Consider the following 57671-nt stretch of genomic DNA (forward strand, 5'->3'; position numbering starts at 1 on the left):
CCGTGACGTAAATTTAATAAAATTTCTTTACCATCAGCTGAGATGGAATAAGATTGCGCCAGCATTGGTGTTAATGTTGCACTGTGATTTTTTATATCAAATAATTTGTTATAAATTTGCTCCGTGACCACATTCATACTGGTTCCTGCATCTGCAGTTTGCGGGTTCAATGAAAAACCTGAAGCGTGGGTGCAATAAGTTAAGCCATTTTCAGTTAAAAATGTTGGAATACTTGGCGCAGCTTGTAATTCTATACTTTGGCTTATGCAGAGCAGAAAAGATAAAAATCTCAGATTTAGACGTAACATAACAAATGCATTGTGATAAATTATGTGCCAAATTGTAAGGCATATTAGTAAAAATGGCTAGGATATTGAATGTTTAATCGGGTTCAAAAGGAAATCAATCAAATTATTAATCGTGGTTTTGACCGCACTTTGCGCTTGGCGGTAACAGGGTTAAGTCGAAGTGGAAAAACGGCGTTTATTACAAGTTTAATCAATCAACTTCTCTCTATTAATCAAAATTCGCCACAGCATTTGCCCTTGTTTGAAGCGGCTAGAAATGGTTCAATTTTGGCAGTCAAACGAATATCCCAACAAGATCTCAGCGTGCCACGTTTTGATTATGAAAGTAATTTAAATGATTTGTCACAAAATCCACCTCAATGGTTTCAATCTACTCGTGGCGTGAGTGAAACGCGTTTAGCCATTCGTTTTCAACGTCAATCTGGCTTGCTACGTCATTTGAAAGAACGCAGCACGCTTTATCTGGATATTTTTGATTATCCAGGGGAATGGCTACTCGATTTGCCGTTATTAAATCTAGATTTTCAACAATGGTCACAAGAACAAGTCAAGGCAACCACAGGTATTCGCGAAGAATTAGCGCGAAATTGGCTTGCTATGTTACAGGATTTGGATTTAAGTGCGGTCGCAAATGAAGATGTTTTAGCAGAGATTGCGAAAAGTTATACGGATTATTTACACCAATGCAAGTCGCAAGGCATGCAATTTATTCAGCCTGGGCGATTTGTGTTGCCAAGTGATTTAGAGGGCGCGCCCGCATTACAATTTTTTCCATTAATTCATCTTTCAGAAGAACAGTGGCAAACCTTGAAAAAAACAGCCAAATCGAATAGCTATTTTGCCGTGCTGACAACACGTTATAATTATTATCGCAATAAAATTGTGAAAGGTTTTTACGAAAATTATTTTTCTAATTTTGATCGCCAAGTGATTTTGGCGGATTGTTTAACGCCTTTAAACCACAGCCAGCAAGCCTTTTTAGATATGCAAATGGGCTTAAATCAGTTATTTAATAATTTCCATTATGGCAGTAGAAATTTTCTTCATCGTTTGTTTTCCCCGAGAATTGATCGATTAATGTTTGTTGCGACGAAGGCGGATCATATTACTCGCGATCAAATGCCTAATTTAGTGAGTTTAATACGCCAAATTGTGCAAGAGGGCGGTCGCCATGTGGAATTTGAAGGAATTGATACGGAATATACCGCGATTGCGGCTGTTCGTACCACAAAGCAAGTGATTGTAAATCAGCAAGGAAAAGAAATTAAAGCGATTCAAGGGATTCGTTCTATTGATAAACAACCGATTACGCTTTATCCAGGAACGGTGCCGAGTAAATTACCAAGATCAGAATTCTGGCAAAAACAACCGCATTTTGATTTCGATAGTTTTGAACCTCAGCCTTTAGAACAAGGCGAAACTATTCCCCACCTGAGAATGGATGCAGTTTTACAATTTTTATTAAGTGATCGATTTGAATAAAAAAGTGCGGAAAATTTTTCCGCACTTTTTTCATCGTTCTAGCCCGTATTACGCATTCCAGCTGCGATACCTGTAATGGTAATCATTAATGCTTGTTCCACATCGGGATTTACTTGCTCTGGATTTTCACGGAAACGGTGAAGTAATTCTACTTGCAGTAGATTGAGTGGATCCGTGTAGATATTACGCAATGCGATTGAATCTGCAATCCAAGGTAAATCAGACATCAATTCACTTTGATGAGAAAGTGAAAGTACAGTTTGAATATCATCTTCAAGTTGCTTACGTAAATTTTCCCCTAAATACCAAAGTTCTTTTTTCACTAATCGTTGATCATATTGTTGGGAAAGCCAAGTATCCGATTTACTAAAGACCATTTCCAACATTCCGATTCGCGTTGAAAAGAACGGCCAGTTTTCACACATTTTATGAATAATATCGCCTTTTCCTTGTTCGATAATTTGACGTATAGAGGCACCTGCGCCTAACCAAGCAGGTAGCATTAAGCGATTTTGCATCCACGCAAAAATCCAAGGGATGGCACGTAAACTTTCCACGCCGCCATTTGGATTGCGTTTTGCTGGGCGAGATCCAAGCGGCAATTTGGACAGCTCCTGTTCTGGCGTTGCACTACGGAAATAAGGCACGAAATCTTTATCGCCACGCACCACACCACGATAAATATCGCAAGAAATCGTGGAAAGCTCGTCCATTATGTTACGCCATTCTGGTTTCGGTTCTGGTGGCGGTAACAGATTTGCTTCTAAAATGGCACTGGCGTAGAGATCAAAGGTTTCTACCGCCACAGTGGGTAAACCCAGTTTGAAGCGAATCATTTCGCCTTGTTCTGTTACACGTAAACCATTTTTTAGGGAACGAGGCGGTTGAGAAAGTAATGCCGCATGTGCTGGCGCACCGCCACGACCAATTGTGCCACCACGTCCGTGGAATAAAGTGAGTTCAATACCAAGTTTTTCCGTTAAATTCACTAAGGCTTCTTGCGCACGATATTGCGCCCAAGAGGCAGCCATCATTCCCGCATCTTTTGCCGAATCTGAATAACCAATCATTACCATTTGACGATTATCGATAACGCCACGATACCAACCCACATTGAAAAGTTGAGTCATGACTTTTTCGGCTGCATCTAGATCCTCCAAGGTTTCAAATAATGGCACAACAGGAATATGATATGGCACGCCCGCTTCTTTTAAGAGTAAATGAACGGCTAAAACATCGGATGCATTGCGTGCCATCGAAATAACATAACAAGCTATGACACCTTGTTTTTGTTGAGCAATGACTTTGCAAGTATCTAAAATTTCTTGGGTTTCAGGCGATGGCGTCCAGTTTTGCGGAATTAATGGACGGCGTGAGCTTAATTCCCGAATTAAGAAAGCCTGTTTATCGTCTTCCGTCCATTGAGCGTAATCGCCCAAACCAATATAGCGCGTGATTTCAGCAATGGCATCGGTGTGACGAGTGCTTTCTTGGCGAATATCCATCTGAGAAAGTATCACGCCAAAACAACTAATACGGTGCAAAATATCCAACAATGAACCATTTGCAATAATGCGCATACCGCATTGAATTAAAGATTGATAACAATCGTAAAGCGGTTCCCAAAGTTGATTATCTTCTAAAATAATTTCGCTTTCAGATACGCGCGGTGTGCGATTTGATAAGTGATCATCAAAATAAGCTAAGGTTGCTGTAAGCTGATCGCGTAAATTTTTTACTACGAAACGATAGGGTTCTAAATGCTCGCCGTATTTAGCGCGAAATTCATCGCTACATTTCATCATTGAAAGTTCATCGGCTAATTTGCTGATGTCTTGTAAGAATAAATCTGCCGCTTTCCAACGGGCAAAATAAAGTACTTTTTTGGTGATTTGTGCGGTAACAAATGGGTTTCCATCTCGGTCGCCGCCCATCCAAGAGGAAATGCGTACGGGTTTTAATCCCACTGGCAAATCGTAACCTAAAAATTCACGGGCGGTTTCATTTAGTTGGCGTAAAAATTCTGGTACAGCTTGCCACAAACTGTTTTCCAACATTGCAAAGCCCCATTTTGCTTCATCAAATGGCGTTGGACGAACAGTACGAATTTCGTTGGTATGCCACGCTTCTGCGATTAAACGAAGTAATAGACGCTCAATAATATTGCGTTCTTTTTCCGTTAAATCATTATGCTCTAATTTGCTTAAACATTTATTGATTTCAATGTGTTTATGAATTAATGAACGACGTGTTGTTTCTGTTGGATGTGCGGTCAGAACTAGCTCAATTAATAATTTTTCGACGGTTTTATGAACATCTTCCACAGAGACATTTTGTTCTTTTAAACGTTTGAAAAGTTCGCTTAAGGATTGAGAAGAACTTTGAGCAAGAGAATGTTCACGGGAAATCGTTTGATATTGTTCAGCAATGTTTGTGAGGTTTAAAAATTGGCTGAAAGCACGTGCAACAGGAATAATATTTTCATTAGAAATACTACCTAGCGTATCGAGCAATGCTTGTCTTGCTTTATCATCACCAGCACGAGAATTGCGAGAAAGTTTACGAATGTTTTCGATTAACTCGAGAATATCGGTACCTTGGGCATCGTTGATTGTTTCTCCGAGAAAACGCCCTAACATACTAATGTTATTGCGCAGAGTGGCGTACTCTTGTGTCATAGGAACTCCTAAAAGTAAAAAATAAAATTTGTCAGTTGGCGGTAGATATAACTAAAAATAGGGTGGAGGGCAAATGCTATTCAGAAAAATTTTGAAAATAATCAAGAAAAGCTAAAAAATAGCTAAAAAAGAACCGCACTTTTTAAGAATTACTTAAAAAGTGCGGTTTATTTTTGCTAAGTTTATAAAATCGATTTAACGGATTTTCGAATGATAAGCTCAGGGGCTATATCAATACGACCATATTGTTGAACGCTTTCATCTTTGTGACTAATTCGTTCTAACAGAATATTTACTGCCTGTCTGCCTAAACGTAGTTTTGATTGATGAATGGTGGTTAATGGTGGTGCGTAGAAACGTGAGGCGTGAATATCATCATAGCCGATAATGGACATATCCTCTGGCACGCGTAAGTCTTTTTCTGTCAGAGCGGAAATTGCACCTAACGCCATCACATCGTTACAGCAGAATAGGGCAGTTGGTAATTCCTCTTGAGTCAGTAAACGATTCATACATTCATAACCATCTTCAGGCTCAAATGCACCTTCTAGTACCCAAGACGGATTGATGGTTAATTTAGCTTCTTCCATTGCTTTTACAAAGCCTTCATAACGCGTTCTTGCGGTAGTTTTATTGAGTTCGCCGCAGATAATCCCGATTTTTTTATGACCGCACTCAATGAGGTGTTTGGTTGCTAAATATCCGCCATCAAAACTATGATCATCAATCACATCTGTATTGGCATTTGGGCCCCAATCCATTACAACCATTGGAATAGTGGAAAATGATGAAAGTAAATCCAATGAATCTTGCGTATATTCAGAACACATTACAAGCAAGCCATCAACCCGTTTTTTTGCTAACATTTCTAAATGATTTTTGACTTTTTCAGGATCATTTTGTGTGTTACACAAAAATAAAGAATAACCTTGTCGATAGCAATGTTCTTCAACAGAATGAATGATTTCGGCAAAATACGGTGCTTCACTGGTTGTCACAATCATACCAATGGATTTAGTGGTATTGACTTTTAAACTGCGCGCTACAGCACTAGGGGAATAATTAAGTTGTTTAATTGCGGATAACACCGCTTCCTCCGTATCTTTTGCAACGAAACGGGTTTTATTAATTACGTGAGATACGGTTGTGGTGGACACACCAGCCATTTTTGCCACATCTTTAATTGTTGCCATATATTTAAATCCCTAAAAAATTTTTCTTATTATAAAGGTTTGTTGAGAATTTAGTCATCTTTATTGCAAATTTTTTATAAAAAGAAGTGATTTTTTCGTATTATTCTTGCTAGAATGTCTGCGTTATTTTTTATGAGGAGAACAAAATGAGCGATTTTGGTTATGCAATGATTATGGTTGTTTTTAGTATGTCTGTTGTCGTGGGGCTTGCACTTTCAATCTTTTAATCAAATCAACTTTTTATTATCACCGCAGTTTTGTTTCTACAAAGTGCGGTGATTTTTTTTCGGTGTTTTGCTTGCCCGTTTAAAATATGGTAAAACTAACGCCGTTTTATTCACAACATATAGGAAGTTCTATGTCAAATTTACAAGCAATTATTGAAGCTGCATTTGAAAAACGTGCAGAAATTACACCAAAAACCGTTGATGCAGAAACGCGCGCGGCAATTGAAGAAGTAATCGAAGGGTTAGATTCTGGAAAATATCGTGTAGCCGAAAAAATTGATGGCGAATGGGTAACACATCAATGGTTAAAAAAAGCGGTATTGCTATCTTTCCGCATTAACGATAACCAAATTATTGATGGCGCAGAAACAAAATATTACGACAAAGTGGCATTAAAATTTGCGGATTACACCGAAGAGCGTTTTGCTGAAGAAGGTTTCCGTGTTGTGCCTTCTGCAACGGTGCGTAAAGGCGCATATATTTCTAAAAACTGCGTATTAATGCCATCTTATGTAAACATTGGTGCCTATGTTGGCGAAGGCACAATGGTAGATACTTGGGCGACGGTAGGCTCTTGTGCGCAAATTGGTAAAAACGTTCACTTATCTGGTGGCGTAGGCATTGGCGGCGTATTAGAACCATTACAAGCTAACCCAACCATTATCGGCGATAACTGCTTTATCGGCGCACGTTCAGAAGTGGTGGAAGGCGTTATCGTAGAAGATGGCTGTGTTATTTCAATGGGCGTATTCATTGGTCAATCAACTAAAATTTATGATCGTGAAACAGGAGAAATTCACTACGGCCGTGTACCAGCAGGTTCTGTTGTTGTATCAGGTAGCCTTCCATCAAAATGTGGAAAATATAGCTTATACTGTGCCGTGATCGTGAAAAAAGTGGATGCGAAAACTTTAGGTAAAGTTGGCATCAATGAATTATTACGTTCTATTGAAGAATAGTAAAAAAATCATAAAAAAAGACCGCACTTTTAAAGTGCGGTCTGAAAATCAAAAGAAATTAAGCGGCGAATGGGTCGCGTAAAATCATCGTTTCCACACGATCAGGGCCTGTTGAAAGAATATCAATAGGTACGCCAGTCACTTCTTCAATACGTTTAATATAGTTAATACAGTTTTGTGGCAATTTATTTACATCTGTGATGCGGAAAGTATTTTCTTTCCAACCAGGTAATGTTTCATAAATTGGTTCTACACCTTCCCAATCTTTTGCCGCTAACGGTGCATATTCAACGATTTCGCCATTTGGCATTTTGTAAGCAACGCAGATTTTTACTTCATCAAAACCATCTAACACGTCTAGTTTAGTCATACAGAAACCTGAAATGGAATTGAGTTGGATTGCACGGCGGATTGCAACGGCATCGAACCAACCGCAACGACGTGGACGACCTGTTACCGCACCAAACTCGTTACCTTTACGTGCAATTTCAGCACCCACATCATCAAATAATTCCGTTGTGAATGGGCCTCCGCCTACACGAGTACAGTAAGCCTTGATGATACCAAGTACATAATCAAGATTGCGTGGGCCAAATCCAGAACCTGTTGCAACGCCACCAGCCGTTGTATTTGAACTAGTGACATACGGATATGTACCGTGGTCGATATCTAACATTGTGCCTTGTGCGCCTTCAAATAAAATATGTTCGCCATTTTTGCGTGCGGTATCAAGAATTGTAGTGATGTCTGCCACCATTCCCGTAATTACATTGGCAATTGCCATTACATCATCTAAGGTTTTTTGATAATCGACAGGTTCAACTTTGTAGTAGTTCACTAATTGGAAATTATAGTATTCAAGGATATTTTTGAGTTTTTCGGCAAAAGCTTCTTTGTCGAACAAATCGCCTACGCGTAAACCACGACGAGCCACTTTATCTTCATAAGCTGGGCCAATACCACGACCCGTTGTACCTATAGCTTTTTTGCCAAGGGCTGCTTCACGGGCGTGATCCATAGCAACGTGATAAGGCAGAATCAAAGGACAAGCTTCTGAAATTAATAAACGTTCACGAACTTTAATACCTCGGCTTTCAAGTTCGCCCATTTCTTTCATTAATGCTTCAGGCGAAACCACAACGCCATTACCAATTAAGCAAGTTACGTTTGGATGTAACATACCAGATGGAATTAAACGTAATACGGTTTTTTCTCCATTGATAATAAGTGTGTGACCTGCGTTATGACCGCCTTGATAACGAACTACGTATTTTACGCGATCCGTCAAAAGATCAACGATTTTTCCTTTACCTTCATCGCCCCATTGTGCACCTAAGATAACAACGCTTTTTCCCATAATTTCCGCCTTTTATTCGGTTAAATTAGTCAAATAAACAGCCGTTTACTTTACTCTTTTTCAACTTTAATCTCAATGATATAAAAGAAAAAGTACGGTGATTTTTCACCGCACTTTAGGTTTAAACTTTATTCAAATAAGGATTTGTGTAATGAGCGTACAATTTCATCAGAATGTTCACTTTGTACTAACATACAAACATTGTTGGTACTTGCCCCATAACTAATCATTCGCACATTATAAGATTGAACAGTATCAAAAATACATTTTGCCACACCTGAAGTAATATGCAGGTCATTACCGATTAATGCAACTAATGATAATCCTGTATCGACTTTTACTGAACAGTATTGACGAAGTTCATCTAATAATTCGGTTGAAAGCAATTCCGCTCCTGAAGATGCAGAACCTGTTTTATCTAATGTTAATGCAATGCTTACTTCTGAGGTGGTAATGGTATCCACTGAAATTTTGTGTTTAGCTAAAATGTTAAATACATTTGCTAAGAAACCTTGTGCGTGCAACATACTTAAGCTCGAAAGCGTGAGTAAAGTTTGATCTCGGCGTAATGCAATTGCACGGAAAGTTGGACGCGGTTGAGGATCACGAGTAACCCAAGTACCACACGCTTCAGGTGCTTTGCTTGAACCCACATAAACAGGGATATTGCTACGTACGGCAGGGAGCAATGTGGCTGGGTGTAGCACTTTAGCCCCAAAGGTTGCCATTTCAGCGGCTTCAGCAAAGCTCATTGTGTCGATGCGTTGTGCTGTCGGAACAATGCGTGGATCGGTTGTATAAATGCCTGCTACATCAGTCCAAATTAAAACGTCTTTTGCATTTAATACTTCGGCTAATAAAGCAGCAGAGTAGTCGCTACCGCCACGACCTAATGTGGTTGTTTTACCGCTTGGTTCACGTCCGATAAAACCTTGGGTAATAACTAATTCGCCGCGGTCTATTAATGGTTTTAAAATGCTATCGCTGTTTGATTGGGTTTGTTCATCATTTGGCGCAGCTTTACCAAAATGGTTATTGGTTGAAACAATTGTACGCACATCAACCCAAGTCGCAGATGCGTTTTGCTCACGTAAAATCTCAATAAAAATTTGAGTAGACATCATTTCGCCGTGACTGATAAGTTCATCGGTTAATGCGGGAGAGGTTGCAAGACTAGCTGCTTCAGAAAGTGCGGTAATATTTTCAAGATATTTTTCAATAATTGGACGGATACGGCTGTCGTCTTTTAATTCATTCAAAATATTCTCTTGAATTTGACGGATTTCGCCAATTAATTTTTCACGTTCTGTCGCTTTTACACCATTTGCTAAAGCCACTAATAAATTTGTTACACCAGCTGATGCAGAAAGCACGACTACGCGTGTATTTGGATCGGCAATGATAATTTTTGCACAAGCTGTCATTGCATCGTGGTTAGCAACGGATGTTCCGCCAAATTTGGCAACCGAGAGATGGGACATAAGATACTCCTAGATGTTGTGTTTTTTTAGAATAATAGGTATAGAAATAACGATTTCATTATTTTTTGTCAAATAAATTTTAATTAACAATAAATGAACGCATAAAAGAAAAAATAGGATTAGGAAAAATTGGTTGTTGAGAAAGACATATAAGTTGTATAAATGAATAAAAAATAAGTGATATGCTTCATTAATAAGCAAACAAACATAAAATTGCTTTTTTTGTAAAAAAGTATTTGACGAGGATCATCAAAATTAGCATAATACGCCCCGCAAAGCCGATATGGTTAAGCAAATTAAGTAATGGCTACATAGCTCAGTTGGTTAGAGCACAACACTCATAATGTTGGGGTCGCAAGTTCGAATCTCGCTGTAGCCACCAAATTTGCGGGACTGGCGAAATTGGTAGACGCACCAGATTTAGGTTCTGGCGCCGAGAGGTGTGTGGGTTCAAGTCCCTCGTCCCGCACCATTTATCGCTTTGTAATTCAAATAGTCGTTGGGGTATCGCCAAGCGGTAAGGCACTGGGTTTTGATCTCAGCATTCCTAGGTTCGAATCCTAGTACCCCAGCCATACTATCAAAAAAGTCTTCTTTATATCCAATCAAAGATTTATCTAATTGGGGTATCGCCAAGCGGTAAGGCACTGGGTTTTGATCTCAGCATTCCTAGGTTCGAATCCTAGTACCCCAGCCATATTTTTTAACTCCCATAGCACTAACAAAAGCTAGTTTTTTGTCTTATTTAAGGTTGTTTTTGCGATCCAGATCTCAAACAGGTTTATTTGTAATATAAAGTAATATTCTATTAATGCTATCTTGTTTTCCTGTTCATTTAGGAGAGCAATATGGAATTTTCTTTACAATACATCATTATTTTCATTTTTGTTATTTTATTTCTCATTGGCTTATTTTCATCTAAATCAAGATCAACTCGTCGTAATGCAAAGAAGAGTCGTCTTTATCTTTCGACAGAAAACAAAATTAATATTGTGAATAAAAATGATCATCTTGATGTCGTTATATTGAATAAGTATAAAAGAAAAGCTTTGATGAATAAGAGTGAATATCAACTTTTTCTTCGTTTAGAAAAGTTGTTGTCTAAAGATTATCAAGAGTTCCGTTTATTTACTCAGGTTTCAATGGGAGAGTTTTTAGAATCAATAGATAAAGAGGCCCATTTTGCGATAAATAGTAAACGAGTAGATTTTTTGATTGTGGATAAGAAAGGCTATGCCGTAATAGTAATTGAATATCAAGGGCAGGGACATTATCAGGATAATGCAGCGAAGCGTGATGCAGTGAAACGGGAGGCTTGTCGAAAGGCTGGGGTGATTTTTTTAGAATTTCAGCCGAACTATGGAAAAGCAGAATTAGAATTTGTTGTTGAAAACTTAAAACGTTATTTGATAAAAAATTAAAGTTTAGATATTTATTGAGAAACAATGAATATGTAAGGAAAAAGCTAAGATGAATGTCTTAGCTTTTTTGTTATTTTATTTAAATGTGTGAACTAGAATTATGCACGTTTGAAGTCAATGTGAACCAATTTTGGTTTGAATGGGTGACGTTGCATTGCTTGTACTTTAACTGCAACTTCTTTACCACCGATCACTAATGTAATCACTTCAGAATAGAAAGATTCGTGTGCTTGCGCGTTGTTTAATTCATCGTGGTTTAAGATGATTGAAACTGGTTCTTCACTGCCACCATAAACAATTGCAGGGATTTGACCATTGTTACGCAGGCGGCGGCTCGCACCCTTACCTTGCGCAGTACGAACTTCAGCGTTAAATTTAAATGCCATTTTTATGTTCTCTTGAAATTAAATGTTAAAAGAAAGAAAATCGCAGGCGACCCAGCAATTTTCCTAAAAACCGCTCAAAGACAAGCCTTGAGAGCGGTGGATTATAGAATATCCTTATTTTCAAATCAAACTTTTTTCTAGGCTTTTTGATTTAAAAAGATTAAAATGTGAACCAATTTTTTGTCACATCTATTAATAAAAAAGCAGGAACAAATGGAATTTTTGATTGGATTTTTTACTGAATATGGTTATTGGGCTGTTCTTTTTGTTTTAATTATTTGTGGATTTGGTGTACCTATTCCAGAAGATATAACATTAGTTTCAGGTGGTGTCATTGCGGGGCTTTATCCAGAAAATGTCAATTCTCATTTGATGTTGCTAGTTAGTATGATTGGTGTGCTTGTTGGCGATTCCTGTATGTATTGGCTTGGTCGAATTTATGGTACGAAAATTTTACGTTTCCGACCAATACGTAGAATTGTAACATTACAGCGTTTAAGAATGGTGCGTGAAAAATTCAGTCAATATGGAAATCGAGTACTGTTTGTTGCACGATTTTTACCCGGTTTACGCGCTCCAATTTATATGGTCTCAGGCATTACACGCCGTGTAAGTTATGTTCGTTTTGTTTTAATAGATTTCTGTGCTGCGATTATTTCTGTACCCATTTGGGTTTACCTTGGGGAATTAGGGGCTAAAAATTTAGATTGGCTACATGCACAAATTCAAAAAGGTCAAATAGTGATTTATATATTTTTTGGTTTACTTGTAGTATTCTTTTTTTGGAAATGGAAAAAATCTAAAAAATCAGTGCAATAATAGAATAATAAACGGCTAAAAACATTCCTATTTTTAGCCGCACTTTTTAATTTTCTTCTCTCTTTTCTTTAAATAAACCTGATTCGCCTTCAGAATAATCTCTTGGTTGTTCATTTTGAGATTTATCTGTTGCAGTAATCAACTGTTGGGTGAATAAACCTTTGTGATCTTTTTCGCCCAGTAAATTATTGGAGGAGGTTGCGTAGTGGTGATAAAGTTTTTGATAATCCTTAATTAAGGTTTTGAATAATTCAGCACTTTCTGCAAAATGTTTTTCGATTTGCGCTTTTTGTGTATCAAGTTGGGTTTTGACTGTTTTTAATTCAGCCTCTGTTTTAGCTTGATGTTTTACGGAACCTTTGGTTAAACGCACGGCAATGTAACCAATAAATAATCCAACAATAAAAGCGATACCAATCGCTACCCAAATTTCATTTGTCCAATTTTCCATAATGTTCTCCCATTAATGTGATTAAAAACTAGCAGGTTGCAATAACAACAATTTCAACTTTCCAACGAGGATCCGCTAATTTAGCTTCGACTGTCGCTCGACTTGGTGGGCTAACATGATCGACCCATTCATCCCAAGCTTGATTTAATTGTGCATAATCTTGCATATCTGCCAAGAAAATTTGCGCAGTTAAAATATTGCTTTTATTGGAGCCAATTTCTGCTAACAATTTATCAATTAATCCTAATACTTCTTTGGTTTGTTCGTAGGCATTTTGCTCGATGGTTAGTTCTGGAACTTGCCCTGCAAAATAGGCGAGGTTGTTATGAATTGAAACTTCACTTAAACGTGCATTGGGTAAAATGCGTTGAATTGTCATAGGATTCTCCTTTGGGGTATTTTCTTCTATTCTAAATAGCCTTTACTGCTTTGTAAAATCCTCTTTACTAAGCTAGAATACCCGACAGTTATTCTCAATTATTTAATTATTATGAAATTGCTTATTTCTAATCAGCACGGTGCTATTGTTATGGCATTGGTCCCTTTTATTTACGGTATGTTACTTGCTAATCCAGTATGGGCTCACTTATTTTTACTATTAGGATGGTTTTCGCTTTATTTGATGACTTATCCTTTTTTGAATTTATTTAAAGGTAAAAATCTTGAGTTATACAAAAAATGGTCTGTGATTTATTTTGCTGCCGCAGTGATTTTTGCGATCCCCGCGTTAATTTATAATTGGCAAGTACTGTATTTTATGTTTGCCATGCTGCCGTTTGTCGCGGTGAACATTTATTTCACTAAGAAAAAAGATGAGCGTAACTTATGGAATGATTTGGCTGGGATCTTAATTTTTGCTTTAGCTGGAATGGGATCCTATTACTTTTCTGACCGCACTTTTGATGAAAAAATACTTTGGGTGGCGATTTATCCAACATTATTTTTTATTGGAACAACGCTTTATGTGAAATCTATGATGCGTGAGCGAAAAAATCCACGTTATTTTTGGGCATCAGTGATTTTTCATTTATTATTTGTGCTGATTTTTGTGGTTTCTCAGCAGTTTATTTTAGCATTAGCTTTTGTCCCTGGATTAGTGCGAGCGGTTTATCTGCCCACTAAAAAGCTCTCTGTTATGCAAGTTGGACTAACCGAATTTGCGATTACAGCGGTCTTTTTTATTTTACTTTTAATTGCAACCTTATAAATGAAACTGAAGTTCTTTTTTTACACCGTATTACTTTGTTTTAGTTTGCCTATTTGGGCGATGAAAACTGTTGATGTTACTGCAAGTTCTAAAATGGATGATCAAGCAAGAATGAATTTGGCACAAGAGTTTGCCAATAAACAGCAATGGATCTCTGTTTTCGATATTATGTATCCGATGGCGTTGGAAGGAAATATAACGGCTCAAAGCAATCTTGGTATGTTATATAATCTCGGGCGTGGCACAGCGAGAGATTATGAAAAGGCTTATTGGTGGTTTAGCGAAGCCGCAGAGAAGGGCAGCGTGAAAGGGCTAAATAATCTTGGCGTTATGTATCTGCGTGGCGATTACGTCAAACAAAATACAGAGCAGGCCATTAAGCTTTTTGAACGTACAGCTCGGGCTAAAGATACGGATGCGATGATGATGTTAAGTAATATTTATCGCTCACAAAACCAACCTAAAAAATCATTGGAATGGCTGAAGAAAGCTGCTGAATTAGGTAATCAGGAAGCAAAACAGCGTTTATCTAGCCAGCCATAATCTAAAAGTGCGGTTATTTTAATCGCACAAATTTCACGCCACTATGTTGCAATAGCAATTTCATTGGATCTTCATCATTCGAGACTGCTTTCTCACGTAATTCAATTAATTTCATCCGTAAATGGGCGAGTTCGTGAATCCTTGTCGCCACCTCTTTAATGTGTTTGTCTAACACGCGATTAATTTCTTCTGCTTGCTGTTTTGAAGCATTTTCTAAATTCAGTAGGCTTTTTATTTCATTTAATGAAATATCTAAATTTCGGCAGTTACAAATAAATGATAAACGTTGCAAATGTTCTTCATTATATTGGCGAAAATTGCCTAAAGTGCGTTTGGGGAGTGGGATTAAACCTTGTTGTTCATAATAACGAATGGTTTCTACGGTACAGCCTAGGGCTTTAGCAAGTGCTCCAATTTTCATCAATTTCCTTAAAAAATGACTTGATTCTAAAGTTACTTCATATTTTATCATACGCCTAAATTTTCTTAAACAAACAAGGAGTATCCAAAATGGAATTAAAAAAAATCGCCGTGGGATTAACCGCACTTTTAGGTATGTCTGTTGCTAACGCACACAATGTTTGGCTTGAACCTACTTCATCACAAAATGAATACGTAGTGAAATTTGGACATGAACAAACTGAAACCTATCCAGAATCTAAACTTAAATCTATCCAAGCCTTAAATGCGCAAGGCAAATTAACTGCCGTTGATTACCAATTCAGAAATGGCGAAGCCTATCTTATACCTAAATCTGATTTAGTATTTGTTCATTTCGATAATGGTGTATGGTCAAAATTACCAAGCGGTAAATACGTTGAAAAAACAAAACGTGAAGAACCAACAGCTGAATTTAGTACCAATCCTGTTAAATTTGGTAAAGCGATTTTGAAATGGGATGCTGAATCTTTCAAATCTCATCAACAAGCTTACGAATTGATTCCTCAAGAAAAACCACAAGCGAACAAACCACTTTCTATCCTTGTTTTACATAATGGTAAACCAGTTCAAGGCATAAAAGTGGGCGTGAGTGAAGATGCACCGTTCAATTTAACCAATGAAAAAGGTATCGCTCAATTTACGCCAACTAAAGGCTTCAACAAAGTATGGGCAGAGTTTGAGGAAAAAGTAACAAATAATGCGGATTACGATCGTCGAACTGTGGAATATATGCTAACTTTTGACGCACAATAATATGGATTTGGGATGAAAAAATTTGCTTTTTTAACCGCACTTTTTGCGGCTTGCTATCTCCCGAATGCTTATGCCCACGCACTTTATGTGTTTGCCCAATATGATGGGCAAACACTCTCTGGCAAATCCTATTATTCTGATATGACCCCAGCAGCTGAAACTTATTTAGAAGTTTTCCGATCAGGTGTTTCTGATCCTGTTTTAACTGGAAAAACAGACCGCCAAGGCGCATTTAAGCTTTCGATTGCTGATGTGCCACATACCACCTTAAAAGTGGTGGTGGAAGGCGATGAAGGACACCGTGCATCAGTTGTTGCTGCTCATACATCTGCCGAAAATCAAAGCGGTGCAGATTTAATGCTACTTCGTGAAGATATTGCGCATTTAAAAGATAAAATTTATTTGCATGATATTTTAGGTGGAATAGGTTATATCGTTGGTATTGCTGGACTTATTGCTTTACGTAATGCGCGTAAAATTAAACAAGGACGTATTTAATGCATTTATCTGAAGGCGTGTTACATACGCCTATTTTATTAGCTGGCACAGTGCTTGCTGTTGCGGGAATTACTGTGGGGTTGCGTCGTTTAGAATCAGAACGTTTACCGCTCACTGCACTTTTTGCGGCTGCATTTTTTGTGGCTGGAACCATTCATGTCCCCGTAGGAATTGGTAGTGTGCATTTAATTTTAAATGGTATGGCTGGTTTATTCCTTGGGTGGGCTGTTTTTCCTGCGTTTCTTATCGCACTTTTATTGCAAGTCATTTTCTTTTCTTTTGGTGGATTTGCAGTGTTAGGCGTCAATCTATGCGTGATGGCAACGCCTGCAGTGATCGCTCATTATCTTTTCCGTTCTCGTTTACAACCGCACATAGCTTTAAAAGATCGCTTATTCGTCGGTATTGGAGCTGGCGTAATTGGCGTTGGTGGGGCAGGCGCACTTGCTTCTTTTGTGCTGATGTTAGATGGTGGAAAAAGTTATTTGAATCTTGTTTGGCTCTTACTAGTCTCTCATATTCCGGTATTTATTTTGGATAGTATTATCAGCGTAGGTGTGATTACCTTACTTGGTAAAATGTATCCTGAAGTCATGAATCGTACAGAGAATGTCTCTTAATGAAAATTCATCACTTATTTCAACCGCACTTTAAGTTGATTTATCTATTTATCTGGGGGCTAATCATTAGTGGATTGAGTGATCTCACTTGGCTTATCCCCCTTAATGCGCTTGCAGTTTCTCTCTTTTTTATTTCACTGCAGTTCAGTCAAAAATCTTTTTTGCCCTATCTTAAACGTTGGTTTGCTTTAGTTATTTTTATTGTTTTAATGTGGGCGACATTAAGTTGGCAAATTGGCGAAAATGGCATTGAACTCAATTTTCAAGGTATAGAATTAGCAGAAAAATTGAGTTTACGGACTCATTTATTGCTGATTTCTCTTTGGCTCTTTTTGTGGAATATTAATGATGCGGTGCTTGTTCAAGCCATTGGCAAATTGCCTTTGCCAGAAAAATTAATTCAACTTTTTGTGCTGACTGTACGTTACATTGCACTGCTTGGCGAATTGCGTCAAAAAATGGATATTGCCATGCGAGCTCGTGGATTTCGTCCTGGGCTTAATCGCCGAACCCTTTATGTGACCGCTCAAAGTGTCGCTTTATTATTGATTCATGCCCTGTTGAAAGCCGAAACGGCGCAAATGGCTTTAAAATGTCGTGGTTTTCAGTTTGGCAAAAAGAGAGAAAAATAACATGTTAGCTGTAAATAATCTTTATATAGAACGCAATGGTAGAGCGATTATTCAAGATTTGAGTTTTACCTTAGAAGGTCAAAAACGCCTTTTCGTACAAGGGGAAATTGGCTCAGGAAAAACCACTTTACTGCTTGCTTTGTTGGGATTTGTTCCTGTAACCAAAGGCGAAATTAAACTATTTGACCAAGTTTGTCGTGAAGAAAAAGATTTCGAACCCTTTCGTGGCACGATTGGTATTTGTTTTCAAAATGCCGATGATCAACTTTTTGGTCCTACGGTGTTGGATGATATTGCCTTCGGGCCATTAAACCAAAATATTCCAAGAGAGCAGGCGTATCACATCGCTGAACAACAATTAGATCGTCTTGGTATCACACGTTTAAAAGATCGTATGGTACATACCTTATCTGGTGGTGAGAAAAATTTTACCGCACTTGCAGGTGTCTTAGCGATGCAGCCAAAAATCTTATTATTAGATGAACCCACCAATGGATTAGATCGAAAAAATACTGAAAAATTGACCGCACTTTTGCGAGAACTTTCCCTACCCATTTTGATTTCATCCCATCATCATGGATTTATTAACGAATTAGCCACAGAAATTATCAGTTTATGATTTCTATATCCATTAGGTAAAAATGCGGCTGTGATTGGTGAAGTAATAACCGATAAAAAAGTGCGTTTACTGGGAATTTTGGGACAAAGTCGATTGTTAGATTTACCAACAAATGAACCATTGCCAAGAATTTGTTAATGATTAGATAAAATTAAAGCCTTGATAATCAAGGCTTTAACTATTTATATTTGCTCTATTTTAGGTTAGAGATGATTTCTAACTCTAATTAAAGTACTTTCACGATACTTTCACATAGATAGCGAATATTATCTTCTGTGATTCCAGCTACGTTGATACGACCAGAACGAACAGCGTAAATGGCAAATTCATTTTTTAAACGATCCACTTGTTCCCCTGTTAATCCACTGAAAGAGAACATACCGTTTTGTTCAATGATAAAGCTGAAATCTTGTTCTGCACCATATTCTTTTAATAACTGAACGAATAAATGACGCATTTTTTTGATGCGTTCACGCATTTCAGTTAATTCATTTTCCCATTCTTGGCGAAGCTGAGTGTCATTTAATACTGTTGCGACAGTCGCCCCACCGTGAGATGCTGGGTTAGAGTAGAGTGTACGAATAATTGATTTCACTTGGGTTAATGCAGTTGAAGCAATTTCTGCATTTTCTGCCACAAGGGTAAATGCACCAACACGTTCATTATATAAACCAAAGTTTTTCGAGAATGAACTCGCCACTAATAATTCTTTGTGGTTTGCCGCAAAAGCACGTAAACCATAAGCATCTTGGTCTAAGCCATTGGCTAAACCTTGATAAGCAAAGTCAAAGAGTGGCAACCAACCATTTTTAGCTGAAAGTGCGGCTAATTCTTGCCATTGTTCAGGGGTTGGGTCAATACCCGTTGGGTTGTGGCAGCAGCCGTGTAACAGCACCACATCGCCTTCGCTTGCTTGGCTTAAATCTTCAAGTAAATGATCCCAATCAAGGGCTTTGCGTTCAGCATCATAATAACGATATTCACGAATGGTCATACCGACAGCATTGAAAATCGCATTGTGGTTTGGCCAAGTTGGTGTGCTGATCCAAACATTTTGTGCTTTAGTTTGGCGTTTAATAAATTCTGCCGCAATGCGTAATGCACCTGTTCCGCCTAAACTTTGTACTGTTCTTGCTCGATTAGATTGGATGACTTCAGAATCTTTACCGAAAAGGAGTGCTTTTGTTTGTTCGTTATAATCCGCAATACCATCGATAGTCAGATAATTCTTGGTTTTTTCCTTATCAAATAATCGTTTTTCGGCTTCTTTTACCGCGCGCATAATTGGGGTTGTGCCTTGCGCATCTTTATAAACGCCAATACCCAAGTTAATTTTATTTTCGCGAGTTTCGGATTTGAATGCTTCGCCTAAGCCTAAGATGGGATCGGCTGGTGCCGCTTTGATATGTTCAAACATAGCTTTTCCTTATGTATGTCAGTTGTGTGGTGGATAATTTTATACTTCAGCCGTTTTATTTTATCAAGAAAGATTTTTATAAAAATTAACCGCACTTTGATATTTTTAAATATTCATCAAAAAGTGCGGTCATTTTTTACATTATTTTAGTTTTTTAATCGCCCAATTTAATCCAGATTGATAATCTTCCGGTAATTCAGAGCGAAGTTTTTCTAATTGTTGAATAATGGCCGCTCTATTTGGATGAGAAAGATTAATATGCCCAACCTTACGCCCAGCTCTCACTTCTTTACCGTACCAATGAAGTTGTGCAAAGGGTGTATTAAGCCATTTTGGGTTATGGTTTGTGCCGATTAAATTAATCATTACACTTGGGGCGAACGTTTGTAATTCAGGCGTTGGCAAATTGAGTAGCGTACGTAAATGTAATTCAAATTGACTGATAGCACAGCCTAGTTGTGTCCAATGCCCACTGTTATGTACGCGAGGCGCAAGTTCGTTAATCAGTAATTTGTCGCCTACAACAAAACATTCCATTGCCATGACACCCACATAGCCTAATTTATCCATAATTTTGCTGAGCATGGCTTCTGCTTGCTTTTGTTGTGCGGATTGTTGAGGAAAAGCACTATCAACCACACTGTAACGCAAAATACCGTTTTGTTGCAGGTTATGTGTAACAGGATAAAAACGCTTTTCGCCATTTTTAAATCTCGCACCTACAATAGACACTTCATAATCGAAAGGAATAAATTTTTCTGCGATTACTTCACCGAATAAGTCATCGGTGATGTCCGCTTTGTTTTCATCGCTGATAATCCATTGACCTCGTCCATCATATCCACCTGTTCTACGTTTAACGACGACTTTCTCGCCAACAGTTTGGAAAACATCATTCCATTGCGTTTTATCTTTTAATAAACACCAAGACGAGGTAGAAAGATTGAGTTCATCTAGCAAGGATTTTTGCGTAAAACGATCGGCTAATAATCCAAATACATATTGATTGACGAAGTTTTTATGATTGCCGAGTAATTCAGTCAAAGGCGTTTTTTCCCAGCGTTCAATTTCCGCCGTGATGATCGCATTTTCAGGTAAGTCAAAAACTGGCGCATTGAAGGCTAAAGGTTCAACATAAATATCTAAAGGTGCGCCAGCGTAACCTAACATTCTGCCGAGTTGTCCGTTGCCAAGTACATAAACCGTTGGGTATAAGGTGGAGTTTTGCATAATATTGCTCGTTAAATTTACGAAAAAAACAACCGCACTTTAAAAGTGCGGTCAGATCTAAAGATGTTTTTATGTGCGTGGATCAGGATTGTCCTGTACAGCACGAGTTTGGCTTTCACGGAAAGATTGCAGGCGTGAAAGCAATTCTGCATCCCAACCTGCTAGAATTTGTGCGGCTAACAATCCAGCATTTGCTGCACCCGCAGGACCAATTGCTAATGTTCCGACTGGGATTCCTTTTGGCATTTGCACAATTGAATAAAGGCTATCTACGCCACTTAACATAGAACTTTTTACTGGCACCCCCAGCACTGGCACAAGTGTTTTCGCTGCGAGCATACCGGGTAAATGTGCCGCACCGCCTGCACCAGCAATAATTACTTTGTAACCATTTTTTTGTGCATTTTCGGCAAATTCGAAAAGTTTATCAGGCGTACGATGGGCAGAGACGACTTCCACATGATAAGGCACGTTTAATTCATCTAAAATCTGAGTTGTCTCTTGCATAGTAGCCCAATCACTTTTTGACCCCATCACAACGGCAATTTGTGCAGTTTTTGACATGCTATTTTCTCAATTTTTTTAATTAAAACGTGGTGTAGAATAGCATAGATTACATATATCTAGCAAACGTTTGCTATTTATGTACGTATTAATGGGGATTATTTTATAATTATTTGATTTTTAAATTTTAGTAATTGTAGGCTGGGCGTAAGCCCACGCAGGATATAACAAACACGTGGGCTTAGATTGCGTTACATTAGGAATTATTCGTAAGCAATTTGGAAATCAACTGAGGATTGTACTTTGCCAGCGGTTGCTGGACCTGTTGCGTAATACTGGGCGATAAATTGGAGATCAATTGAATTCTTATCATTTATTTCAGTACTATTCGAAATGTGTTTAGTATTTACGTTTGGTGCTGAAACGCCGTTATTCGTATTTTGAAAAGAAAAATCGGTCGTATCATTACCTACCACTTTAATTGTATCCATACCATTAGCTTTTAGAAGCTGAATATTAACCTTAGTTGCGTAATCTTGATCGGCTTTATTTTTCAACGTAAAGCTATTGTCTTTATCGGCATTTTCCCAAGAATAGAAATAAACCCCGACTTTCTTCGTTTTCGTATCTCCAACTCCAGTTGTAGTACAATCAGTCAATGTAATCGTAAAAGGCGTTGGCATTGCGGTATTCCCCTTGTTTTTTAAATGGGATTTACCTACATCATTTAATACTACGCTCATATCTCTATTTTCTGTTTTCACTTTACAAGTATTCTCAACAACCTTACCAAAAAAGTAACTTTACCAGCGGTTTCTGGATCATTTCCACCATTACTTGCCGCCTGCACATTTCCTGCAAATGCCAATAAAATTAAACTACCAAGAAGTGTTTTTTTTCATAATAAATTGCTCCATAAAGAGGTTTGTGCCTTATAAATAAGGCAAAAAGATTAATATAAACCGTTTATTAAAATGCCAAAGCCTTAATAAACAGCAAGATTTGTTTTTCCAAAAAAGTAAAAAACGCTTCCATTATATATATAATTAAAGTCCTTTTTGAAAAATTTCATATTTTATTTTGGATTAAACACGCCGATTGGGGCGTTTTCCGCTGATGCCACTTGGTCGCACGCAGAATTTCCGCTGAAAAAAGTCAGTAAAAACGGTTACAGCTTGCACGGCAGTTATAGCATTAACTTCAACGAAATTGGCACCAATCTCACGTTGGCAGCTTATCGCTATTCTTCCCGTGATTTTTACACCTTAAGCGACACCATTGGTCTTAACCGCACTTTCAGACAATTTAGCGGGGCGTATTTGCCTGAAATTTACCGCCCGAAAAATCAGTTCCAAGTGAGTTTAAGCCAAAGTCTGGGGAATTGGGGCAATCTCTATCTTTCAGGGCAAACCTATAATTATTGGGAAAAACGTGGCACGAATACGCAATATCAACTGGCTTATGCAAATCGTTTCCATATTCTCAATTACTCTGTAAACCTCTCACAGTGCATTGACAAAGAAACAGGCAAACGCGACAACAGCATTTATTTGAGTGTCAGCCTGCCATTAGGCGATAACCATTCTGCAGACAGTAGTTATTCTCGCAGTGGTAACGATATTAACCAACGACTTGGCGTAAATGGCTCTTTTGGCGAACGTTATCAATGGAGTTATGGCATTAACGCTTCACGCAATAATCAAGGCTACCGCAGTTATGACGCAAATCTTGCACATAACAATAGCATTGGTAGCTATCGTGCCTCTTATTCCCGTGACAGCCTCAAAAATCGCTCCACTTCATTAGGCGCAAGTGGTGCTGTCGTGGCGCACAAACACGGTATTACTTTAAGCCAACCTGTTGGCGAAAGCTTTGCCATTATTCACGCCAAATCATTCCTCGTGCAAATTCAATTAGCTTAGTGGATTTCCGCACGGGCAAAAATACAATGGTGTTATTTAACCTCACTTTGTCAAATGGCGAGCCAGTGCCAATGGCATCCACCGCACAAGATAGCGAAGGGGCATTTGTGGGCGATGTGGTGCAAGGGGGCGTGCTTTTCGCTAATAAACTTACCCGGCCAAAAGGCGAGTTAATCGTCAAATGGGGCGAGCGAGAAAGCGAACAATGCCGCTTCCAATATCAGGTTGATTTGGATAACAAGCAAATACAAAACCACGATATTCAATGCAAAACCGCAGAATAATTGAAGAGGATTTATGCAAAAAACAGACCGAAAATTAACCGCACTTTATGCTCGAAAATCCATCGCTTGCGGTGGTCAAACATTGAGTGCCTTTTGTCGTCAAATAGCCTTGTTTGCTTGCTTCATTGCACCGCCTTTATATGCTCATGACGGCAGAGTGACCTTTGAAGGGGAGATTTTAAGTGATGGCACTTGTAAAATTGAAACAGACAGTAAAAATCGCACCGTTACCCTGCCAACGGTGGGGAAAGCCAATTTAAGCCATCCAGGGCAAACCGCCGCCCCCGTGCCTTTTTCTATCACGCTAAAAGAGTGTAATGCAGTCGATGCTAAAAAAGCCAATCTGCTATTTAGCGGGGCAGTAACAGGGCAGATATATCTTTCTAATGCCACAGGCAGCGGCAAAGCCACCAATGTTGGCATTCAAATTGTCAAAGCCGACGGTGCAGGCACGCCCATTAAAGTGGACGGCAGCCAAGCCAACAGCGAAAAAGCCCCCGACACAGGCAAAGAGCAAAACGGCACAGTTATTCAACCCCGTTTTGACTACTTCGCACATTATTACGCCATAGGTGCCGCCACCGCAGGCGACGTTGAAGCCACTGCAACTTTTCAAGTGCAGTATAAGTAATGTTTAATAGGCAATAGAATAAAATGAAAACTCTAACAACATACGCAAAGTATTTCACGCCCATCTCTAAAATTGCATTCTTATTTTGTTTCTTAATGGGGAATATTGCAGAAGCAAGTACGAAACAAGCAAGATTGCAAAATCAATTTTCAGGTCGATCAAGAATTCTTACTTATAATTTTGAAGGTAATTCTATAATGATTGCATCTGCGACTACTAATTAAAAACTTGGCGTAGAATAGCATATTTTACGTACATCAAGTAAACGTTTGCTAAATGATTTTTATAGGAAAATACCATTGCAACTTTAAGGATAAAATTTTATCCTAAGCACAATTTTTATAAGAATGGGGCAAATTATGTTAGCCAAAGCAAAATATAGAAAAGATTACAAACAACCAGATTTTACGGTCACTGACATTTATTTAGATTTTCAACTTGATCCTAAACACACTGTGGTAACCGCAACCACAAAATTCCAACGCTTAAATAATGAAGCGACTGCTTTGCGTTTAGATGGGCATAGCTTCCAGTTTTCTTCTATTAAATTTAATGGCGAGCCATTTTCTGATTATCAACAAGATGGCGAGAGTTTAACGATCGATTTAAAAGGCAAAAGTGCGGATGAATTTGAGCTTGAAATTGTGACTTTCCTTGTGCCAGCTGAAAATACGTCATTACAGGGACTATATCAGTCTGGCGAGGGTATTTGTACGCAATGTGAGGCGGAAGGTTTTCGTCAAATTACTTATATGCTTGATCGTCCTGATGTGCTGGCGCGTTATACAACCAAAATTACGGCGGACAAAAGCAAATATCCATTCTTACTTTCAAATGGTAATCGAATTGCAAGTGGCGAATTAGAAGATGGTCGCCATTGGGTGGAATGGAATGATCCTTTCCCAAAACCAAGCTATTTATTTGCTTTAGTGGCGGGAGATTTTGATTTATTACAAGATAAATTTGTAACTAAAAGTGGACGAGAAGTTGCATTAGAACTTTATGTGGATCGCGGCAATCTTAACCGTGTAACTTGGGCAATGGAAAGTCTGAAAAAAGCGATGAAATGGGATGAAGATCGCTTTAATTTAGAATACGACTTAGATATTTATATGATCGTTGCCGTCGATTTCTTCAATATGGGTGCAATGGAAAATAAAGGATTAAATATCTTTAACTCTAAATTTGTGTTGGCAAATCCACAAACGGCAACAGATGAAGATTATCTTGCCATTGAAAGTGTGATTGCACACGAATATTTCCATAACTGGACAGGTAATCGTGTGACCTGCCGAGATTGGTTCCAATTAAGTTTAAAAGAGGGTTTAACGGTTTTCCGTGATCAAGAATTTTCTTCAGATACAGGTTCTCGTGCGGTGAATCGCATTAATAATGTGAAATTTTTACGCACCGTGCAATTTGCCGAAGATGCAAGCCCAATGTCGCACCCAATTCGCCCTGAAAAAGTGATTGAAATGAATAACTTTTACACGGTGACAGTATATGAAAAAGGGGCAGAAGTGATTCGTATGTTGCACACTTTATTAGGGGAGCAAGGCTTCCAAAAAGGGATGCAACTTTATATTGCTGAAAATGATGGCAAAGCGGCAACCTGTGAAGATTTTGTTTCTGCGATGGAACGGGCAAATAACCTCGATTTAAATCAATTCCGCCGTTGGTATAGCCAATCGGGTACACCAGAATTATTGATTAGTGATGCTTATGACGAAAAAACGCATACTTATCGTTTAACGGTTTCACAATCCACACCGCCAACCGCAGATCAAATGGAAAAAGTGAATTTACATATTCCATTAAAAGTGGCACTTTATGATGCGAACGGTACGAAACAAATGTTACAACATAATGGCGAATTGTTGAGTAATGTATTAAATGTTACTGAAAAAGACCAAGTCTTCGAGTTTAACGGCATTTATGGTCGCCCCGTTCCTGCATTGCTATGTGATTTCTCCGCACCGGTAAAACTTGATTATGATTATAAAACGGAACAGTTATTAGGCTTGCTGAAATTTGCAGATAATCAATTTATCCGTTGGGATGCGGCTCAAATGTTATTTGCGCAAGAATTACGTCGTAATGTTGTGCGTTTCCAACAAGGCGAGGCTTTAGAAATTTCGCCTGAAATTTTGACCGCACTTTCTTATGTTCTGAATAATTACGAGAAAGACATTGAATTGGCAACCTTAATTCTCACACTGCCGAAGGAAATGGAGTTTGCAGAAAGTTTTAAAACAATTGATCCTGAGGGCATTTCAGCCGCAAGAGAATTTATGCAAGCGCAAATTGCAGAATCTTTAAAAGATGATTTCTTGCGTGTTTATACCCATATTCGCCTTGATGATTATCAAGTTACGCAACAAGACATCACCTTACGTGTAATGCGTAATCTTTGTTTAACTTATTTGGCTTACACCAATTTGGGCAATAACCTAGTGCAAAAACACTACAATAATGCGAATAATATGACAGATACATTGGCGGCATTAAGTGTTGCAACTAAAGCGGCATTACCTTGCAGAGATGCGTTATTAGCTGATTTTGAACAAAAATGGCAGCACGATGGATTAGTAATGGATAAATGGTTTGCATTACAAGCCACTCGCCCAGATGAAAATGTGTTGGAAATTATTCAGTTATTAATGGATCACCCAAGTTTTAACTTTAATAATCCAAACCGTTTACGTGCATTAGTAGGTAGCTTTGCAAATCACAATTTAAAAGCATTTCACAACGTAAGCGGTTCTGGCTACCGTTTCTTAACGGATGTGTTAATCCGTTTAAATGAAAGTAATCCACAAGTGGCTGCGCGTTTAATCGAGCCATTAATTCGTTTTTCTCGCTTTGATACCCAACGCCAAACGCTGATGAAACGTGCTTTAGAACGCCTAAGCATCGTAGAAAATCTGTCAAAAGATTTATTTGAAAAGATTGAGAAAGCGTTGCAGTAACACTTGATGATGTGAGAATAGGCTTTATGCCTATTCTCTATTCAATTACCGAATATTTTTAAATGAACTAAAAATTTTTTGACTGCAAATAATTTTCCACCGTATCTACAATAGCTTGCGTTTGAGGATCGATTTCAATATTCACAATATCGCCTACTTTACGCTGCCCCATTAGGGTTCGTTGCAAAGTTTCAGGAATTAAATTCACACAGAATTGTGTGCCTTTTACTTCCCCAATAGTGAGGCTAATGCCATCTACCGCAACAAATCCTTTCGTTAAAATGTATTTCATTACATCTGCGTTTGGTAGCTCGAACCAAATTTTTCGGTTATTTTCACTAGCGATAATATCTGAAATTTTTGCGGTGCAATAAATATGACCAGATAATAAATGTCCGCCAATTTCCGTTCCCATTTGCATAGCACGTTCGATATTCACATAATCACCCACTTTTACTGTGCCGAGATTTGTAATTTTTAAAGTTTCTTGCATCAGATCAAAGCTAACCAGATCGCCATTGATTTCAGTTACAGTTAAACATACGCCGTTATTTGCTACTGATGCGCCAATTTCCAGATCTTTACGCATTTCAGGTGGTAATTTTACTACTTGTGTTCTAAAATTAGCCTTTTCTTTAATGGAGTGGATAGGGGCGGTGCCTTGGACAATTCCAGTAAACATAATTTTTTCCTTTTCTAAAAATTTTTAGCAGTATATCAAATTTATGAATTTTCGTCTTTTATCTCAATACCACACTGATATTAAAAAGTTGATTAAAATTTCCTTGCCTATTTTATTAGCGCAAATTGCACAAAACTCAATGGGATTAGCGGATACCATTATGGCGGGGCGAGTGAGTTCCACTGATATGGCAGCCATTTCTATTGGTGCTTCAATTTGGATGCCATTGATGCTTTTTGGGCAAGGTTTATTGTTGGCATTGCCGCCTACAATTTCTTATTTGAATGGTTCAGGCCAACGCCATCGCATTGCACATCAAGTTCGCCAAGGCATTTGGCTTGTGTTAGGCGTGAGTATTCCTTTAGGTTTGCTGATTTATTTCTGTGAAATTCCGCTGCAATATATGCAAATGGAAAGCAAAATGTCAGATTTAGCACGCGATTATTTACACGCGATGTTGTGGGGATTGCCAGCTTATTTGATGCTGATTAATTTTCGTTGTTTAAATGATGGGATTGAGAAAACCAAGCCTGCGATGGTCATTACCTTTTTAGGTTTATTGATTAATATTCCGCTTAATTACATTTTTATTTATGGAAAATTTGGTATTCCTGCTTTTGGTGCGGTGGGCTGTGGTATTGCGACAGCTATTGTGAACTGGGCAATGTGCTTAATGATGATTTTCTATTCCTACACGAATACTCAAGAACGTTCACTAAAAGTATTTAGTCAATTAATTGAAATGCCAAATCCGAAAACACTTAAAAAATTACTGCGTTTAGGATTACCCATTGCCATTGCAATTTGTTGCGAAGTGGCGTTATATGCACTTACGTCCTTAATGCTTTCTCCGCTGGGTGCAACTATTGTGGCAAGCCATCAAATCACATTGAATGCCAGTTCTTTTATTTTTATGTTCCCTATGTCGATTGGTATGGCAACGACGATTTTAGTTGGACAAGCATTGGGTGCAGGTTCTCCACAAAATGCGAAGAAAATTGGCTATGCCGCATTATTATTAGGGCTAACTGTGACAATTATTACTGCATTAATTACGATTTTCTTCCGTTATGAAATTGCCTCTATTTTCGTAACAGATGAAATTGTCATCGCCATGGCAGCAAATCTATTATTATTTGCCGCACTTTATCAATTTTCAGATACCATTCAAATGGTGGTTGGTGGCATTTTACGTGGTTATAAAGATACCAAAATGATTTTATATATTACTCTTTTCTCTTATTGGGTAATTGGTATGCCACTTGGTTATACGCTAGGTCGTACAGATTGGCTTGTGCCACACATTGATGCGAAAGGTTTCTGGATTGCCTTTGTGGTCTCGCTCACTTTTGCGGCGATCTTACTTTCTTTGAGAATGAAAAAAATGCAAGCTATGAACGACAACGCTATTTTACAACGTTTAGAAAAACTTAAATAAGGAACTTTATGCAACTTCCAGCTTTACAATCGGCAAAATTAATTCGTCGTTACAAACGCTTTCTTGCGGATATTGAATTGCCAACTGGTGATGTTATGACAATTCATTGTGCCAATACAGGTGCGATGACTGGGTGCGGAGAGAAAGGCGACACAATTTGGTATTCACATTCCGATAGTCAAACTCGTAAATATCCCCATTCTTGGGAGCTTACTCAACTCGCAAATGGACAACTTTGCTGTATCAATACCCATCGTTCTAATCAGCTTGTCTTTGAAGCATTGCAAAATAAGCAAATCAAAGAATTGGCAATGTATGATGAAATTTACCCTGAAGTGAAATACGGCGAAGAAAATAGCCGAATTGATTTCTTACTAAAAGGCGAAGGCTTGCTTGATTGTTATGTAGAAGTAAAATCAATCACGCTTGTAAAAGGCAATTTAGGTATGTTCCCCGATGCGGTTACTACAAGGGGGCAAAAACATGTTCGAGAATTATTGGCAATGAAAAAACAAGGTCATCGAGCAGTGGTACTATTTGCTGGGTTACATAATGGTTTTGATCGCTTCAAAATCGCAGAATATATTGATCCTGAATATGATCGCTTATTAAAAGAAGCAATGGAACAAGGTGTTGAAGCCTATGCTTATGCGGGACAATTTGAAATTTCTAATGAAATTCCTACCGCACTTTCTTTGACAGAATCGGTGCCTTATATAAAATAATATTTTTTGAGAATTATTTTCATTTAACTATTGACAAGGCTATTGATAACAATTATCATCTAATCATTCCAACAACAATATTAGATAATCACTCCAACATTCTCGCCTATTTCCCCACAAATAGGCGTTTTTTTTATTCACAAATTGCTAAGAATCCCTATAATAAAACTTTTCAAAACATAATTTAGGAAATAATAATGACTGACATTAATACCGTTCTCGCGGAACTAAAGCGTGGTACTGATGAAATCCTTTCAGAAGCGGATTTAATCGAAAAACTGAAAGAAAATCGCCCATTAAAAGTAAAATTAGGCGCAGATCCAACCGCACCAGATATTCATTTAGGACATACTGTTGTATTAAACAAATTACGTCAATTTCAACAACTCGGTCATGAAGTCTATTTCTTAATTGGCGATTTTACTGGAATGGTGGGCGATCCATCAGGTAAAAATGCGACTCGTCCTCCACTTAGCCGTGAAGATGTATTGCGCAATGCTGAAACCTATAAAGAGCAAATTTATAAAATTCTCGATCCACAAAAAACCAAAATCGTCTTCAACTCTGAATGGTTAAGCAAACTTGGTACGGAAGGTATGATTCGTCTTGCAAGCAACTACACGGTTGCGCGTATGCTTGAACGTGATGACTTCAAAAAACGCTTTGGCAATAACCAACCTATTGCCATCCATGAATTTATTTACCCATTATTACAAGGTTACGATTCCGTTGCATTAGATGCAGATGTGGAACTAGGCGGTACAGACCAAAAATTCAACTTACTTGTTGGTCGTGAATTACAAAAATCAGCAGGCAAAAAACCACAGGTTGCGATTACACTCCCATTACTCGTTGGCTTAGACGGCGAGAAAAAAATGTCCAAATCACTTGGTAACTATATCGGCGTAACGGAAGCACCAAGCGATATGTTCGGTAAAGTGATGTCGATTTCTGATGAACTCATGTGGAATTGGTATAACCTTCTTTCATTTCGTCCATTAAGCGAAATTGCACAATTAAAATCGGAAGTAGAAAACGGCAAAAATCCTCGTGATGTAAAAATCTTACTAGCAAAAGAATTAATTGCACGTTTCCACAATGAAGAGGCAGCAAACGCTGCAGAACAGGAATTCATTAATCGTTTCCAAAAAGGCGCAATGCCTGATGAAATGCCTGAATTTACGTTTTCTGGCGAAATTGGTTTAGCCACTTTATTAAAAGAAGCGGGACTTGTTCCGTCTACTTCAGAAGCAATTCGTTCTGCTCAACAAGGCGGCGTGAAAATCAACGGCGAAAAAGTAGATAACGTGAAAGACAATGCACCAAAAGGAACAAATGTTTACCAAGTGGGTAAACGAAAATTTGCACGTGTGACTGTGGAATAAAATAGATAAAAAAATACCGCACTTTGGCAATAAAAGTGCGGTATTTTTTATTGAAATTTTAATTTAGTTAAACATCGCAGAAATAGATTCTTCGTTGCTAATGCGACGAATGGCTTCTGCCAGCATGGAAGAAAGTGTTAATACACGAACTTTACCGATAGCTTTCATTTCTTCTGATAGAGGAATAGTATCGGTAACAACAACTTCATCAATGGCATCGCTAGCTAAGTTTTTGGCTGCTGCACCAGAGAAAACGGCGTGAGTTGCATAAGCAAAAACGCGTTTTGCACCACGTTCTTTTAATGCTTCAGCCGCTTTACAAAGTGTACCGCCAGTATCAATCATATCATCCACCAAAATACAATCACGGTCTGCAACATCACCGATAATATGCATTACTTGTGCTACGTTTGCACGAGGGCGACGTTTGTCAATAATAGCCATATCCGTATCGTTTAATAATTTAGCGACAGCGCGAGCACGTACAACACCGCCAATATCTGGGGAAACTACGATTGGGTTTTCAAGATCAGATTTTTTCAAAATATCGTGAATTAAAACTGGAGAACCAAATACGTTGTCCACTGGAACATCAAAGAAACCTTGGATTTGTTCTGCGTGTAGGTCGCAGGTTAATACGCGGTCAATACCAACAGTTGAAAGTAAATCTGCCACAACTTTAGCGGTAATTGGCACACGAGCAGAACGAACACGACGATCTTGGCGAGCATAGCCGAAATAAGGAATCACGGCAGTAATACGACCAGCAGATGCACGACGTAACGCATCAACCATCACAATCAATTCCATCAAGTTATCATTAGTCGGCGCACAAGTTGATTGGATGATAAATACATCCGCACCACGCACATTTTCATTGATTTGAACTTGGATTTCACCATCGCTGAAACGTGCGACCGTCGCATCGCTTAGTGAAATATATAAACGTTCAGAAATACGTTTTGCAAGTTCAGGTGTTGCATTACCCGCGAAGAGTTTAATGTCAGGCATTTTATAAAACCTCAGGTTTAGATTGTCGATGAATATGAATTGATGATAGCTGCTTCAACATTGCGTGCAAGGGAGAAACATTGAGTCCTTTCGCAACAAAGCCAAAAAATGCTTCTGGTTTTTGTCTCAATACCGCTTGCGCTTCTGCTTCATTATCAAATTCAGCAAAAACACAAGCTCCCGTTCCTGTTAGTCTTGCTGGCGCATATTGTAGCAACCAGTTTAACGCTTTTTCAACGTTTGAATAATGATTTACCACAACTTTTTCGCAATCGTTTTTATAAGATTCACTCAAAAGTTGTTCAAGGGATTTTTTCGGTGTATTACGTGGTAAATTTGGATCTTGAAAGATGGCAGCCGTCGATATCGAATCATCGGGTTTTAATACAACAAACCATTTTTCGGCAGGTTCACAATAAGTGATTTTTTCCCCAACGCCTTCAGCAAAAGCAGCCTGTCCGTGTACAAATATTGGCACATCCGCGCCTAGAGTTAATCCTAATTTTGCCAGTTCATCAATGGATAAATTGGCTTGCCATAAATAATTTAACGCGACCAATGCGGTTGCTGCATTGGATGAACCGCCACCAACACCTCCTCCCATTGGAAGAATTTTATCTAAATGAATATTTGCACCCAATTGAATATTAGCTTTTTCTTGTAAAAGTTTTGCAGCTCGATAAATCAAATTATCTTCCGTTTTTAGATTTGGAATTTCTGGGGTTAAAACAATTTGATTATCTTCTTCACGGATACTAATTTCCAACCAATCGCCGAAATCTAAAAATTGGAAAAGCGTTTGTAATTCATGATAGCCGTTCGGCAATTTTCCGTTGATATAAAGAAATAAATTCAGCTTGGCTGGGCTAGGGAAGCGCAATGACTTCCCATTTGATTGTTTTGTATTTTGACAAAGTGCGGTAGAAAATTGATGTGATTTCATTAATGTATTCATTAGTAAATCCACTCATCCACGCGAATTTTTAGAGTTTGTTTCGTGCTGTCATTTTTTAGCAGAATGTTTTCAGGCATCGAATTATTTGAGTGATAAGTGAGATAATCTGCTGTCCATTGAGAACCATCCACATGATAAGTAAATGCGCCAAGTAAATGGTTAGTACCGACTTGATAATCTGCATTTATTGCTGGTTCGCCTTTCAGCCAATAAGCTAAATGTTCTAATGGCACATCCATTCCAATAATCTCTTGTAATAAGAGTTTGGCATTGTCTGCAGATTGTTGATTGCCGTTGTTATCGGAAATTGTCATCCCACTTTGGTGCATTTGAATCCAAAGGGTAGATTTACTGATTAAAGAATAGAGTTTAAGCGTATAAGATTTTGGATTTTGGTATTGCCATTCAAAGCGGCTAGAAAAACGTTCTGTAGGACTGATATAACCAATTTGTCCTTTAGCTTGATAGGATTGAATTTTTTGAATCTGTTGTAAATGCTGTTGCCATATCGCATCTGTTTTATCAATATATTGCACATTTGTAGGTCGATCCATATCTAATGTACAAGCGGTTAGAATAGCAGTGGCAAAAAGTGCGGTAAGAAATTTAAACGTTTTCATATTATTCATTAAATCAATAAGCTCGCATATTTTAAGGATTTAGTTTAATTGAGTAAAGTTACTTTTATTTGTTAATTTTTTGGGTAATTTTCTTTTGTTTGTTTAACCGCTAAGATTCTTCGTTTCGTCAATTCATTTCTGATTTCTTGTTTCTCAAATCCATCTGCAATAACTTGCTGTACATCTACTTCATTTGCCGCTTGTAATAATTGATTAATGTAATCTATTTGTGGATAGTCTTTATTTTCAAAACCTGTTCTACCTCGAGTATCAGCTAGACAGACTTGTAGAAATTCTTGAAAGCGTTGTGGTTTTCTCCACACATCAAAACGATTAAACAGCGTTATGACGGTTTCAGCTCGAAGCTCAAAGGCTTTGTGAATATGCGTGTGAAATTCACAAGTCAGTTCTGCAAGTTCTTGAAAATAACTTGGAACCTTCAAGCGTTTGCACAAGGTTCTAGTTGGTTTTATGCCAGCTTGCTCGTGTCCGTAATGATGGGGCAGAATATTTTGAGGCGTAAGAGCTTTGCCTAGATCGTGACAAATGGCGGCAAAACGAACCGCACTTTTGTTTAGATTATGGTTATTTTCAGTTAAATGAACTGTTTGTTTTAATACCAACATGGTATGAATAAAACTGTCCACTTCGGGATGATGTTTTACAGGATTTGGCACCCCATAAAGAGCATCGATTTCAGGAAATAAAACGCTTAATGCGCCTGTTTTATGTAAGGTTTCAAAATAAATTTCAGGATTTTTTTCGTTTAAGGCTTTTTCTGTTTCTAGCCAAACTCGTTCCGCCGTGAGATGTTGTAATTCTCCCGATTGGGCAAGTTCTGCCATTAGGGATAGCGTTTCTGATGCGATTTTAAAACCGAGAGAATGATAACGGGCTGCAAAGCGTGCCACGCGTAATACTCGTAAAGGATCTTCTGAAAAAGCGGGAGAAATATGGCGTAAAATTCGATTTTCTAAATCTTGTTTTCCGTCATAAGGATCGATAATTTCACCGTCTTCGCTTTGAGCCATGGCGTTAATAGTGAGATCGCGTCGAATTAAATCTTGTTCTAATGTGATTGTTGGGGAGAAATCACAAATAAAGCCAGTGTAACCTGCGCTAGATTTACGTTCTGTTCGGGCAAGCGCATATTCTTCTTTTGTTTTAGGATTGAGAAAAACTGGAAAATCTTTGCCTACTTGTTGATAACCGAGAGAGAGTAGCGTAGAGGGGTCTGCGCCTACCAAAATCCAATCACGATCTTTTACTGGTAAACCCAATAATTGATCGCGAACAGCCCCACCAACTAAATAAATTTTCATTTGTGATTATGCCCAGCCATCACGACGGCGGCGTTTTGGTAAAACATAAGGAATAAGCAAGCCGAAGAGTAAGCCTACGCCCAATACTGAACCGCCATAAATAAACCATTGGATCGCAATTTCTCGTTTACCCACATCAAGTATCGCTTCTAAATCACGATTTTTATTTTTGGTCATTTCAAGTTCACGTTTCAATTGTGAATTTTGTTCTAAAAGATCCGCACTTTGTTGTTCCGCTTGTTTAGTTCGACGTTGCATTTCGACGGTACGTTGTTGCCAATCCCCGTCTAAACGACTAAGTTTTAAGGTTAATTCTTGGACTTGAGCTTTTAATTTTGGATTTTCTTCTTTACTACTTGGTGTACTGCTTAAGTCTGAATTTAAAATCCAAGCTTCACGATTTTTATTGTCACGAATGAGTGTGTATTTGCCTTGGCGATCTAATACATTCACGGCTTCGCCCGCTTGAATTGAACCTGCAATTTTAAATTGCTCCCCAGCACCGCGACGTAAAAACGTGCTTAGATTTTCAGTAACATATTGGGTTTCAGCATAAGCAACATTTATTGATGTGCTTAAAAGTAAAGATGAGATTAAGGCTTTATAGATCTTTTTCATTTTTTCCCCTTAAACATCACAACAAAAGTGCGGTTAAAATTAACCGCACTTTTTATTGAGATCAATTAATTAAAGATAGTTCTTAGCACATAGAAAATAATGATGGCGAAAAATGCACCAGCTGGTAATGTGACGATCCAAGAGCTAATGATATTTCGGATAACCGTTAAATTCAGTGCTGCGATACCACGAGCAAAACCGATACCTAAAATAGCTCCAACAAGTGTTTGTGTTGTTGAGATCGGCAAGCCTGTACCTGATGCCACTACAACAGTCATCGCAGTAGCAAATTGAGCGGCAAAGCCACGGCTTGGCGTTAAATCAGTAATCCCAGATCCAACAGTCGCCATTACTTTTTGCCCCATAGTGATTAATCCTACTGCAATACCTAATGCACCTAAGGGTAAAATCCACCATGCAAGAGTGCTATTAGAGGCAATTTTTCCGCCTTCATTTACAATAGAGACTACTGCAGAAAGAGGGCCAATTGCATTGGCTACGTCATTAGAACCGTGCGCAAATGCCATCGCACAAGCGGTTAATAACATTAATATACTGAAGACTTTTTCTACTGCACCAAAGGTGCCTTTACTTGCAGATTGAGTAAATGTTTTACTTTTGAAATAGAAATGGAAGAACAACATTCCGATAAGACTGATGACAAGTGAAATAATTAAAGTTTCACTATTTGAAAGATTTAAGCCTATGTGTTTTAAGCCTTTTTTCATCGTTACGATACAAAGTACAAACATGGTTATCCCCATATAATAAGGGCCATATTTTTGTGCATTTTTTAATGGCTGTTCAGTATCAAAAATAAGTTTTTGCGTACTTGCAAAGATTGCATAAGCCAAAATACCCGAGATGACAGGCGTGATAAACCAGCTACCAACGATGCTGCCAATATTTGACCAATCTACAGAACTAGGGCCAATCGTAATACAGGCAAATCCAATAATTGCACCAATAATAGTGTGTGTACCAGAAACTGGCCAACCCATTTTGGTTGCAATAAATAACCAAGCACCTGATGCAAATAAGGTTGAAAGCATACCTAAGGCTAAAATATCGGGTGTATCAACAAATTGCATTGGGTCGATTACGCCACTTTTTATGGTTTGTGTTACTTCGCCACCAGCTAAATATGCACCTGCAGATTCAAAAATTAACGCAATAATAATTGCTTGTTTGGCTGTTACAGTACCAGATCCTACGGATGTACCCATTGAGTTTGAGACATCATTTGCTCCAATTCCGAACGCCATAAAAAAGCCAAAGGCTGCTGTGATCCACACCAACCAAGAACCATATTGACTAATAATTTCCATAGTTAATTTCCTATGTTTTGTTGATTATGAACGCGCCAGCATTAATTCAATGCGCGAACCGACACGTTGTGCTTGGTCAGCCAAAACGCCAACCCATTCAATAATTTTATATAAGAACATTACATCAATTGGATTATAACGGCTTTCGATGGTGTAAAGCATTTTACGCAATTTGATCTGCATTTGGTCTGTATCATCTTCAATTGAATCAAGTTCTTGAATCATATCATTGACTAATTTGAGTTCACGACCTTTAAAACCCGTTTCTAATAGCTTATCCATTTCTTCGATTACTCGGTGGGCTTGATGAATTGCATCTAAACTACGTTTTACGTAATGTAAGAATTCTTCCTGCATTTCTTCAGGAATACCAAATTGACGACCAATCATACGGCCTGCAATATCTTTGGCATAATTGGCAAGTTTATCTTGTTGCGTGACTAATTCTAAAAGATCAGTACGATCGATAGGTAAGAATAAACCACGTGGCAATTTCAACCGAATTTCGCGTTTTAAACTATCTGCCTCACGTTCGCATTGAGAAATTTCTAAGCGTTTTTCTTCCGCTTGTTCCCAATTCTTTGAGAAAGTCGTTTGAAAAAAAGGAATCAAAAGATCGCTACATTCGGTCACTTTTTCAGAGTGTTTTTGTAACGGCTTGAGAGGCGAATGGGCAAATAATCCGAGAATATTATTCATTGCCATAAGTGATTTACTCCAAATTAAGGGGTTAAAAATTCGTGCGCATATTACCTGATTTTTGTTGATAGTTAAAATTTTTCAAAAAAATTTGTAAGAAACAAGGTTTATCTTCGACTAACTAAGTAACTGGGTAATATTTCCTAGTGTGGTAAGATAAGTAACTCAATACACTTTTCGCTTTAAAAGCGAGAAAATTTGAAAGGTAAAAAAATGAAGGATTGTAAGATGCAAGGTATCGGCAGTGGCGTAAGTTTATTGATTTTACGCTTTTTTCTCGCGTGGGAGTTTTTTGAATCAGGATTAGAAAAATGGAATGGACAAAATTGGTTCGCTGAAATACAAGATCGTTTTCCTTTTCCATTTAATCTTATTCCTGCCGATATTAATTGGCACGTTGCAATGGGATCAGAATTAATTTTCCCATTCTTGCTGATATTTGGGGTGCTAACACGTTTTAGTGCATTAAGTTTAACGATTTTAATCTCTGTCGCGTGGTATAGCATTCACGCCGATTCAGGTTATAACGTATGTGATAATGGTTATAAATTACCATTAATTTATGTGGTGACTTTATTAATCTTAATTACACAGGGAGCGGGGAAACTCTCTTTAGACACGCTTATTAAGAAGGTTTATCCAACTAAAAGCTGGTTGAAATTTCTCTAATTATTTATTCAAAACTCAAACTTTAGGAGATTATTCAAATGAAAAAATTAGCAACCTTAACAGCATTAGCAGGTGCATTAACGATGGCAGTAGCGACAGCAGCACAGGCTGAATCAAAGTCAAGCAATACTGATAATACAGCAACACCTTGTGTGGGCGATAAATGTGTCAAAACGAAAGCTGCAGAAGGTAAATGTGGTGAAGGCAAATGCGGTGCAGACAAAGCTAAATCTGCTGAAGGTAAATGTGGCGAGGGTAAATGTGGTGCGAGCAAACCGAAAGCTGCTGAAGGCAAATGTGGCGAAGGTAAATGCGGTTCTAAATAAGAATAATAATTATGCTGGCGTAACAATTTATGCCAGCTTTTATTAAAAAGGAGTTAATTATGAAATTACAAGGCGCTGGACTAGGTTATCGTCGGAATTTAGCTGAGGATTTTTTACAACTTCCCTCAAATAACGCTATTCAATTTATTGAAGTCGCACCAGAAAATTGGAGTAAAATGGGTGGAATGGCACGTTATCAATTTGATCAAGCAGCAGAAAGATTTCCATTAGCAGTACACGGTCTTTCACTTTCTTTAGGTGGGCAAGCACCACTTGATCGCGAATTACTCCGTAATACGAAAGCATTAATTAATCAATATAATTCGTCTTTCTTTTCTGAACATTTAAGTTATTGTGAATGTGAAGGGCATTTATATGATTTATTACCTATGCCATTTACAGAAGAAGCAGTAAAACACGTTGCACAACGAATACGTGATGTGCAAGATTTCTTAGGATTACAAATTTCATTAGAAAATACTTCTTATTATTTGCATTCTCCTACTAGCACAATGAATGAAGTGGAATTTTTAAATGCTATCGCACAAGAGGCTGATTGTGGCATTCATTTAGATGTGAATAATATTTATGTTAATGGTGTTAATCACGGATTACTTGATCCTTATATCTTTTTAGATCAAGTTGATGTTAAACGTGTTAATTACATTCATATTGCAGGGCACGATGAAGAACATTCTGCTGCACAAGTTGTAGAGAATTCAGCAAATGAATCATTTAATAAAGTAAAAGGAGCATATCGCCATTTACCTGAATTATTAATTGATACACACGGTGAAGCTGTAAAAGGCACTGTATGGGATTTACTCGAATATGCCTATCAACGATTACCTACGATTCCCCCAACATTATTGGAACGTGATTTCAACTTCCCACCATTTGCAGAACTTTACGCCGAAGTTGAGCATATTGCACAATTACAGCAAAAATACGCTCACACAGAGGTAATGTCTTATGCAGCCTAAGTCATCATTGAAAGAAACTCAGCAAGCATTGGCAAATGCTATTCGGTTAGGTAATGCAGATCCTTTAAATGGTTATGCTGCAAGCCGTTTAGCGGTATATACACGTTTAGTTCGTAATAATGCTTTTGGTTTTATTGATCGTTGTTTTGTTGAAGCACCATTGCATATTGAGCCAGAGTATTGGAAAAATGCTAAAGAAAATTTTGTGCAAAATGGTAATCCGCATTCTCCTTATTTCCAAGATATTGCAGGAGAATTTCTCTTGTTTTGTCAAGAAAAAGAGATATTTGATGCAAATATATTGGCATTGATGGATTTTGAAAATACACAATTACTTGCAGAAGTTTCTTTAGCCAAAGTGCCTGAAAAATTTGAGTGGGATAGACATAGCGTAATGCAATTATCTGGTGCAGCTTATTTAAAAAGTTATGAAGTTGATTTTTTATCAAGTGACTTTAAACAATTTGATGATACGCCAATTCAAGTTATTATATGGCGTGATAGTGATTTTAGGATTCAGCAACAAATCCTTTCAGAGTTAGATTACTGGTTGTTAAGTTATCTACAAGAACAACCAAATTCATTAGAAAATGTTTTGTCTGCACTTAATACAATGGTTGAAGACAGTACTTCAATAATCCCATTATTAGAGCAAGTATGGATGAAATGGGTTACATCTGAAGTAATTTACCCCGAACAAAGATAAAATTTTTGAAAATGCTGAGTAAGATGAAAATATTCATATTTTCATCTTATTTTTTATTGACATTTCGCAATTATTGCTAATTTAGATTAGCAAATATTCACATTTTAGTTTGGCTTTGTTATTTAAAATTATCAATTTTATCCGATGAAATTTGTTGTATGTTTTTCGGATTATTTTGTATTTTTAGTCGCAATATTTTAATCACAATAAATAAAAATTCATTTATAGCTGTTTAATATGTAAAGTAAAACACCACAAAAATCTTGATTTATTTCTATTGTATTGTATATTCAAACAGTTAATTTGAGTAAGGAATATTATGCTACAAGAAATTGAATTAAAATTGGCGATTTCGCCACAAATAGGTATTGAATTGCCACAATATCTCGCAAAATTTACGATTTTAGAACATCAAAATTTATTTTTGGGCAACACCTATTATGATTATCCCGATTATTTTCTTGCTAAACAAAAAATGGGATTACGTATTCGTCAAGAAGATCAGGAACTTACATTAACGCTTAAAACTAACGGTAAAGTTGTTGGTGGATTGCATAGTCGCTCAGAATATAATTTATCATTAACCGAAAAAGAAACGCCAACTAATGCTCAATTAAGAGAGCTTTATCCTTTTGAACAATTACCTCGTTCTACACTACAACCTATTTTCTTCACAGATTTTAACCGCACTTTTTGGTTAGTTGAATTTCAACAATCCAAAATTGAAGTGGCGTTCGATCAAGGCAAAATTATTGCAGGCGAATCTGAGCAACCTATTTGTGAAATTGAGTTTGAATTGAAATCTGGTAATGTGCAGGATCTTTTTGATTTTGTAGAAACCTTGCCTTTCGAAAGAGATATTTATTTTAGTAGTGCAAGTAAAGCAAAGCGTGGTTATTTGTTAGGTTCAAAACAATTTTTGACGGATTGGTTAAATAAATGGCGTGATTTCTTAAAAGAAGAACGAGAAGAAAGTGCGGTAGATTTTTGTGTAAAATTTAATTCCGTATTGAAAATGGAACAGAAACTTTTGGAAGAAACCTTATCCTTTTCTCCCGCACTTTTTAGTCAAGATTTTATGAAAACAGTGGAGCGAGTTGGGGCATTTTTTAATCTTTATCATTATTATGATGAAAATGGAAAAATCCTAGAAACAGTGGCAATAGAGAAACAAAAAGAAACGCTATTACCAGATCTGTTAGAAAGCAATCAGAAAATCTTTGCTGAAATTCGTGACTTGATTCGTTTTCATAGTGAAACGAAAGACAATGAAAAAACTATTGAAAAATTGACCGCACTTTTGAAAAGTAGAGTTTATTTTGAGCGAATGATCAAATTAATGGAATTATCTTATGACCTAGGGTAGGTATACCTAGGCTAATCTCAGTGCTACTCCGTTGGAGTAGTTAGATGTTCCCCAAAGGGGGCTAGTATAACCATAATTAACTGAGGGGATTTAATGTAACCTAGGGTAGGTATACCCTAGGCTAGTCTCAGTGCTACCCCGTTGGGGTAGTTTGATGTTTCCCAAAAGGGAACCACTATAAACATAAATTAACTGTGGGTATACTTACCCACGGCAAATACGGAGAATGAAATGGCTAAAGCCCCGAAAACAGCTTATGTATGTAACGATTGTGGTGCAGAGTTTTCTCGTTGGCAAGGGCAATGTTCGGCTTGTAAAGCGTGGAATACCATTACGGAAGTGCGGTTAATTTCCACGGCAAAATCAAAAAATGATCGTTTTAGTGGCTATGCGGGGGAAACTCAGGCAAAAATTCAAACCCTTTCTGAAATTAGTTTGCAAGAAACACCACGTTTTTCCAGTGGCTTTAATGAACTAGATCGGGTATTGGGCGGCGGGATCGTACCGGGCAGTGCGATTTTAATTGGTGGGCATCCTGGTGCAGGGAAAAGTACCTTGTTATTACAAGTTATGTGTGGTTTGGCGAAAAATATGACCGCACTTTATGTGACGGGAGAGGAATCGTTACAACAGGTTGCGATGCGTGCTAGTCGATTGGGATTGCCAAACGATCAATTAAAAATGTTGTCAGAAACCTCTGTGGAACAGATTTGTAATTTGGCGGATCAATTAAAACCGCAAATTATCGTGGTGGATTCCATCCAAGTAATGCATTTGGCAGATATTCAATCATCGCCAGGCAGTGTAGCTCAAGTGCGTGAATGTGCTTCTTTCCTCACTCGTTATGCGAAAACCCGCCAAGTTGCCATTATTATGGTGGGGCATGTAACGAAAGACGGAACCCTTGCAGGGCCGAAAGTGTTAGAGCATGCGATTGACTGTTCATTACTATTAGAAGGCGAAGCCGATTCTCGCTATCGTACTTTACGCAGTCATAAAAACCGTTTTGGTGCGGTGAATGAATTAGGTGTATTTGGTATGACTGAACAAGGTTTGCGAGAAGTGAAAAATCCATCGGCGATCTTTTTAAGTCGTGGGGATGAGATTACATCGGGCAGTTCCGTGATGGTGCTTTGGGAAGGCACCCGCCCTCTTTTAGTTGAAATTCAAGCTTTAGTAGATCATTCAATGTTGGCGAATCCTCGCCGTGTTGCGGTGGGATTAGAGCAAAATCGTTTGTCGTTGTTATTGGCGGTTTTACATAGACACGGAGGTTTGCAAATGGCGGATCAAGATGTCTTTGTAAATGTCGTTGGTGGTGTAAAAGTTAGTGAAACAAGTGCGGATTTAGCCTTATTGCTTGCGTTAATTTCTAGTTTCCGTAATCGCCCTTTGCCGCAAGATTTAGTGATTTTTGGCGAAGTTGGATTAGCGGGAGAAATTCGTCCTGTGCCAAGTGGACAGGAACGTATTAGCGAGGCTGCAAAACACGGTTTTAAACGTGCTATTGTTCCTTTTGGTAATAAGCCGAAAAGTGCGGTCGAAAATATGCAGGTTTTTACTGTAAAAAAACTCACGGATGCGCTCGCTGTGTTAGATAATTTATAAAAAAATCATTGCCTACTGAAAATGAAAATGAAAATGAAAATGAAAATGAAAATGAAAATGAAAATGAAAATGAAAGTGAAATTCTGTAGAATAGTTGTTCCTTTTTATGTGTAAAGAAATAAAGAAAATGGAAAAAAAACGAAATAAAGCATTGGATGCGATAGATATAAAAATTCTGAATGAATTACAACGCAATGGTAAAATTTCCAATATCGATTTGTCGAGAAAAGTGGGGCTTTCGCCAACGCCTTGTTTAGAACGCGTTAAACGTTTGGAAAAACAAGGTGTGATTATGGGGTATCGCGCGCTGTTAAATCCAGAATTATTGGATGCGCCATTGCTAGTAATTGTTGAAATTACATTAGTACGGGGTAAGCCCGATGTGTTTGAAGAATTTAATGCGGCGATTCAAGAGTTAGATGAAATTCAAGAATGCCATTTGGTATCGGGCGATTTTGATTATTTATTAAAAACTCGTGTGGCAGATATGGCTGAATACCGAAAATTGCTGGGGACGACATTATTGCGTTTACCAGGTGTAAATGACACTCGCACTTATGTTGTGATGGAAGAAGTAAAACAAACTAATTTCCTTGTATTGAAATGATATGATTAAACAAATTACAGAACGATTTACGCCAAGACAGTATTTAGCTGAATTTTTGCTAGGATTGACCGCACTTTTTGGACTTTATTTGATTGTTGCTTGGTCAAGTTATACGCCTCTTGATAATTCTTGGGCTACAGCCAGCGCGTATGGAAACACAATTAATAAAGTGGGGACATTTGGAGCGTGGATAATCGATCTTTTTTTTGTTTTTTTTGGCTATGTCGCCCATATTATTCCTTTCACCGCTTTTCTCGTGCCTATTTATTTATTGAAAACAAAAGCAGTTAAACATCTTTCCTGCACTCGAATTATTCTGCGTAGTTTCGGATTTATTATGCTGATTATTGGGCTTTGTGTAGTGAGTATGTTGCTTTTATCAAGTAATACTTTTTATTTGAGTGGCGGCGTATTGGGTGGATCGCTTGTTGTAAATTGGTTTTATCCTGTATTAGGTAAATTCGGTTCAATTTTAATTGGTTTTGTGTTTGCTTTAATTGGCTTTATTTTTTGTTCTGGCGCATCATTAATTCGATTAATTGTTGCATTTTATTATTGGCTAACAATGAAGAATGAGCAATCAGAAAATGCTGAACAAGAAAAATCAACAGAAGAATTAGAGCAAATCGTGATTGTAAAATCAGATCGTTCAGAAACAGAAAATCTAGATCAAAATCCTCTCAATGTAGAACAAAACAGTGAAATAGAAACAGTAAAGCCATCATTAGAAGCAGAAAATATTTCAATTGACGCATCTTCATCACATTTAATTAATATTAGCGGGTTAAATCCAGAGGTTTCTATAAAATCAGAATATGAACTCGCTAACGAAGATAGTGAAAAACCGCAATTTTCTTTTGGGTTTGATTCTGAAAGCTTGCCTAGTGTGAATTTATCGAGTGATTCAGATGAACAAAGAGTAAGTAAAAATGATTTTGTAGCAGTTTGGAATAAGCCTGTAAAAACAGTTGTTCAAGAAGATCTAGCAATTAATCAAAGTGCGGATGATTTTACGCAAGTTTCTTTGCTGACAAATGATGAAATGCCAACAGTTTCATTAAAATCAACGTCTGATACTGAAATGGCAGATAATCATTTTGCTGCTCAAGTTGATGAAAAGGTAGATTTAGAAAAAGATGAAGTGAAATTTAGCGTATCTTTACAGAATAATGTGGGCGCAATTGAATTAGACAAAAATCAAGAGCCTAATTATAAAGGTTACAGTGGTAGTTTGATTCATCCTGCATTTCAACAGCAAACAACAAAACGTGAAAAACCGAGTACGCCATTACCTAGTTTGAACTTGCTTTCAAAACATCCGCCAAGTGAACAACGTATTACACCAGATGAAATAATGGAAACCTCACAGCGTATTGAACAACAATTACGCAATTTTAATGTAAAAGCCAGCGTAAAAGATGTGCTTGTTGGCCCTGTTGTTACGCGTTATGAATTAGAATTACAGCCCGGTGTGAAAGCATCAAAAGTTACGAGCATCGATACCGATTTAGCAAGAGCATTGATGTTTCGTTCTATTCGCGTGGCAGAGGTTATTCCGGGTAAACCTTATATTGGTATTGAAACCCCAAATCTTCATCGTCAAATGGTGCCATTACGTGATGTGTTAGATAGCAATGAATTCTGTGATAGCAAGGCAACTTTACCTATTGCTTTAGGGAAAGATATTAGTGGAAAACCAGTCATTGTTGATTTAGCGAAAATGCCACATTTATTAGTGGCAGGTTCCACGGGATCAGGTAAGTCTGTTGGTGTGAATACGATGATTTTAAGTTTACTTTATCGTGTTCAGCCAGAAGATGTGAAATTCATCATGATCGATCCTAAAGTTGTCGAACTTTCTGTTTATAATGATATTCCGCATTTACTGACACCAGTTGTAACGGATATGAAAAAAGCCGCTAATGCGTTGCGTTGGTGCGTAGATGAAATGGAACGTCGTTATCAGTTGCTTTCAGCTCTACGAGTACGCAATATTGAAGGTTTTAACGAAAAAATTGATGAATATGACGCAATGGGAATGCCAGTGCCGAATCCAATTTGGCGACAGGGCGATACAATGGATGCAATGCCCCCCGCATTGAAAAAATTGAGTTATATTGTGGTTATTGTCGATGAGTTTGCTGATTTAATGATGGTGGCGGGTAAGCAAATCGAAGAACTCATTGCACGGTTGGCACAAAAAGCCCGAGCCATTGGTATCCATTTAATTTTAGCCACACAACGCCCCTCTGTGGATGTGATTACTGGTTTAATTAAAGCAAATATTCCAAGTCGCATTGCTTTTACCGTTGCAAGTAAAATTGATTCACGCACTATCCTTGATCAAGGTGGCGCAGAGGCTCTTTTGGGGCGTGGAGATATGCTTTATTCTGGACAAGGTTCATCTGATTTAATTCGCGTACACGGAGCCTATATGAGTGATGATGAAGTTATCAATATTGCGGATGATTGGCGAGCGCGCGGTAAGCCTGATTATATCGATGGCATTTTAGAAAGCGAAGACGATGAAGATAATGCAGAAAAAGGAATATCAAGTGGTGGAGAATTAGATCCACTTTTTGATGAAGTAATGGATTTTGTTATTAATACTGGTACAACTTCAGTATCTTCTATTCAACGTAAATTCAGCGTAGGTTTTAACCGAGCCGCTCGCATTATGGACCAAATGGAAGAACAAGGGATTGTCAGCCCAATGCAAAATGGTAAGCGTGAAATTTTATCACATCGTCCAGAATACTAATTTAAAAGGAAAGTAAAATGAAAAAAACAACTCTAAAATTTACCGCACTTGCATTGCTTGGTCTGAGTAATTTTGCATTGGCTGATGCGGCAAGTGAATTGCAAATGCGTTTGGCTAAAGTCGATGTTTTAAGCGCAGAATTTGTGCAAACAGTGACTTCTAGAAGTGGCAAAAATGTTCAACAAGGAAGTGGCAAACTTCAAATTAAACGCCCAAATTTATTCCGCATGGAGACTAAAACCCCTCAAGAAACCCAGATTATTTCTGATGGTAAAACCTTATGGTTCTACGATCCATTTGTGCAACAAGTAACAGCACAATGGGTGAAAGATGCAGTGAATAATACGCCCTTTGTTTTACTTACCAGCAATGATAATAGCCATTGGCATCAATATACGGTAACACAACAAGCGGATACCTTTGTGTTAAAACCAACCTTATCAACAAGCAACATCAAGCAATTTGATATTCGTGTTGATGTTAATGGAATATTGCGAAATTTCAGTACGACAGAGAAAGATGGTCAAACCAATCTTTATGTTTTACGTAATATTACTAATCAAGCCTTGTCTGATAGCTTGTTCCAATTCAAGCCAGAAAAAGGCGTTGAAGTGGATGATCAACGTAAAAAATAACAAATGATCATTTTAAATAAGGGCGTAGAAATACGCCCTTCAATCTTGTGAGAAATAAACATGTCGAACTTCAATTTTGATTTTGCCGAAAATGATTTTCGTCCACTGGCGGCAAGAATGCGTCCAACGAGTCTAGAACAGTATTTTGGGCAAAGCCATTTAATTGGCGAGGGCAAACCACTGCGAAAAGCGATTCAAGCTGGACATATTCATTCTATGATTTTCTGGGGGCCACCAGGTACGGGGAAAACAACACTCGCAGAAATTATTGCTCAGCGTATTAATGCGGAAGTTGAACGAATTTCTGCGGTAACGAGTGGTATCAAAGAAATTCGTGAAGCCATTGATCGTGCAAAACAAAATCGTCTTGCGGATCGTAAAACTATCTTATTTGTGGATGAAGTGCATCGTTTTAATAAAAGCCAGCAAGATGCATTTTTACCGCATATTGAAGACGGAACTGTTATTTTCATTGGGGCGACAACAGAAAATCCCTCTTTTGAGCTAAATAATGCGTTGCTTTCTCGTGCCCGAGTGTATGTGCTGAAATCACTTACAACGGCTGAAATTGAACAAGTTTTGCAGCAAGCTGTAGAAGATCCTGAACGAGGATTGGGTAAAGAGCGGTTAATTTTAGAAGAGAATTTACTGCAAGTACTTGCCGAATATGTTAATGGGGATGCTCGATTAGCCTTGAATTGCCTCGAATTAATGGTGGATATGGCGGATGAAACGGAAAATGGAAAGAAAATTGACCGCACTTTATTAAAAGAAGTCCTGGGCGAACGTCAAGCGAGATTTGATAAACAAGGCGATCGTTTCTATGATTTAATTTCTGCGCTACATAAATCTGTCCGAGGTTCTGCTCCAGATGCTGCGTTGTATTGGTATGCAAGAATTTTAACGGCAGGTGGCGATCCTCTATATGTCGCGCGCCGATTACTTGCCATTGCTTCAGAAGATGTGGGAAATGCAGATCCTCGCGCTATGCAAGTCGCATTGGCTGCATGGGACTGCTTTACTAGAGTGGGGGCTTATGAAGGGGAGCGTGCCATTGCCCAAGCCATCATTTATCTTGCGGTTGCTCCAAAAAGCAATGCAATTTATACGGCGTTTAACACTGCGAAACAGCAGGCTAAAGATTTGCCCGATTATGATGTTCCCCCACATTTACGCAATGCGCCGACTAATTTAATGAAAGAGCTTGGCTATGGTGCTGAATATCGTTATGCCCACGATGAACCTAACGCTTATGCAGCTGGTGAAAATTATTTCCCGCCTGAATTAAAAGACACTCAATATTATTTTCCGATGAATAGAGGTATGGAAATTCAGATTAAGGAAAAACTAGAACGTTTACATGAGCAAGATAAAAGTGCGGTAAAAAAACGGTATAAATAATCTCAACTTGGGATTTGTTTTTAAGAATGGAATGAAAGTGCGGTCAATTTTGAAAACTTTTTTGAAATTGACCGCACTTTTTTAATTTAACCTCTTAAGCAGATTTTCTCAAATTCACTAAAGAATGTTGGGAAGGTTTTGGCAGTACATTTAGGATCTAAAATTGTCACTGGTGTGTTTGATAGTGCGATTAGAGAAAAACACATTGCCATACGGTGATCGTTATAAGTTTCAATATTGGCATGTTTAAATTGATTGAGTGCAAGCGGTTGAATACGAATAAAATCTTCGCCTTCTTCGACTTCTGCACCGACTTTACGTAGTTCAGTTGCCATAGCCGTTAAACGATCTGTTTCTTTCACACGCCAGTTATAAATATTGCGAATGACGGTTTCGCCGTTGGCAAAAAGTGCGGTGGTTGCAATCGTCATTGCGGCATCTGGAATGTGGTTCATATCCATATCAATGCCATTTAATTCAGCGTGTTCGGCTTGGATAAAATCCTCTCCCCAAGTGATTTTTGCCCCCATTTTCTCTAATACATCAGCAAATAAACGATCGCCCTGAATTGAGTTTTTGCCAATGCCTGTTACTTTCACTTTTCCTTTAATTGCTCCAGCTGCGAGAAAGTAAGAGGCTGATGAGGCATCCCCTTCTACCAAATATTTATTAGGCGAAATATAGGATTGATTGCCCTTAACTTGAAATTTTTGGTAGTGATGATTTTCAACCTTAACACCAAAATCTCGCATCATTGCAAGGGTAATGTCAATATAGGGTTTAGAGACTAGTTCACCGATAATTTCTATTTCTGTGTCATTTTCTGCAAGTGGCGCAGACATTAAAAGTGCGGTCAAAAATTGAGATGAAATTGAACCATCAATTTTGACTTTTCCACCTTTTATCCCTTTGTTGCGAATTGCGAGCGGAGGATAACCTTCATTTTCTAAGTAGCGAATATTAGCCCCCGCTTGGCGTAAAGCATCGACTAAATGAAGAATAGGCCGTTCTTTCATACGAGGCTCGCCAGTTAAGATGATTTTGCTTTCGGTTTCTCCTTTTAAGCAAAGTGCAGCGGTTAATGGGCGCATTGCCGTCCCCGCATTGCCAAGAAAGAGTGAAAGATTATTCTGCATATTGAATGCTCCGCCTAATCCTTCTACTTCACAAATAGTTTTATCATCAGACAGTTGATAGCGTACGCCTAATGCTTTGAGGGCGTTAAGCATATGTCGAATATCATCGCTATCTAATAAATTGGTTACTTTTGTTGTGCCTTTAGCTAAGGCGGCTAAAAGTAATGCGCGATTCGATAAACTTTTAGAACCTGGTAAATTAATTGTTCCTTCAACCGCACTTATTGGTGCAAGAGTAATTTTTTCCATTACAACACCACCGTTTTATTTTTATAAACAAAAATTCTATCGTGTAAAGCGAGATCAAGGGCGCGACTTAACACGGTTTTTTCCACATCACGACCAGCACGCATCATCGCTTCTGCATTATAAGTATGATCCACATTAATCACATTTTGCATAATGATTGGGCCTTGATCTAATTCGTTATTAATAAAATGTGCCGTTGCACCAATAATTTTTACACCGCGTTCATAGGCTTGTTGATAAGGCTTGGCACCAATAAAAGCAGGCAAGAATGAATGATGGATATTAATCACTCGATTTGGATAACGCGCGACAAATTCAGGGTTTAGCACACGCATATATTTAGCGAGAACAATATAATCTGGCGTATATTCATCAATTTTTTCTGCCAGTAATTTGTCGTGTTCTACACGGGTTAAGTTTTCGTGGCTAACTAAATGAAATGGAATATTAAAACGTTCAACAAGTTCACGTAAATTATAGTGATTGCCGATTACGGCTGCAATTTCTACATCAAGCGCACCATAATAATTTTTCATTAAAATATCGCCGAGGCAGTGAGCTTCTTTGGTGACTAAAATTACAATTCGCTTACGTTGGGTGCGAATTAATCGACAATTCGTTTCTTCGGGTAAGCTATATTTTAGATCTTCTAATAAAGTAGCTTCGTTAAAAATACCTTCCAATTCTGTGCGCATAAAGAAATGTTTGGTTTCAAAATCTACAAATTCATTATTATGAAGAATATTTAGTTGATGTTTGTAACAAATATTAGTTATTTTTGCGATTAAGCCTTTATCATCAGGGCAATCAGTGAGTAATATTTTTTTTTCGATCATAATGTTGTGTGCTATGTTTAGATAAAAAAATAGAACCCATAAAAATGAGTTCTAGTTTCAAATAGAAAAATTAAATTTCGAAATCAGATAATGATTTACCTTTGTTCAATGCATTTTGAATTGGACGTGGTGTGCGACCTTGACCCGTCCAAGTTTTATGCTCGCCATTTTCATCAATAAAGGCATATTTTGCAGGGCGTGGAGCACGTTTTGCTCGAGTGGATACAGTTGTTGTGCCAAAAATTTCGCGTAATTCTTCAGGCGTAATACCTTCTTTTTCCATTAATTCTTTATATTTAACTAAACGTTCTTTACGTTCAGTTTCTGCTTTAATTAATTCTGCTTCATTAGTGCGTTTTTCTTCGATAGCTGTTTGTAATTTTTCTAGGGCATTTTCTGCTTGTTCTAACGTTAATTCACGTACAGCTGCGCGTAAACTACGAAGATTTGTTAAACCTCTTACTAATTCGTTCATAATAAACCTCAATAAATAACATTAAATGTGGGGAAATTTATTTAATAATAGAGAAAATAAAATTTATTGTAAATATCTATTATTAAATAAATGGTCGGAACAGATATATATTTATATTTTTTTGTGTTTATTTTCTTTATATTTTTATTCGAGTTTATAAATTTTTTACAAAATCTGTTGGCATTTTGTTTGTTTTACGGTAATCTCTCGAATTACTGCAAAAGTAGAGGTGCAATTATTATAAGTATTTTTTCAGAGTGGATAACGAAGAAGAAAAAAGAAAGGAATAGTTGCCGAAATCAAATAAAAGTCATTTTGTTTGGTTGGTGGCGTACTCGAAAGGGGCGGCACTGTCATAGTTTTTCTGATTAACTATGGAGCGCTACGGTTGTTCTGGTCTTATTCTGTCCTGTGCTTTCCGTTCTCTCCATTAATTATAGGTATTATTTAATGGAACTTATTGATTTTTCATCATCTGTTTGGTCAATCGTCCCTGCCTTGTTGGCGATAATTTTGGCGATAGCAACTCGCCGTGTTTTGGTTTCCCTTAGTGCGGGGATTATTATTGGATCATTAATGTTAAGCGATTGGCAAATCGGCAGTACATTTAATTATTTGGTAAAAAATGTGGTTTCTTTGGTTTATGCTGATGGTGAAATCAATTCAAATATGAATATTGTTTTGTTCTTATTATTGCTTGGTGTTTTAACCGCACTTTTAACCGTATCAGGCAGTAATCGTGCCTTTGCTGAATGGGCGCAAAGCCGTATTAAAGGTCGTCGCGGTGCTAAATTATTAGCGGCATCATTGGTTTTTGTTACTTTTATTGATGATTATTTCCATAGTCTCGCTGTAGGTGCAATTGCTCGTCCTGTGACAGATCGTTTTAAAGTTTCTCGTGCGAAACTTGCTTATATTTTAGATTCAACGGCAGCACCGATGTGTGTAATGATGCCTGTTTCAAGTTGGGGCGCATATATTATTACCTTAGTAGGCGGTTTATTAGCGACTTATTCCATTACTGAATATACGCCAATTGGTGCATTCGTGGCGATGAGTTCAATGAACTTCTATGCAATTTTTTCCATTATTATGGTGTTTTTTGTGGCATACTTTTCTTTTGATATTGCTTCAATGGTGCGTCACGAAAAATTAGCTTTGGAAAATGCTGAAGATCAGTTGGAAGAAGAAACGGGTGCAAAAGGTCACGTGCGTAATCTTATATTACCTATTTTAGTTTTAATTATTGCTACAGTTTCAATGATGATTTACACGGGAGCTGAGGCATTGGCTGCGGATGGCAAAGTGTTTAGTGTTTTAGGTGCATTTGAAAACACAGTAGTAGGAACATCTTTGGTTGTAGGCGGATTCTGTTCAATTATTATTTCTACTTTATTAATTATCCTTGATCGTCAAGTGAGTGTTCCTGAATATGCACGTTCTTGGATTGTGGGAATTAAATCAATGTCAGGCGCAATCGCAATTTTATTCTTTGCTTGGACAATTAATAAAATCGTAGGCGATATGCAAACAGGTAAATATCTATCTTCTCTTGTGTCTGGTAATATTCCAATGCAATTTTTGCCTGTTATACTTTTTGTTCTTGGTGCAGCGATGGCGTTCTCAACAGGTACTAGCTGGGGGACATTTGGCATTATGTTACCAATTGCCGCAGCAATGGCAGCGAATGCGGCACCAGAATTATTGCTTCCTTGTTTATCTGCAGTAATGGCTGGGGCTGTATGTGGTGATCATTGCTCGCCAGTGTCGGATACAACAATTTTGTCTTCAACGGGAGCAAAATGTAATCATATTGATCACGTTACTACTCAGCTTCCTTATGCTGCCACAGTTGCAACAGCGACTTCTATTGGTTATATTGTGGTAGGGTTTACTTATTCAGGTTTAGCTGGTTTTGCAGCAACGGCAGTTTCATTGATTGTCATTGTATTTGCAGTTAAAAAACGCTAAAAGTGTGATCCAATTCAAAAATTTGAATAAAAAATAATATTTTTACTATTTTATAAAATGCGGCATTTTGTCGCATTTTTTTATTTTTATTGATGGAAGATTTTATAAAAAACTAAATTTTCATTTATCTTTGGTTTTTTATATTTTTTTTAATTGATTTTTTATTGTTTTAGTGGCTAGACAAATTTTTTTTACTTTGTATGATGTGAAACATTGACATAACCTGTTCGTATTTTTAAAAGTGCGGTAAATTTAAGGAGTAAAAGATGAAGAAGTTATCTGGCGCAGAGATGGTGGTTCAATCTTTACGCGATGAAGGCGTAGAGTACGTATTTGGTTATCCTGGTGGGGCGGTATTAGATATTTATGATGCAATTCATACGCTAGGTGGCATTGAACATATTTTAGTTCGTCACGAACAAGCTGCGGTGCATATGGCGGATGGTTATGCACGTTCAACAGGTAAAGTTGGATGTGTGTTAGTGACTTCAGGACCAGGAGCAACAAATGCAATCACTGGAATTTTAACGGCTTACACCGATTCTGTGCCTATGGTTATTATTTCGGGTCAGGTTATGAGTAATTTAATTGGCAGTGATGCTTTCCAAGAATGCGATATGCTAGGTATTTCTCGTCCCGTTGTGAAGCATAGCTTTATTGTAAAAAAGGCGGAAGATATTCCATCTACTTTGAAAAAAGCCTTTTATATTGCGTCTACAGGTCGCCCTGGCCCTGTTGTTGTGGATATTCCAAAAGACACTGTAAATCCTAATTTTAAATATCCTTATGAATACCCAGAATCTGTCGAGTTACGCTCTTATAATCCCACAGTCAATGGGCATAAAGGTCAAATTAAAAAAGCGTTAAAAGCACTTTTAGTGGCGAAGAAACCGATACTTTTCGTCGGTGGTGGCGCAATCACTGCTGAATGTAGTGAGCAGTTAATTCAGTTTGCACAACGCTTAAATTTGCCAGTGACTTCATCGTTAATGGGATTAGGGGCTTATCCAAGTACAGATAAACAATTCTTAGGTATGTTGGGTATGCACGGTACTTTAGAAGCTAATACGGCAATGCACGAAAGTGATCTTATTTTGGGGATTGGCGTTCGTTTTGATGATCGAACAACAAATAATTTAGAAAAATATTGCCCAAATGCAAAAGTGATTCATATTGATATTGATCCAACCTCGATTTCTAAAAATGTGCCAGCCGCGATTCCAATTGTCGGAAATGCGAAAAATGTATTGGAAGAATTTTTGAGTTTATTGAATGAAGAAGGCTTGAGATCGCAAACAGATCTTGAAAGTTGGTGGCAAGAAATCAACCAATGGAAAGCAAAAAAATGTTTGGAATTTGACCGCACTTCTGGTGTGATTAAACCACAACAAGTAATAGAAGCCGTATATCGCCTCACGAAAGGACAAGCCTATGTCGCTTCTGATGTAGGTCAGCACCAAATGTTTGCTGCGTTACATTATCCATTTGATGAACCTCGTCATTGGATTAATTCTGGCGGTGCTGGCACAATGGGTTTTGGTTTTCCTGCGGCACTAGGTGTGAAATTAGCTCATCCTGAAGGAACTGTTGTTTGTGTTACTGGTGATGGCAGTATTCAAATGAATATTCAAGAGCTTTCTACCGCAACCCAATATGGCATTCCAGTTGTTATTATTTGTTTGAATAATCATTTCTTGGGAATGGTAAAACAATGGCAAGACTTGATTTATTCTGGTCGTCATTCACAAACCTATATGAATTCCTTGCCTGATTTTGTGAAATTGGCTGAATCTTACGGTCACGTAGGAATAAAAATTGCTACCCCCGATGAACTTGAAAGCAAATTGCAAGAAGCATTCAGTATTAAAAATAAATTAGTCTTTGTAGATATTAATGTAGATGAATCTGAACACGTTTATCCAATGCAAATTCGTGGTGGCGCAATGAATGAAATGATTTTAAGTAAACCTCAAGAGGAGACAAACTAATGCGTAGAATTTTATCTGTTTTACTCGAAAATGAATCGGGAGCATTATCGCGTGTTGTTGGTTTATTCTCTCAACGTGCCTTTAATATTGAAAGTTTGACGGTGGCGCCAACGGATGATCCAACGCTTTCTCGAATGACTATTGAAGCAGTGGGCGATACTCAAGCATTGGAGCAAATCGAAAAACAACTCCATAAATTAGTGGATGTGTTTAAAGTGGTTAATTTAAGTGAACAGGAACATATAGAACGAGAAATTGTTTTAGCGAAAGTAAGAGCAGTGGGGTCATCTCGCGATGAAATTAAACGATTAGCGGATATTTTCCGCGGTCAAATTGTAGATGTCACGCCAAAGTCTTACACAATTCAATTAAGCGGTACAAATGATAAAGTTGATGCGTTTATTTCTGCATTGAAAGAAGAAACTACATTGTTAGAAATTGTTCGTTCTGGCTTGATTAGTGTATCTCGTGGAGAAAAGAATATTCTCTAAGTTAAAGCAGAAAGTGCGGAAATATTTTTATAGAATTTTACCGCACTTTATTAAAAATATATTTGTTTTTAGTTTTTTTATAAAAAAATCGTGACCAAGTTCACAAATCTAAAAATATGTATTTGCATAACTGATCGGATTTCTTTATTCTGAACCCACTAAAAACAAGTGCTATCTTAAATAGCCGACATCTATTTTGCTTTCCGAGTAGTGCCCCAATGGGGCACTTTTTTTATGCTTATTTACAGAATAAAAAATCCCTTTCGTAAGAAAGGGATTTAATTATCGAAATTACATTTTTTCTACGGTTTTAATACCGAGTAACGCTAAACCTTGTTTCAAGGTTTTTTCCGTTAATAATGCTAATTTCAAACGACTTAATTTTACGGCCTCATCTTCAGCATTTAAAATTGGGCAATGTTCATAGAATGATGAGAATATGCCAGCAAGTTCGTATAAATAAGCACAAAGCACGTGTGGTGTGCCTTCTTTTCCGACAGTTTGCACGGCTTCTTCAAATTGTAGAAGTTTGATTGCAAGCGTTCTTTCTTTATCATCTTTAATAGTTAAAGGTGCAGCCAAAAGTGCGGTTGAATTTATCTCTGTTTTATTAAAGATCGAACGAATACGGGTGTAAGCATATTGCATATAAGGCGCAGTGTTGCCTTCGAAACTTAACATATTATCCCAATCAAAAACATAATCCGTGGTGCGGTTTTTGGATAGATCTGCATATTTTACCGATCCAATACCAATAGCCTCAATCACAGCTTGTTTTTCATCATTAGATAAATTGGTATTTTTTTCATTAATTAATACAGTAGCGCGTTCGATGGCTTCATCTAATAGATCGGCTAATTTTACCGTGCCACCAGTACGAGTTTTAAATGGCTTACCATCTTTACCAAGCATCATCCCAAAGTTTTTATGCTCTAACGAGAAACTGTCTGGTACATAACCTGCTTTACGAGTAATTAACCAAGCTTGTTGCATATGTTGGCTTTGGCGAGTATCTGAAAAAACAAGTGCGCGATTAGCTTTTAATGTTTCATAACGATATTTTGCGGCAGCAATATCGGTTGTAGTGTAAAGGAAACCGCCGTCTTTTTTCTGAACGATCACGCCCATTGGGTCGCCATCTTTATTTTTAAATTCATCTAAATAAACAACCAATGCACCATCATTTTCTACAGCTAAACCTTGTTTTTTAAGATCTTCTACAATGCTTGGTAACATAGGATTATAAAGACTTTCGCCCATTACATCTTTTTCGGTTAAAGTGACGTTTAAGCGATCATAGTTGTGCTGATTTTGTTGCATAGTAATATCGACTAAACGTTTCCACATCGCTCGACAATATTCATCTCCACTTTGTAATTTCACGACGTAATTACGCGCTTTTTCTGCGAATACTTCATCTTCATCGTAATGTTTTTTGGCTTCGCGATAAAAGGCTTCAAGATCTTGCAATTCCATTTCACTGGCGTGTTCGTTTTGCATTTTTTCAAGATAAGCAATAAGCATTCCGAACTGAGTTCCCCAGTCGCCTACGTGGTTAGCGCGGATGACATTGTGACCTAAAAACTCAAGGGTTCTGGCTACAGCATCGCCGATTATCGTAGAGCGTAAATGACCTACGTGCATTTCT

Annotated in this window: 55 protein-coding genes, 4 tRNA genes, 2 pseudogenes and 1 riboswitch (2 of these 62 running past the window's edge); of the genes and pseudogenes, 36 read left to right on the top strand and 25 right to left on the bottom strand. The window is 37.8% G+C overall.

Annotated elements, in window-relative coordinates; all coding sequences use genetic code 11:
• Positions 1 to 308 carry the 5' end (the start) of an ABC transporter substrate-binding protein gene (locus DQN24_RS05695; RefSeq protein ID WP_111695515.1) on the bottom strand. The gene continues 1387 nt to the left of window position 1, outside the view, so only the first 308 of its 1695 coding nucleotides appear in the window; it begins with the start codon at positions 306 to 308; the stop codon falls past the left edge of the window.
• 69 nt (positions 309 to 377) lie between these two features.
• Between DQN24_RS05695 and DQN24_RS05700 the strand changes: the two genes are divergently transcribed.
• Positions 378 to 1790 carry a YcjX family protein gene (locus DQN24_RS05700; protein ID WP_111695516.1) on the top strand — a complete coding sequence of 471 codons (1413 nt, stop codon included), beginning with the start codon at positions 378 to 380 and terminating at the stop codon, positions 1788 to 1790.
• Between the two features lie 38 nt (positions 1791 to 1828).
• Here the strand turns inward: DQN24_RS05700 and ppc are convergent, their stop codons facing one another.
• Positions 1829 to 4468: a phosphoenolpyruvate carboxylase gene (gene ppc / locus DQN24_RS05705; RefSeq protein ID WP_111695517.1), complete on the bottom strand. Its 2640-nt coding sequence runs from the start codon at positions 4466 to 4468 to the stop codon at positions 1829 to 1831.
• A 182-nt stretch (positions 4469 to 4650) separates the two neighbouring features.
• On the bottom strand, positions 4651 to 5661 hold the full coding sequence (purR, locus tag DQN24_RS05710) for an HTH-type transcriptional repressor PurR (RefSeq protein WP_032824085.1): 1011 nt from the start codon (positions 5659 to 5661) through the stop codon (positions 4651 to 4653).
• Positions 5662 to 6019: 358 nt separating this feature from the next.
• Between purR and dapD the strand changes: the two genes are divergently transcribed.
• The gene (dapD, locus tag DQN24_RS05715) at positions 6020 to 6847 is read left to right on the top strand and encodes a 2,3,4,5-tetrahydropyridine-2,6-dicarboxylate N-succinyltransferase (protein WP_021035339.1); all 828 of its coding nucleotides are present in this window, start codon (positions 6020 to 6022) and stop codon (positions 6845 to 6847) included.
• Between the two features lie 58 nt (positions 6848 to 6905).
• Here the strand turns inward: dapD and purA are convergent, their stop codons facing one another.
• A complete protein-coding gene (purA, locus tag DQN24_RS05720) occupies positions 6906 to 8204 on the bottom strand; it encodes an adenylosuccinate synthase (RefSeq protein ID WP_005686567.1) in 1299 nt (432 codons plus the stop codon).
• A gap of 128 nt (positions 8205 to 8332) precedes the next feature.
• Positions 8333 to 9685, bottom strand: a complete 1353-nt coding sequence (gene lysC, locus DQN24_RS05725; protein ID WP_021035337.1) for a lysine-sensitive aspartokinase 3 — start codon at positions 9683 to 9685, stop codon at positions 8333 to 8335.
• A gap of 305 nt (positions 9686 to 9990) precedes the next feature.
• Here lysC and DQN24_RS05730 point away from each other — a divergent pair.
• From DQN24_RS05730 to DQN24_RS05750, 5 genes are all read left to right on the top strand, one after another.
• Positions 9991 to 10067: transfer RNA gene (locus DQN24_RS05730), tRNA-Met, on the top strand.
• A 5-nt stretch (positions 10068 to 10072) separates the two neighbouring features.
• Positions 10073 to 10157 (top strand) — tRNA-Leu (locus DQN24_RS05735).
• A 28-nt stretch (positions 10158 to 10185) separates the two neighbouring features.
• A tRNA-Gln gene (locus DQN24_RS05740) sits at positions 10186 to 10260 on the top strand.
• Positions 10261 to 10307: 47 nt separating this feature from the next.
• Positions 10308 to 10382: transfer RNA gene (locus tag DQN24_RS05745), tRNA-Gln, on the top strand.
• A 151-nt stretch (positions 10383 to 10533) separates the two neighbouring features.
• Entirely contained in the window at positions 10534 to 11106 is a 573-nt protein-coding gene (locus tag DQN24_RS05750; RefSeq protein ID WP_021035336.1) for a DUF2726 domain-containing protein, read from the top strand.
• Between the two features lie 98 nt (positions 11107 to 11204).
• On the opposite strand, the gene rplY is transcribed toward DQN24_RS05750, so the two are convergent.
• Complete coding sequence (rplY, locus tag DQN24_RS05755; protein ID WP_005660520.1) at positions 11205 to 11492, bottom strand: 50S ribosomal protein L25; 288 nt, start codon at positions 11490 to 11492, stop codon at positions 11205 to 11207.
• A gap of 213 nt (positions 11493 to 11705) precedes the next feature.
• Between rplY and DQN24_RS05760 the strand changes: the two genes are divergently transcribed.
• Positions 11706 to 12311 carry a DedA family protein gene (locus DQN24_RS05760; RefSeq protein ID WP_021035334.1) on the top strand — a complete coding sequence of 202 codons (606 nt, stop codon included), beginning with the start codon at positions 11706 to 11708 and terminating at the stop codon, positions 12309 to 12311.
• Positions 12312 to 12357: 46 nt separating this feature from the next.
• Here DQN24_RS05760 and DQN24_RS05765 read toward each other — a convergent pair whose 3' ends face one another.
• Together DQN24_RS05765 and DQN24_RS05770 are read right to left on the bottom strand one after the other, a co-directional pair.
• On the bottom strand, positions 12358 to 12762 hold the full coding sequence (locus tag DQN24_RS05765) for a YhcB family protein (protein ID WP_021035333.1): 405 nt from the start codon (positions 12760 to 12762) through the stop codon (positions 12358 to 12360).
• Positions 12763 to 12790: 28 nt separating this feature from the next.
• On the bottom strand, positions 12791 to 13141 hold the full coding sequence (locus tag DQN24_RS05770) for a RidA family protein (RefSeq protein WP_005660525.1): 351 nt from the start codon (positions 13139 to 13141) through the stop codon (positions 12791 to 12793).
• Positions 13142 to 13252: 111 nt separating this feature from the next.
• On the opposite strand from DQN24_RS05770, the gene DQN24_RS05775 reads away from it, so the two are divergent.
• Together DQN24_RS05775 and DQN24_RS05780 are read left to right on the top strand one after the other, a co-directional pair.
• A complete protein-coding gene (locus DQN24_RS05775; RefSeq protein ID WP_111695518.1) occupies positions 13253 to 13969 on the top strand; it encodes a YwiC-like family protein in 717 nt (238 codons plus the stop codon).
• The gene (locus DQN24_RS05780; protein ID WP_162697517.1) at positions 13970 to 14512 is read left to right on the top strand and encodes a tetratricopeptide repeat protein; all 543 of its coding nucleotides are present in this window, start codon (positions 13970 to 13972) and stop codon (positions 14510 to 14512) included.
• Positions 14513 to 14525: 13 nt separating this feature from the next.
• Here DQN24_RS05780 and DQN24_RS05785 read toward each other — a convergent pair whose 3' ends face one another.
• The gene (locus tag DQN24_RS05785; protein WP_111695519.1) at positions 14526 to 14933 is read right to left on the bottom strand and encodes a Cd(II)/Pb(II)-responsive transcriptional regulator; all 408 of its coding nucleotides are present in this window, start codon (positions 14931 to 14933) and stop codon (positions 14526 to 14528) included.
• Positions 14934 to 15022: 89 nt separating this feature from the next.
• On the opposite strand from DQN24_RS05785, the gene DQN24_RS05790 reads away from it, so the two are divergent.
• The 6 genes and pseudogenes from DQN24_RS05790 to DQN24_RS09235 form a co-directional block, all read left to right on the top strand.
• Positions 15023 to 15706, top strand: coding sequence for a DUF4198 domain-containing protein (locus DQN24_RS05790; RefSeq protein ID WP_111695520.1), 684 nt, complete (start codon positions 15023 to 15025; stop codon positions 15704 to 15706).
• Between the two features lie 12 nt (positions 15707 to 15718).
• The gene (locus tag DQN24_RS05795) at positions 15719 to 16204 is read left to right on the top strand and encodes a hypothetical protein (protein WP_005657038.1); all 486 of its coding nucleotides are present in this window, start codon (positions 15719 to 15721) and stop codon (positions 16202 to 16204) included.
• On the top strand, positions 16204 to 16824 hold the full coding sequence (cbiM, locus tag DQN24_RS05800) for a cobalt transporter CbiM (protein ID WP_111695521.1): 621 nt from the start codon (positions 16204 to 16206) through the stop codon (positions 16822 to 16824). Before DQN24_RS05795 ends, cbiM begins: the two co-directional genes overlap by 1 nt.
• Complete coding sequence (locus DQN24_RS05805) at positions 16824 to 17456, top strand: energy-coupling factor transporter transmembrane component T family protein (RefSeq protein WP_111695522.1); 633 nt, start codon at positions 16824 to 16826, stop codon at positions 17454 to 17456. The genes cbiM and DQN24_RS05805 overlap by 1 nt, the downstream gene beginning before the upstream one ends.
• Position 17457: 1 nt before the next feature.
• Entirely contained in the window at positions 17458 to 18075 is a 618-nt protein-coding gene (locus DQN24_RS05810; protein WP_050848643.1) for an energy-coupling factor ABC transporter ATP-binding protein, read from the top strand.
• A gap of 6 nt (positions 18076 to 18081) precedes the next feature.
• A pseudogene (locus DQN24_RS09235) lies at positions 18082 to 18213 on the top strand (hydrogenase expression/formation protein HypE); the annotation flags it as partial.
• Between the two features lie 88 nt (positions 18214 to 18301).
• Here the strand turns inward: DQN24_RS09235 and DQN24_RS05820 are convergent.
• The 4 genes and pseudogenes from DQN24_RS05820 to DQN24_RS05835 all read right to left on the bottom strand — a co-directional run bounded on the left by DQN24_RS05820 (position 18302) and on the right by DQN24_RS05835 (position 22143).
• Positions 18302 to 19492, bottom strand: coding sequence for an amino acid aminotransferase (locus DQN24_RS05820; RefSeq protein WP_111695523.1), 1191 nt, complete (start codon positions 19490 to 19492; stop codon positions 18302 to 18304).
• 141 nt (positions 19493 to 19633) lie between these two features.
• Complete coding sequence (gene purK, locus DQN24_RS05825; RefSeq protein WP_111695524.1) at positions 19634 to 20722, bottom strand: 5-(carboxyamino)imidazole ribonucleotide synthase; 1089 nt, start codon at positions 20720 to 20722, stop codon at positions 19634 to 19636.
• Between the two features lie 69 nt (positions 20723 to 20791).
• Positions 20792 to 21286, bottom strand: coding sequence for a 5-(carboxyamino)imidazole ribonucleotide mutase (gene purE, locus DQN24_RS05830; protein WP_021035322.1), 495 nt, complete (start codon positions 21284 to 21286; stop codon positions 20792 to 20794).
• 203 nt (positions 21287 to 21489) lie between these two features.
• Positions 21490 to 22143: pseudogene (locus DQN24_RS05835) on the bottom strand (fimbrial protein).
• Positions 22144 to 22284: 141 nt separating this feature from the next.
• Between DQN24_RS05835 and DQN24_RS05840 the strand changes: the two are divergent.
• The 4 genes from DQN24_RS05840 to pepN all read left to right on the top strand — a co-directional run bounded on the left by DQN24_RS05840 (position 22285) and on the right by pepN (position 27032).
• Positions 22285 to 23148 carry a fimbria/pilus outer membrane usher protein gene (locus DQN24_RS05840; RefSeq protein WP_227894311.1) on the top strand — a complete coding sequence of 288 codons (864 nt, stop codon included), beginning with the start codon at positions 22285 to 22287 and terminating at the stop codon, positions 23146 to 23148.
• Positions 23149 to 23174: 26 nt separating this feature from the next.
• On the top strand, positions 23175 to 23432 hold the full coding sequence (locus tag DQN24_RS09120; protein ID WP_227894310.1) for a FimD/PapC C-terminal domain-containing protein: 258 nt from the start codon (positions 23175 to 23177) through the stop codon (positions 23430 to 23432).
• Between the two features lie 13 nt (positions 23433 to 23445).
• Complete coding sequence (locus tag DQN24_RS05845; protein ID WP_021035318.1) at positions 23446 to 24063, top strand: fimbrial protein; 618 nt, start codon at positions 23446 to 23448, stop codon at positions 24061 to 24063.
• Positions 24064 to 24422: 359 nt separating this feature from the next.
• Positions 24423 to 27032 carry an aminopeptidase N gene (pepN, locus tag DQN24_RS05855; RefSeq protein WP_111695744.1) on the top strand — a complete coding sequence of 870 codons (2610 nt, stop codon included), beginning with the start codon at positions 24423 to 24425 and terminating at the stop codon, positions 27030 to 27032.
• A 67-nt stretch (positions 27033 to 27099) separates the two neighbouring features.
• On the opposite strand, the gene ribE is transcribed toward pepN, so the two are convergent.
• Positions 27100 to 27714 (bottom strand): riboflavin synthase, encoded by a 615-nt coding sequence (gene ribE, locus DQN24_RS05860; protein ID WP_105877619.1) that lies wholly within the window; start codon positions 27712 to 27714, stop codon positions 27100 to 27102.
• Positions 27715 to 27757: 43 nt separating this feature from the next.
• On the opposite strand from ribE, the gene hmrM reads away from it, so the two are divergent.
• From hmrM to tyrS, 3 genes are all read left to right on the top strand, one after another.
• Entirely contained in the window at positions 27758 to 29152 is a 1395-nt protein-coding gene (hmrM, locus tag DQN24_RS05865) for a sodium-coupled multidrug efflux MATE transporter HmrM (protein ID WP_111695525.1), read from the top strand.
• A gap of 8 nt (positions 29153 to 29160) precedes the next feature.
• Positions 29161 to 29877 (top strand): DNA/RNA nuclease SfsA, encoded by a 717-nt coding sequence (gene sfsA, locus DQN24_RS05870; protein WP_005647288.1) that lies wholly within the window; start codon positions 29161 to 29163, stop codon positions 29875 to 29877.
• Between the two features lie 197 nt (positions 29878 to 30074).
• The gene (tyrS, locus tag DQN24_RS05875) at positions 30075 to 31262 is read left to right on the top strand and encodes a tyrosine--tRNA ligase (protein ID WP_111695526.1); all 1188 of its coding nucleotides are present in this window, start codon (positions 30075 to 30077) and stop codon (positions 31260 to 31262) included.
• A 63-nt stretch (positions 31263 to 31325) separates the two neighbouring features.
• On the opposite strand, the gene DQN24_RS05880 is transcribed toward tyrS, so the two are convergent.
• The 7 genes from DQN24_RS05880 to DQN24_RS05910 form a co-directional block, all read right to left on the bottom strand.
• Positions 31326 to 32273 carry a ribose-phosphate pyrophosphokinase gene (locus DQN24_RS05880; protein WP_111695527.1) on the bottom strand — a complete coding sequence of 316 codons (948 nt, stop codon included), beginning with the start codon at positions 32271 to 32273 and terminating at the stop codon, positions 31326 to 31328.
• 1 nt (position 32274) lies between these two features.
• Complete coding sequence (gene ispE / locus DQN24_RS05885) at positions 32275 to 33216, bottom strand: 4-(cytidine 5'-diphospho)-2-C-methyl-D-erythritol kinase (protein WP_041175416.1); 942 nt, start codon at positions 33214 to 33216, stop codon at positions 32275 to 32277.
• Between the two features lie 11 nt (positions 33217 to 33227).
• Complete coding sequence (lolB, locus tag DQN24_RS05890) at positions 33228 to 33848, bottom strand: lipoprotein insertase outer membrane protein LolB (protein WP_162690886.1); 621 nt, start codon at positions 33846 to 33848, stop codon at positions 33228 to 33230.
• A gap of 71 nt (positions 33849 to 33919) precedes the next feature.
• Positions 33920 to 35170: a multifunctional CCA addition/repair protein gene (locus tag DQN24_RS05895; RefSeq protein ID WP_021035311.1), complete on the bottom strand. Its 1251-nt coding sequence runs from the start codon at positions 35168 to 35170 to the stop codon at positions 33920 to 33922.
• A 6-nt stretch (positions 35171 to 35176) separates the two neighbouring features.
• Positions 35177 to 35788: a TIGR04211 family SH3 domain-containing protein gene (locus tag DQN24_RS05900; RefSeq protein ID WP_021035310.1), complete on the bottom strand. Its 612-nt coding sequence runs from the start codon at positions 35786 to 35788 to the stop codon at positions 35177 to 35179.
• A 65-nt stretch (positions 35789 to 35853) separates the two neighbouring features.
• The gene (locus DQN24_RS05905; protein ID WP_021035309.1) at positions 35854 to 37116 is read right to left on the bottom strand and encodes an inorganic phosphate transporter; all 1263 of its coding nucleotides are present in this window, start codon (positions 37114 to 37116) and stop codon (positions 35854 to 35856) included.
• A 24-nt stretch (positions 37117 to 37140) separates the two neighbouring features.
• The gene (locus DQN24_RS05910; protein WP_005647270.1) at positions 37141 to 37821 is read right to left on the bottom strand and encodes a TIGR00153 family protein; all 681 of its coding nucleotides are present in this window, start codon (positions 37819 to 37821) and stop codon (positions 37141 to 37143) included.
• 222 nt (positions 37822 to 38043) lie between these two features.
• Between DQN24_RS05910 and DQN24_RS05915 the strand changes: the two genes are divergently transcribed.
• From DQN24_RS05915 to DQN24_RS05960, 10 genes are all read left to right on the top strand, one after another.
• Complete coding sequence (locus DQN24_RS05915; RefSeq protein WP_005653243.1) at positions 38044 to 38484, top strand: DoxX family protein; 441 nt, start codon at positions 38044 to 38046, stop codon at positions 38482 to 38484.
• Positions 38485 to 38522: 38 nt separating this feature from the next.
• The gene (locus DQN24_RS05920) at positions 38523 to 38810 is read left to right on the top strand and encodes a hypothetical protein (protein WP_005671572.1); all 288 of its coding nucleotides are present in this window, start codon (positions 38523 to 38525) and stop codon (positions 38808 to 38810) included.
• Positions 38811 to 38869: 59 nt separating this feature from the next.
• Positions 38870 to 39793, top strand: coding sequence for a DUF692 domain-containing protein (locus tag DQN24_RS05925; RefSeq protein WP_005647267.1), 924 nt, complete (start codon positions 38870 to 38872; stop codon positions 39791 to 39793).
• Positions 39783 to 40499, top strand: coding sequence for a DNA-binding domain-containing protein (locus DQN24_RS05930; RefSeq protein ID WP_041175347.1), 717 nt, complete (start codon positions 39783 to 39785; stop codon positions 40497 to 40499). The genes DQN24_RS05925 and DQN24_RS05930 overlap by 11 nt, the downstream gene beginning before the upstream one ends.
• 319 nt (positions 40500 to 40818) lie before the next feature.
• Entirely contained in the window at positions 40819 to 41865 is a 1047-nt protein-coding gene (locus DQN24_RS05935) for a CYTH domain-containing protein (protein WP_111695528.1), read from the top strand.
• A gap of 231 nt (positions 41866 to 42096) precedes the next feature.
• Complete coding sequence (radA, locus tag DQN24_RS05940) at positions 42097 to 43473, top strand: DNA repair protein RadA (RefSeq protein WP_005687696.1); 1377 nt, start codon at positions 42097 to 42099, stop codon at positions 43471 to 43473.
• Between the two features lie 127 nt (positions 43474 to 43600).
• On the top strand, positions 43601 to 44080 hold the full coding sequence (lrp, locus tag DQN24_RS05945; protein ID WP_005653255.1) for a leucine-responsive transcriptional regulator Lrp: 480 nt from the start codon (positions 43601 to 43603) through the stop codon (positions 44078 to 44080).
• Position 44081: 1 nt separating this feature from the next.
• Positions 44082 to 46841 (top strand): DNA translocase FtsK, encoded by a 2760-nt coding sequence (locus DQN24_RS05950; RefSeq protein ID WP_111695529.1) that lies wholly within the window; start codon positions 44082 to 44084, stop codon positions 46839 to 46841.
• A gap of 17 nt (positions 46842 to 46858) precedes the next feature.
• Positions 46859 to 47476, top strand: coding sequence for an outer membrane lipoprotein chaperone LolA (lolA, locus tag DQN24_RS05955; RefSeq protein ID WP_111695530.1), 618 nt, complete (start codon positions 46859 to 46861; stop codon positions 47474 to 47476).
• 60 nt (positions 47477 to 47536) lie between these two features.
• A complete protein-coding gene (locus DQN24_RS05960) occupies positions 47537 to 48877 on the top strand; it encodes a replication-associated recombination protein A (RefSeq protein ID WP_111695531.1) in 1341 nt (446 codons plus the stop codon).
• A gap of 86 nt (positions 48878 to 48963) precedes the next feature.
• On the opposite strand, the gene aroA is transcribed toward DQN24_RS05960, so the two are convergent.
• From aroA to DQN24_RS05975, 3 genes are all read right to left on the bottom strand, one after another.
• Entirely contained in the window at positions 48964 to 50262 is a 1299-nt protein-coding gene (gene aroA, locus DQN24_RS05965) for a 3-phosphoshikimate 1-carboxyvinyltransferase (protein WP_111695532.1), read from the bottom strand.
• The gene (gene purU / locus DQN24_RS05970) at positions 50262 to 51098 is read right to left on the bottom strand and encodes a formyltetrahydrofolate deformylase (protein ID WP_105886326.1); all 837 of its coding nucleotides are present in this window, start codon (positions 51096 to 51098) and stop codon (positions 50262 to 50264) included. The genes aroA and purU overlap by 1 nt, the downstream gene beginning before the upstream one ends.
• Before the next feature lie 70 nt (positions 51099 to 51168).
• Positions 51169 to 51573 (bottom strand): H-NS family nucleoid-associated regulatory protein, encoded by a 405-nt coding sequence (locus DQN24_RS05975; protein WP_050848658.1) that lies wholly within the window; start codon positions 51571 to 51573, stop codon positions 51169 to 51171.
• 216 nt (positions 51574 to 51789) lie between these two features.
• Positions 51790 to 51966: riboswitch (Lysine riboswitch) on the top strand.
• 57 nt (positions 51967 to 52023) lie between these two features.
• Between DQN24_RS05975 and DQN24_RS05980 the strand changes: the two genes are divergently transcribed.
• From DQN24_RS05980 to ilvN, 3 genes are all read left to right on the top strand, one after another.
• Positions 52024 to 53544: a Na+/H+ antiporter NhaC family protein gene (locus DQN24_RS05980; protein WP_145983613.1), complete on the top strand. Its 1521-nt coding sequence runs from the start codon at positions 52024 to 52026 to the stop codon at positions 53542 to 53544.
• A 266-nt stretch (positions 53545 to 53810) separates the two neighbouring features.
• On the top strand, positions 53811 to 55532 hold the full coding sequence (locus DQN24_RS05985; RefSeq protein ID WP_111695534.1) for an acetolactate synthase 3 large subunit: 1722 nt from the start codon (positions 53811 to 53813) through the stop codon (positions 55530 to 55532).
• Positions 55532 to 56023, top strand: coding sequence for an acetolactate synthase small subunit (ilvN, locus tag DQN24_RS05990; protein WP_005691276.1), 492 nt, complete (start codon positions 55532 to 55534; stop codon positions 56021 to 56023). Before DQN24_RS05985 ends, ilvN begins: the two co-directional genes overlap by 1 nt.
• A 291-nt stretch (positions 56024 to 56314) precedes the next feature.
• Here ilvN and argS read toward each other — a convergent pair whose 3' ends face one another.
• Positions 56315 to 57671, bottom strand: the 3' portion of a protein-coding gene (gene argS, locus DQN24_RS05995) for an arginine--tRNA ligase (RefSeq protein ID WP_050848661.1). Its footprint extends 377 nt past the window's final position; 1357 of the gene's 1734 nt are visible here — the last part of the coding sequence; its start codon lies beyond the right edge, outside the window; its stop codon occupies positions 56315 to 56317.

This window comes from Haemophilus influenzae (assembly GCF_900475755.1).
Classification (GTDB): Bacteria; Pseudomonadota; Gammaproteobacteria; order Enterobacterales; family Pasteurellaceae; genus Haemophilus; species Haemophilus influenzae_D.

Bases quoted from the DNA above. Each gene is read 5' to 3' on its own strand.
- DQN24_RS05700 (WP_111695516.1), top strand. From the start codon at position 378: ATGTTTAATCGGGTTCAAAAGGAAATCAATCAAATTATTAATCGTGGT.
- ppc (WP_111695517.1), bottom strand. From the start codon at position 4,468: ATGACACAAGAGTACGCCACTCTGCGCAATAACATTAGTATGTTAGGG.
- purR (WP_032824085.1), bottom strand. From the start codon at position 5,661: ATGGCAACAATTAAAGATGTGGCAAAAATGGCTGGTGTGTCCACCACA.
- dapD (WP_021035339.1), top strand. From the start codon at position 6,020: ATGTCAAATTTACAAGCAATTATTGAAGCTGCATTTGAAAAACGTGCA.
- purA (WP_005686567.1), bottom strand. From the start codon at position 8,204: ATGGGAAAAAGCGTTGTTATCTTAGGTGCACAATGGGGCGATGAAGGT.
- lysC (WP_021035337.1), bottom strand. From the start codon at position 9,685: ATGTCCCATCTCTCGGTTGCCAAATTTGGCGGAACATCCGTTGCTAAC.
- DQN24_RS05750 (WP_021035336.1), top strand. From the start codon at position 10,534: ATGGAATTTTCTTTACAATACATCATTATTTTCATTTTTGTTATTTTA.
- rplY (WP_005660520.1), bottom strand. From the start codon at position 11,492: ATGGCATTTAAATTTAACGCTGAAGTTCGTACTGCGCAAGGTAAGGGT.
- DQN24_RS05760 (WP_021035334.1), top strand. From the start codon at position 11,706: ATGGAATTTTTGATTGGATTTTTTACTGAATATGGTTATTGGGCTGTT.
- DQN24_RS05765 (WP_021035333.1), bottom strand. From the start codon at position 12,762: ATGGAAAATTGGACAAATGAAATTTGGGTAGCGATTGGTATCGCTTTT.
- DQN24_RS05770 (WP_005660525.1), bottom strand. From the start codon at position 13,141: ATGACAATTCAACGCATTTTACCCAATGCACGTTTAAGTGAAGTTTCA.
- DQN24_RS05775 (WP_111695518.1), top strand. From the start codon at position 13,253: ATGAAATTGCTTATTTCTAATCAGCACGGTGCTATTGTTATGGCATTG.
- DQN24_RS05780 (WP_162697517.1), top strand. From the start codon at position 13,970: ATGAAACTGAAGTTCTTTTTTTACACCGTATTACTTTGTTTTAGTTTG.
- DQN24_RS05785 (WP_111695519.1), bottom strand. From the start codon at position 14,933: ATGAAAATTGGAGCACTTGCTAAAGCCCTAGGCTGTACCGTAGAAACC.
- DQN24_RS05790 (WP_111695520.1), top strand. From the start codon at position 15,023: ATGGAATTAAAAAAAATCGCCGTGGGATTAACCGCACTTTTAGGTATG.
- DQN24_RS05795 (WP_005657038.1), top strand. From the start codon at position 15,719: ATGAAAAAATTTGCTTTTTTAACCGCACTTTTTGCGGCTTGCTATCTC.
- cbiM (WP_111695521.1), top strand. From the start codon at position 16,204: ATGCATTTATCTGAAGGCGTGTTACATACGCCTATTTTATTAGCTGGC.
- DQN24_RS05805 (WP_111695522.1), top strand. From the start codon at position 16,824: ATGAAAATTCATCACTTATTTCAACCGCACTTTAAGTTGATTTATCTA.
- DQN24_RS05810 (WP_050848643.1), top strand. From the start codon at position 17,458: ATGTTAGCTGTAAATAATCTTTATATAGAACGCAATGGTAGAGCGATT.
- DQN24_RS05820 (WP_111695523.1), bottom strand. From the start codon at position 19,492: ATGTTTGAACATATCAAAGCGGCACCAGCCGATCCCATCTTAGGCTTA.
- purK (WP_111695524.1), bottom strand. From the start codon at position 20,722: ATGCAAAACTCCACCTTATACCCAACGGTTTATGTACTTGGCAACGGA.
- purE (WP_021035322.1), bottom strand. From the start codon at position 21,286: ATGTCAAAAACTGCACAAATTGCCGTTGTGATGGGGTCAAAAAGTGAT.
- DQN24_RS09120 (WP_227894310.1), top strand. From the start codon at position 23,175: ATGGTGTTATTTAACCTCACTTTGTCAAATGGCGAGCCAGTGCCAATG.
- DQN24_RS05845 (WP_021035318.1), top strand. From the start codon at position 23,446: ATGCAAAAAACAGACCGAAAATTAACCGCACTTTATGCTCGAAAATCC.
- pepN (WP_111695744.1), top strand. From the start codon at position 24,423: ATGTTAGCCAAAGCAAAATATAGAAAAGATTACAAACAACCAGATTTT.
- ribE (WP_105877619.1), bottom strand. From the start codon at position 27,714: ATGTTTACTGGAATTGTCCAAGGCACCGCCCCTATCCACTCCATTAAA.
- hmrM (WP_111695525.1), top strand. From the start codon at position 27,758: ATGAATTTTCGTCTTTTATCTCAATACCACACTGATATTAAAAAGTTG.
- sfsA (WP_005647288.1), top strand. From the start codon at position 29,161: ATGCAACTTCCAGCTTTACAATCGGCAAAATTAATTCGTCGTTACAAA.
- tyrS (WP_111695526.1), top strand. From the start codon at position 30,075: ATGACTGACATTAATACCGTTCTCGCGGAACTAAAGCGTGGTACTGAT.
- DQN24_RS05880 (WP_111695527.1), bottom strand. From the start codon at position 32,273: ATGCCTGACATTAAACTCTTCGCGGGTAATGCAACACCTGAACTTGCA.
- ispE (WP_041175416.1), bottom strand. From the start codon at position 33,216: ATGAAATCACATCAATTTTCTACCGCACTTTGTCAAAATACAAAACAA.
- lolB (WP_162690886.1), bottom strand. From the start codon at position 33,848: ATGAAAACGTTTAAATTTCTTACCGCACTTTTTGCCACTGCTATTCTA.
- DQN24_RS05895 (WP_021035311.1), bottom strand. From the start codon at position 35,170: ATGAAAATTTATTTAGTTGGTGGGGCTGTTCGCGATCAATTATTGGGT.
- DQN24_RS05900 (WP_021035310.1), bottom strand. From the start codon at position 35,788: ATGAAAAAGATCTATAAAGCCTTAATCTCATCTTTACTTTTAAGCACA.
- DQN24_RS05905 (WP_021035309.1), bottom strand. From the start codon at position 37,116: ATGGAAATTATTAGTCAATATGGTTCTTGGTTGGTGTGGATCACAGCA.
- DQN24_RS05910 (WP_005647270.1), bottom strand. From the start codon at position 37,821: ATGGCAATGAATAATATTCTCGGATTATTTGCCCATTCGCCTCTCAAG.
- DQN24_RS05915 (WP_005653243.1), top strand. From the start codon at position 38,044: ATGCAAGGTATCGGCAGTGGCGTAAGTTTATTGATTTTACGCTTTTTT.
- DQN24_RS05920 (WP_005671572.1), top strand. From the start codon at position 38,523: ATGAAAAAATTAGCAACCTTAACAGCATTAGCAGGTGCATTAACGATG.
- DQN24_RS05925 (WP_005647267.1), top strand. From the start codon at position 38,870: ATGAAATTACAAGGCGCTGGACTAGGTTATCGTCGGAATTTAGCTGAG.
- DQN24_RS05930 (WP_041175347.1), top strand. From the start codon at position 39,783: ATGCAGCCTAAGTCATCATTGAAAGAAACTCAGCAAGCATTGGCAAAT.
- DQN24_RS05935 (WP_111695528.1), top strand. From the start codon at position 40,819: ATGCTACAAGAAATTGAATTAAAATTGGCGATTTCGCCACAAATAGGT.
- radA (WP_005687696.1), top strand. From the start codon at position 42,097: ATGGCTAAAGCCCCGAAAACAGCTTATGTATGTAACGATTGTGGTGCA.
- lrp (WP_005653255.1), top strand. From the start codon at position 43,601: ATGGAAAAAAAACGAAATAAAGCATTGGATGCGATAGATATAAAAATT.
- DQN24_RS05950 (WP_111695529.1), top strand. From the start codon at position 44,082: ATGATTAAACAAATTACAGAACGATTTACGCCAAGACAGTATTTAGCT.
- lolA (WP_111695530.1), top strand. From the start codon at position 46,859: ATGAAAAAAACAACTCTAAAATTTACCGCACTTGCATTGCTTGGTCTG.
- DQN24_RS05960 (WP_111695531.1), top strand. From the start codon at position 47,537: ATGTCGAACTTCAATTTTGATTTTGCCGAAAATGATTTTCGTCCACTG.
- aroA (WP_111695532.1), bottom strand. From the start codon at position 50,262: ATGGAAAAAATTACTCTTGCACCAATAAGTGCGGTTGAAGGAACAATT.
- purU (WP_105886326.1), bottom strand. From the start codon at position 51,098: ATGATCGAAAAAAAAATATTACTCACTGATTGCCCTGATGATAAAGGC.
- DQN24_RS05975 (WP_050848658.1), bottom strand. From the start codon at position 51,573: ATGAACGAATTAGTAAGAGGTTTAACAAATCTTCGTAGTTTACGCGCA.
- DQN24_RS05980 (WP_145983613.1), top strand. From the start codon at position 52,024: ATGGAACTTATTGATTTTTCATCATCTGTTTGGTCAATCGTCCCTGCC.
- DQN24_RS05985 (WP_111695534.1), top strand. From the start codon at position 53,811: ATGAAGAAGTTATCTGGCGCAGAGATGGTGGTTCAATCTTTACGCGAT.
- ilvN (WP_005691276.1), top strand. From the start codon at position 55,532: ATGCGTAGAATTTTATCTGTTTTACTCGAAAATGAATCGGGAGCATTA.